The organism is Curtobacterium sp. PhB142, from assembly GCF_004341255.1.
Classification (GTDB): Bacteria; Actinomycetota; Actinomycetes; order Actinomycetales; family Microbacteriaceae; genus Curtobacterium.
This window is the reverse complement of the sequence record NZ_SLUT01000001.1, coordinates 618,497-672,741: the sequence shown is the minus strand read 5'-3', so window position 1 is coordinate 672,741 and position 54,245 is coordinate 618,497. Positions and strand designations below refer to the sequence as shown.

Annotated in this window: 62 protein-coding genes (2 of these 62 running past the window's edge); 25 read left to right on the top strand and 37 right to left on the bottom strand. The window is 69.8% G+C overall.

Annotated elements, in window-relative coordinates; translation table 11 throughout:
• Positions 1-772, bottom strand: partial view of a nucleobase:cation symporter-2 family protein gene (locus EDF31_RS03340; protein ID WP_243649821.1) — the 5' portion only. Its footprint begins 635 nt before the window's first position; 772 of the gene's 1,407 nt are visible here — the first part of the coding sequence; it begins with the start codon at positions 770-772; the stop codon falls past the left edge of the window.
• A 177-nt stretch (positions 773-949) separates the two neighbouring features.
• Positions 950-1,936, bottom strand: a complete 987-nt coding sequence (locus EDF31_RS03335) for an aldo/keto reductase (protein WP_131845152.1) — start codon at positions 1,934-1,936, stop codon at positions 950-952.
• A 128-nt stretch (positions 1,937-2,064) separates the two neighbouring features.
• Here EDF31_RS03335 and EDF31_RS03330 point away from each other — a divergent pair, with 128 nt between their 5' ends.
• From EDF31_RS03330 to EDF31_RS03295, 8 genes are all read left to right on the top strand, one after another.
• Entirely contained in the window at positions 2,065-2,604 is a 540-nt protein-coding gene (locus EDF31_RS03330; protein ID WP_131845151.1) for an acyl-CoA thioesterase, read from the top strand.
• Between the two features lie 59 nt (positions 2,605-2,663).
• A complete protein-coding gene (locus EDF31_RS03325; protein ID WP_131845150.1) occupies positions 2,664-2,900 on the top strand; it encodes a hypothetical protein in 237 nt (78 codons plus the stop codon).
• Complete coding sequence (locus tag EDF31_RS03320; RefSeq protein ID WP_131845149.1) at positions 2,897-4,447, top strand: FAD-binding protein; 1,551 nt, start codon at positions 2,897-2,899, stop codon at positions 4,445-4,447. Before EDF31_RS03325 ends, EDF31_RS03320 begins: the two co-directional genes overlap by 4 nt.
• A 142-nt stretch (positions 4,448-4,589) precedes the next feature.
• The gene (locus tag EDF31_RS03315) at positions 4,590-5,222 is read left to right on the top strand and encodes a YdeI/OmpD-associated family protein (protein WP_131845148.1); all 633 of its coding nucleotides are present in this window, start codon (positions 4,590-4,592) and stop codon (positions 5,220-5,222) included.
• A 9-nt stretch (positions 5,223-5,231) separates the two neighbouring features.
• Positions 5,232-6,113: an aldo/keto reductase gene (locus EDF31_RS03310; protein WP_131845147.1), complete on the top strand. Its 882-nt coding sequence runs from the start codon at positions 5,232-5,234 to the stop codon at positions 6,111-6,113.
• A gap of 147 nt (positions 6,114-6,260) precedes the next feature.
• The gene (locus EDF31_RS03305) at positions 6,261-6,845 is read left to right on the top strand and encodes a PadR family transcriptional regulator (protein WP_235035889.1); all 585 of its coding nucleotides are present in this window, start codon (positions 6,261-6,263) and stop codon (positions 6,843-6,845) included.
• Positions 6,842-7,570 (top strand): ABC transporter ATP-binding protein, encoded by a 729-nt coding sequence (locus tag EDF31_RS03300; RefSeq protein ID WP_123292992.1) that lies wholly within the window; start codon positions 6,842-6,844, stop codon positions 7,568-7,570. Before EDF31_RS03305 ends, EDF31_RS03300 begins: the two co-directional genes overlap by 4 nt.
• The gene (locus tag EDF31_RS03295) at positions 7,567-10,386 is read left to right on the top strand and encodes an FtsX-like permease family protein (RefSeq protein ID WP_131845146.1); all 2,820 of its coding nucleotides are present in this window, start codon (positions 7,567-7,569) and stop codon (positions 10,384-10,386) included. Before EDF31_RS03300 ends, EDF31_RS03295 begins: the two co-directional genes overlap by 4 nt.
• A gap of 45 nt (positions 10,387-10,431) precedes the next feature.
• Here the strand turns inward: EDF31_RS03295 and EDF31_RS03290 are convergent, their stop codons facing one another.
• Genes EDF31_RS03290 through EDF31_RS03280 form a run of 3 tightly spaced genes read right to left on the bottom strand, consistent with a single transcriptional unit; the run spans position 10,432 to position 12,380 of the window.
• Positions 10,432-10,869: a hypothetical protein gene (locus EDF31_RS03290; protein ID WP_131845145.1), complete on the bottom strand. Its 438-nt coding sequence runs from the start codon at positions 10,867-10,869 to the stop codon at positions 10,432-10,434.
• A gap of 30 nt (positions 10,870-10,899) precedes the next feature.
• On the bottom strand, positions 10,900-11,997 hold the full coding sequence (locus tag EDF31_RS03285) for a hypothetical protein (protein WP_131845144.1): 1,098 nt from the start codon (positions 11,995-11,997) through the stop codon (positions 10,900-10,902).
• Positions 11,998-12,047: 50 nt separating this feature from the next.
• A complete protein-coding gene (locus EDF31_RS03280; RefSeq protein ID WP_131845143.1) occupies positions 12,048-12,380 on the bottom strand; it encodes a DUF952 domain-containing protein in 333 nt (110 codons plus the stop codon).
• Positions 12,381-12,433: 53 nt separating this feature from the next.
• Between EDF31_RS03280 and EDF31_RS03275 the strand changes: the two genes are divergently transcribed.
• A complete protein-coding gene (locus EDF31_RS03275; RefSeq protein WP_131845142.1) occupies positions 12,434-12,976 on the top strand; it encodes a TetR/AcrR family transcriptional regulator in 543 nt (180 codons plus the stop codon).
• Between the two features lie 141 nt (positions 12,977-13,117).
• Here EDF31_RS03275 and EDF31_RS03270 read toward each other — a convergent pair whose 3' ends face one another.
• Both EDF31_RS03270 and EDF31_RS03265 read right to left on the bottom strand, forming a co-directional pair.
• A complete protein-coding gene (locus EDF31_RS03270) occupies positions 13,118-13,789 on the bottom strand; it encodes an SDR family NAD(P)-dependent oxidoreductase (RefSeq protein ID WP_131845141.1) in 672 nt (223 codons plus the stop codon).
• Positions 13,786-14,184 carry a cupin domain-containing protein gene (locus tag EDF31_RS03265; protein WP_131845140.1) on the bottom strand — a complete coding sequence of 133 codons (399 nt, stop codon included), beginning with the start codon at positions 14,182-14,184 and terminating at the stop codon, positions 13,786-13,788. Before EDF31_RS03265 ends, EDF31_RS03270 begins: the two co-directional genes overlap by 4 nt.
• Positions 14,185-14,293: 109 nt before the next feature.
• Between EDF31_RS03265 and EDF31_RS03260 the strand changes: the two genes are divergently transcribed.
• Both EDF31_RS03260 and EDF31_RS03255 read left to right on the top strand, forming a co-directional pair.
• Positions 14,294-15,463, top strand: a complete 1,170-nt coding sequence (locus EDF31_RS03260) for a PQQ-dependent sugar dehydrogenase (RefSeq protein ID WP_243649820.1) — start codon at positions 14,294-14,296, stop codon at positions 15,461-15,463.
• Between the two features lie 63 nt (positions 15,464-15,526).
• Entirely contained in the window at positions 15,527-16,405 is an 879-nt protein-coding gene (locus tag EDF31_RS03255) for a helix-turn-helix transcriptional regulator (protein ID WP_131845138.1), read from the top strand.
• A gap of 78 nt (positions 16,406-16,483) precedes the next feature.
• Here the strand turns inward: EDF31_RS03255 and EDF31_RS03250 are convergent, their stop codons facing one another.
• Positions 16,484-17,374 carry an aldo/keto reductase gene (locus tag EDF31_RS03250; RefSeq protein WP_207896073.1) on the bottom strand — a complete coding sequence of 297 codons (891 nt, stop codon included), beginning with the start codon at positions 17,372-17,374 and terminating at the stop codon, positions 16,484-16,486.
• Positions 17,375-17,454: 80 nt separating this feature from the next.
• Between EDF31_RS03250 and EDF31_RS03245 the strand changes: the two genes are divergently transcribed.
• Both EDF31_RS03245 and EDF31_RS03240 read left to right on the top strand, forming a co-directional pair.
• On the top strand, positions 17,455-18,327 hold the full coding sequence (locus EDF31_RS03245; protein WP_131845136.1) for a helix-turn-helix transcriptional regulator: 873 nt from the start codon (positions 17,455-17,457) through the stop codon (positions 18,325-18,327).
• Positions 18,324-18,527 carry a hypothetical protein gene (locus EDF31_RS03240; RefSeq protein WP_123671333.1) on the top strand — a complete coding sequence of 68 codons (204 nt, stop codon included), beginning with the start codon at positions 18,324-18,326 and terminating at the stop codon, positions 18,525-18,527. Before EDF31_RS03245 ends, EDF31_RS03240 begins: the two co-directional genes overlap by 4 nt.
• A 136-nt stretch (positions 18,528-18,663) precedes the next feature.
• Here EDF31_RS03240 and EDF31_RS03235 read toward each other — a convergent pair whose 3' ends face one another.
• Complete coding sequence (locus tag EDF31_RS03235) at positions 18,664-19,413, bottom strand: SDR family oxidoreductase (protein ID WP_207896074.1); 750 nt, start codon at positions 19,411-19,413, stop codon at positions 18,664-18,666.
• Entirely contained in the window at positions 19,410-20,426 is a 1,017-nt protein-coding gene (locus EDF31_RS03230) for an aldo/keto reductase (RefSeq protein WP_123292981.1), read from the bottom strand. The genes EDF31_RS03235 and EDF31_RS03230 overlap by 4 nt, the downstream gene beginning before the upstream one ends.
• A 123-nt stretch (positions 20,427-20,549) precedes the next feature.
• Here EDF31_RS03230 and EDF31_RS03225 point away from each other — a divergent pair, with 123 nt between their 5' ends.
• Complete coding sequence (locus EDF31_RS03225; RefSeq protein ID WP_131845135.1) at positions 20,550-21,248, top strand: carboxymuconolactone decarboxylase family protein; 699 nt, start codon at positions 20,550-20,552, stop codon at positions 21,246-21,248.
• A 16-nt stretch (positions 21,249-21,264) separates the two neighbouring features.
• On the opposite strand, the gene EDF31_RS03220 is transcribed toward EDF31_RS03225, so the two are convergent.
• Positions 21,265-22,236, bottom strand: coding sequence for an NAD(P)-dependent oxidoreductase (locus EDF31_RS03220; RefSeq protein ID WP_131845134.1), 972 nt, complete (start codon positions 22,234-22,236; stop codon positions 21,265-21,267).
• Positions 22,237-22,349: 113 nt separating this feature from the next.
• Positions 22,350-23,093, bottom strand: a complete 744-nt coding sequence (locus EDF31_RS03215) for an SDR family oxidoreductase (RefSeq protein WP_131845133.1) — start codon at positions 23,091-23,093, stop codon at positions 22,350-22,352.
• 90 nt (positions 23,094-23,183) lie between these two features.
• On the opposite strand from EDF31_RS03215, the gene EDF31_RS03210 reads away from it, so the two are divergent.
• Entirely contained in the window at positions 23,184-23,729 is a 546-nt protein-coding gene (locus EDF31_RS03210) for a TetR/AcrR family transcriptional regulator (RefSeq protein WP_131845132.1), read from the top strand.
• Between the two features lie 27 nt (positions 23,730-23,756).
• On the opposite strand, the gene EDF31_RS03205 is transcribed toward EDF31_RS03210, so the two are convergent.
• On the bottom strand, positions 23,757-24,245 hold the full coding sequence (locus EDF31_RS03205) for a DUF4126 family protein (protein ID WP_123671330.1): 489 nt from the start codon (positions 24,243-24,245) through the stop codon (positions 23,757-23,759).
• 107 nt (positions 24,246-24,352) lie between these two features.
• Here EDF31_RS03205 and EDF31_RS03200 point away from each other — a divergent pair, with 107 nt between their 5' ends.
• A complete protein-coding gene (locus EDF31_RS03200) occupies positions 24,353-25,003 on the top strand; it encodes an SDR family oxidoreductase (RefSeq protein ID WP_131845131.1) in 651 nt (216 codons plus the stop codon).
• 45 nt (positions 25,004-25,048) lie between these two features.
• Here the strand turns inward: EDF31_RS03200 and EDF31_RS03195 are convergent, their stop codons facing one another.
• From EDF31_RS03195 to EDF31_RS03170, 6 genes are all read right to left on the bottom strand, one after another.
• Entirely contained in the window at positions 25,049-26,062 is a 1,014-nt protein-coding gene (locus EDF31_RS03195) for a matrixin family metalloprotease (RefSeq protein ID WP_131845130.1), read from the bottom strand.
• 125 nt (positions 26,063-26,187) lie between these two features.
• On the bottom strand, positions 26,188-27,279 hold the full coding sequence (locus tag EDF31_RS03190; protein ID WP_131845129.1) for an acyl-CoA desaturase: 1,092 nt from the start codon (positions 27,277-27,279) through the stop codon (positions 26,188-26,190).
• Between the two features lie 96 nt (positions 27,280-27,375).
• Positions 27,376-28,092 (bottom strand): GAF and ANTAR domain-containing protein, encoded by a 717-nt coding sequence (locus tag EDF31_RS03185; RefSeq protein WP_131845128.1) that lies wholly within the window; start codon positions 28,090-28,092, stop codon positions 27,376-27,378.
• Positions 28,093-28,104: 12 nt separating this feature from the next.
• Positions 28,105-28,803 carry a GAF and ANTAR domain-containing protein gene (locus EDF31_RS03180; RefSeq protein ID WP_131845127.1) on the bottom strand — a complete coding sequence of 233 codons (699 nt, stop codon included), beginning with the start codon at positions 28,801-28,803 and terminating at the stop codon, positions 28,105-28,107.
• A gap of 118 nt (positions 28,804-28,921) precedes the next feature.
• Positions 28,922-29,380 carry a hypothetical protein gene (locus EDF31_RS03175; protein WP_131845126.1) on the bottom strand — a complete coding sequence of 153 codons (459 nt, stop codon included), beginning with the start codon at positions 29,378-29,380 and terminating at the stop codon, positions 28,922-28,924.
• Positions 29,381-29,530: 150 nt separating this feature from the next.
• A complete protein-coding gene (locus EDF31_RS03170) occupies positions 29,531-30,232 on the bottom strand; it encodes an SDR family oxidoreductase (RefSeq protein WP_131845125.1) in 702 nt (233 codons plus the stop codon).
• A gap of 96 nt (positions 30,233-30,328) precedes the next feature.
• Here EDF31_RS03170 and EDF31_RS03165 point away from each other — a divergent pair, with 96 nt between their 5' ends.
• The gene (locus EDF31_RS03165) at positions 30,329-30,724 is read left to right on the top strand and encodes a MerR family transcriptional regulator (RefSeq protein ID WP_123671325.1); all 396 of its coding nucleotides are present in this window, start codon (positions 30,329-30,331) and stop codon (positions 30,722-30,724) included.
• A gap of 125 nt (positions 30,725-30,849) precedes the next feature.
• On the opposite strand, the gene EDF31_RS03160 is transcribed toward EDF31_RS03165, so the two are convergent.
• A complete protein-coding gene (locus EDF31_RS03160) occupies positions 30,850-31,344 on the bottom strand; it encodes a MarR family transcriptional regulator (protein ID WP_131845124.1) in 495 nt (164 codons plus the stop codon).
• Positions 31,345-31,451: 107 nt separating this feature from the next.
• On the opposite strand from EDF31_RS03160, the gene EDF31_RS03155 reads away from it, so the two are divergent.
• Positions 31,452-32,243: an SDR family NAD(P)-dependent oxidoreductase gene (locus tag EDF31_RS03155; protein ID WP_131845123.1), complete on the top strand. Its 792-nt coding sequence runs from the start codon at positions 31,452-31,454 to the stop codon at positions 32,241-32,243.
• Between the two features lie 8 nt (positions 32,244-32,251).
• Here the strand turns inward: EDF31_RS03155 and EDF31_RS03150 are convergent, their stop codons facing one another.
• Positions 32,252-33,478, bottom strand: coding sequence for an FAD-dependent monooxygenase (locus EDF31_RS03150; RefSeq protein ID WP_131845122.1), 1,227 nt, complete (start codon positions 33,476-33,478; stop codon positions 32,252-32,254).
• A 59-nt stretch (positions 33,479-33,537) separates the two neighbouring features.
• Here EDF31_RS03150 and EDF31_RS03145 point away from each other — a divergent pair, with 59 nt between their 5' ends.
• A complete protein-coding gene (locus EDF31_RS03145) occupies positions 33,538-34,068 on the top strand; it encodes a MarR family transcriptional regulator (RefSeq protein ID WP_243649817.1) in 531 nt (176 codons plus the stop codon).
• On the opposite strand, the gene EDF31_RS03140 is transcribed toward EDF31_RS03145, so the two are convergent.
• From EDF31_RS03140 to EDF31_RS03130, 3 genes are all read right to left on the bottom strand, one after another.
• Positions 34,069-34,344: a hypothetical protein gene (locus EDF31_RS03140; protein WP_131845120.1), complete on the bottom strand. Its 276-nt coding sequence runs from the start codon at positions 34,342-34,344 to the stop codon at positions 34,069-34,071.
• A 103-nt stretch (positions 34,345-34,447) separates the two neighbouring features.
• Positions 34,448-35,098, bottom strand: a complete 651-nt coding sequence (locus EDF31_RS03135) for a dihydrofolate reductase family protein (RefSeq protein ID WP_131845119.1) — start codon at positions 35,096-35,098, stop codon at positions 34,448-34,450.
• A 17-nt stretch (positions 35,099-35,115) separates the two neighbouring features.
• Entirely contained in the window at positions 35,116-35,838 is a 723-nt protein-coding gene (locus EDF31_RS03130) for an SDR family NAD(P)-dependent oxidoreductase (RefSeq protein WP_131845118.1), read from the bottom strand.
• A 139-nt stretch (positions 35,839-35,977) separates the two neighbouring features.
• Here EDF31_RS03130 and EDF31_RS03125 point away from each other — a divergent pair, with 139 nt between their 5' ends.
• Positions 35,978-37,378, top strand: a complete 1,401-nt coding sequence (locus EDF31_RS03125) for a hypothetical protein (RefSeq protein ID WP_131845117.1) — start codon at positions 35,978-35,980, stop codon at positions 37,376-37,378.
• A gap of 23 nt (positions 37,379-37,401) precedes the next feature.
• Here the strand turns inward: EDF31_RS03125 and EDF31_RS03120 are convergent, their stop codons facing one another.
• The 4 genes from EDF31_RS03120 to EDF31_RS03105 all read right to left on the bottom strand — a co-directional run bounded on the left by EDF31_RS03120 (position 37,402) and on the right by EDF31_RS03105 (position 40,837).
• Complete coding sequence (locus tag EDF31_RS03120; RefSeq protein WP_131845116.1) at positions 37,402-37,971, bottom strand: manganese efflux pump MntP family protein; 570 nt, start codon at positions 37,969-37,971, stop codon at positions 37,402-37,404.
• A gap of 320 nt (positions 37,972-38,291) precedes the next feature.
• On the bottom strand, positions 38,292-39,146 hold the full coding sequence (locus tag EDF31_RS03115) for a LamG domain-containing protein (RefSeq protein WP_131845115.1): 855 nt from the start codon (positions 39,144-39,146) through the stop codon (positions 38,292-38,294).
• Positions 39,143-40,027, bottom strand: a complete 885-nt coding sequence (locus EDF31_RS03110) for a S26 family signal peptidase (protein WP_131845114.1) — start codon at positions 40,025-40,027, stop codon at positions 39,143-39,145. The genes EDF31_RS03115 and EDF31_RS03110 overlap by 4 nt, the downstream gene beginning before the upstream one ends.
• A gap of 156 nt (positions 40,028-40,183) precedes the next feature.
• Complete coding sequence (locus tag EDF31_RS03105; RefSeq protein ID WP_131845197.1) at positions 40,184-40,837, bottom strand: hypothetical protein; 654 nt, start codon at positions 40,835-40,837, stop codon at positions 40,184-40,186.
• Between the two features lie 174 nt (positions 40,838-41,011).
• Between EDF31_RS03105 and EDF31_RS03100 the strand changes: the two genes are divergently transcribed.
• A complete protein-coding gene (locus tag EDF31_RS03100; protein WP_207896075.1) occupies positions 41,012-41,461 on the top strand; it encodes a MarR family winged helix-turn-helix transcriptional regulator in 450 nt (149 codons plus the stop codon).
• Between the two features lie 7 nt (positions 41,462-41,468).
• On the opposite strand, the gene EDF31_RS03095 is transcribed toward EDF31_RS03100, so the two are convergent.
• The 6 genes from EDF31_RS03095 to EDF31_RS03070 form a co-directional block, all read right to left on the bottom strand.
• Complete coding sequence (locus EDF31_RS03095) at positions 41,469-42,029, bottom strand: MOSC domain-containing protein (protein WP_131845113.1); 561 nt, start codon at positions 42,027-42,029, stop codon at positions 41,469-41,471.
• Positions 42,030-42,071: 42 nt separating this feature from the next.
• On the bottom strand, positions 42,072-42,386 hold the full coding sequence (locus EDF31_RS03090) for an SMR family transporter (RefSeq protein WP_131845112.1): 315 nt from the start codon (positions 42,384-42,386) through the stop codon (positions 42,072-42,074).
• Positions 42,386-42,748, bottom strand: a complete 363-nt coding sequence (locus tag EDF31_RS03085; RefSeq protein ID WP_131845111.1) for an SMR family transporter — start codon at positions 42,746-42,748, stop codon at positions 42,386-42,388. The genes EDF31_RS03090 and EDF31_RS03085 overlap by 1 nt, the downstream gene beginning before the upstream one ends.
• Complete coding sequence (locus EDF31_RS03080) at positions 42,745-43,359, bottom strand: TetR/AcrR family transcriptional regulator (RefSeq protein WP_131845110.1); 615 nt, start codon at positions 43,357-43,359, stop codon at positions 42,745-42,747. The genes EDF31_RS03085 and EDF31_RS03080 overlap by 4 nt, the downstream gene beginning before the upstream one ends.
• A 142-nt stretch (positions 43,360-43,501) precedes the next feature.
• Positions 43,502-43,687: a hypothetical protein gene (locus tag EDF31_RS03075; protein WP_123937111.1), complete on the bottom strand. Its 186-nt coding sequence runs from the start codon at positions 43,685-43,687 to the stop codon at positions 43,502-43,504.
• Between the two features lie 19 nt (positions 43,688-43,706).
• The gene (locus tag EDF31_RS03070) at positions 43,707-44,573 is read right to left on the bottom strand and encodes a hypothetical protein (protein WP_131845109.1); all 867 of its coding nucleotides are present in this window, start codon (positions 44,571-44,573) and stop codon (positions 43,707-43,709) included.
• Positions 44,574-45,478: 905 nt separating this feature from the next.
• On the opposite strand from EDF31_RS03070, the gene EDF31_RS03065 reads away from it, so the two are divergent.
• The gene (locus EDF31_RS03065; RefSeq protein WP_165901311.1) at positions 45,479-46,261 is read left to right on the top strand and encodes a pentapeptide repeat-containing protein; all 783 of its coding nucleotides are present in this window, start codon (positions 45,479-45,481) and stop codon (positions 46,259-46,261) included.
• Positions 46,262-46,401: 140 nt separating this feature from the next.
• Here the strand turns inward: EDF31_RS03065 and EDF31_RS03060 are convergent, their stop codons facing one another.
• Positions 46,402-49,806: a hypothetical protein gene (locus EDF31_RS03060; RefSeq protein ID WP_131845107.1), complete on the bottom strand. Its 3,405-nt coding sequence runs from the start codon at positions 49,804-49,806 to the stop codon at positions 46,402-46,404.
• A 473-nt stretch (positions 49,807-50,279) separates the two neighbouring features.
• On the bottom strand, positions 50,280-50,771 hold the full coding sequence (locus tag EDF31_RS03055; protein ID WP_131845106.1) for a hypothetical protein: 492 nt from the start codon (positions 50,769-50,771) through the stop codon (positions 50,280-50,282).
• 1,174 nt (positions 50,772-51,945) lie between these two features.
• Here EDF31_RS03055 and EDF31_RS03050 point away from each other — a divergent pair.
• The 3 genes from EDF31_RS03050 (at position 51,946) to EDF31_RS03040 (ending at position 53,716) form a co-directional block, all read left to right on the top strand.
• Positions 51,946-52,497, top strand: coding sequence for a hypothetical protein (locus EDF31_RS03050; RefSeq protein WP_131845105.1), 552 nt, complete (start codon positions 51,946-51,948; stop codon positions 52,495-52,497).
• 248 nt (positions 52,498-52,745) lie between these two features.
• On the top strand, positions 52,746-53,447 hold the full coding sequence (locus EDF31_RS03045) for a hypothetical protein (protein WP_131845104.1): 702 nt from the start codon (positions 52,746-52,748) through the stop codon (positions 53,445-53,447).
• A complete protein-coding gene (locus EDF31_RS03040) occupies positions 53,444-53,716 on the top strand; it encodes a hypothetical protein (RefSeq protein ID WP_131845103.1) in 273 nt (90 codons plus the stop codon). Before EDF31_RS03045 ends, EDF31_RS03040 begins: the two co-directional genes overlap by 4 nt.
• A 419-nt stretch (positions 53,717-54,135) precedes the next feature.
• Here the strand turns inward: EDF31_RS03040 and EDF31_RS03035 are convergent, their stop codons facing one another.
• A protein-coding gene (locus EDF31_RS03035; protein ID WP_131845102.1) for a HEPN domain-containing protein crosses the window boundary here: on the bottom strand, positions 54,136-54,245 show its final stretch. The gene runs 1,270 nt beyond the window's last position; 110 of the gene's 1,380 nt are visible here — the last part of the coding sequence; its start codon lies beyond the right edge, outside the window — the gene reads right to left on this strand; it ends in the stop codon at positions 54,136-54,138.

The window sequence follows — 54,245 nt, the reverse complement described above, 5'->3', positions numbered from 1 at the left end:
CGAGCCCGACGACGAGCATCGACACGATCGAGGCGAGGTCGAACGTCGGCAGCCCGAAGTGGAACGGCGTGACGAAGGCGAACCAGCCCGCGTCGCCGATACCGGACCCGTCGACCATGCCGGGGACGAACAGCGCCACGACCGTGCCGAGCAGCAGTCCGAACAGCACCGAGACCCGGGCGAGACCGCGCGGGGCGAACCGTTCGACCAGGACGATCGCGAGCAGGACCCCGGCGGCGAACGCGACGTCGAGCGGGTCGGCAGCACCGTCCTTGCCGCCGTCGGTGACCCAGCCCGCGGCGACGCTCATGAGCGACAGACCGATGATCAGGATGACCGTGCCGGTGACGATCGGTGGGAACAAGCGGACGAGCTGCGCGAACCACGGTGCGACGACCACCATGAAGACGCCGCAGGCGATCGTCGCCCCGTAGACGGCGGTGATGCCGTGCTCGGTGCCGATCGCGATCATCGGGCCGACGGCGGCGAACGTGACGCCCTGCACGAGCGGCAGCCGGACCCCGAACCGCCAGAAGCCGACGGACTGCACGATCGTGGCGAGGCCCGCGACGAACAGGTCTGCACTGATGAGGAAGGCCAGGTCGGCGCTGTCGAAGCCGAGGGCCCCGCCGACGATGAGCGGGACGGCGATCGCGCCCGCGTACATCGCGAGCACGTGCTGCAGGCCGAGCGGCAGGAGCCTGGCGAGCGGTGGGACGGAGTCGACGCCGTCCTCGGTCGGTGTCGCGCGCGGTGTCTTCGTGGTCGTCATGGCGTCCCCTTCGAGCGGTGGTTTCCCTGTGCTCCGGACGCTATGCACCCCGTGTTTCCCCGGGATGACGGGCGTGGGTCGCGTCGGTCACCGGACCAGCGCCCGAAACGCACGCAGAGACGGCCGGGAGGCCCGTGGCGGATCCGCCACGGGCCTCCCGGCCGTCATCCGGTTGCGTCAGCGACCGATGGTCGACATGTCGGGGTAACGGTCGCCGGTCGGGACCGGGAGCGCCGACAGGCGCGCGACCTGGTCCGCGGTGAGGGTCAGGTCGGCGGCACCGACGTTCTCCTCGAGGCGCGACACGCGCTTCGTGCCCGGGATCGGCACGACGTCGTCGCCCTGGGCGAGCAGCCAGGCGAGGGAGACCTGGGCCGGGGTCGCGTCGGCCTCGGCGGCGATCTCCTTGACGGCGTCGACGATGCGCATGTTCTGCGCGAACGCTTCCTCTTGGAAGCGCGGGTTCGCCAGGCGGAAGTCGTCGGAGTCCAGGTCGGACGGCTTCGTGATCGCACCGGTCAGGAACCCGCGGCCGAGCGGCGAGTACGGCACCAAGCCGATGCCGAGCTCGCGCAGGGTGTCGAGCACGTCGCCCTCGGGGTCCCGCGTCCACAGCGAGTACTCGCTCTGCAGGGCGGTGATCGGGTGGACCGCGTGGGCCTTCCGGATCGTCTCGGGTCCGGCCTCGGACAGGCCGATGTGCCGGATCTTGCCCTCCTGCACGAAGCCGGCGAGCTGGCCGATGACGTCCTCGATCGGGACGGCCGGGTCGACGCGGTGCTGGTAGTACAGGTCGATGTGGTCGGTGCCGAGGCGCCGCAGGGACCCCTCGAGGGCCTCGCGCACGGACTCCGGTGCGGAGCTGATGCCGCGGCCGGTGGCGGGAGTCTCCTCACCGGCGGTGTGGGTGATGAGACCGAACTTCGTCGCGATCACGACGTCGTCGCGGCGGTCGGCGAGGGCCCGGCGGAGCAGGTCCTCGTTCGTGTAGGGGCCGTACGCCTCGGCCGTGTCGAACAGGGTGACGCCGAGGTCGATCGCGCGGTGGATCGTGCGGATCGACTCCGCGTCGTCGGTGCCGGCGCCCGTGTAGAAGGCGCTCATGCCCATGGTGCCGAGGCCGATCGGTCCGACCTCGAGGTCTGCGAGCTTGCGTGTCTGCATGGTGCAGGTCTACTCCGGGTGCACCGCTCGGAGGAAGGCACTGCCCGTGCCGGTCAGACACGGGCACCGTTCGTGTGGATCCTCCAAGGTCCACGCGGGGCAGCGCGGCCTTCTGGTGTGATCGGGGCGTGAACCTGTACTTCCGGCTGTTCCTGTTGCGCCTGCGTGTCCGGCTCCGCCCGACGACGGGTGGACGGCGGCCGTCGCTCTGGGACGAGGCACGCACACCGTTCCGCGTGACCCTGACCGACCTGGACCCGCTGCGGCAAGTCAACAACGGGAAGTACCTGTCGATGCTCGACCTCGGGCGGCTCGACCTGATGCTGCGGTCGGGGTTCTGGGGCGCGATCGCGGAGCGCGGCTGGTACCCGGTCGTCTCGGCGCAGACCATCACGTACAAGCGGTCCCTGACGCTCGGGCAGCGGTTCGAGCTCGTGACCCGGGTGCTCGGCGTCGACGACCGGGCCGTGTACCTGGAGCAGACGTTCGTCCGTCGCGGGGCCGTCGTCGCCCGTGCCGTCGTGCAGGCGCGGTTCCTGCGACGCTCCGGCGGGACCGTCCCGATGACGGACCTGCTCGACGCCGTCGGCGGAGCACCGGCTGACCGCGAACTGCCCGCGTGGGTGCACGGGTGGGCGGGTGCCGTCCGGATCAGCAGCGCGGCGTAGACACGGCGGCGGTACGCTCGGGGGACGGGGTGGACGCCCCGGGACGGAAGGGGAACGTCATGGTCGTCATGTGGATCGTCATCGGAGTGGTCGTGGCCATCGCCGCGCTGCTCACCGCGCTCGAGGTGCAGAACCGCCGTCGTGCGAAGCGCCTCGCCCACCTCGAACCCGTCGACCCGACCCTCGGCGCCCGCTCCCTCGCCGACGCCGAGGCAGCGCACTCGATGACCGAGGGCCTCGCGAAGTCCGCACACCCAGGCATCACCGGTGCCAGCGGGGGACTCGCCGGCTCGTGAGCCGCACGTCGACTCGGCGCACTCTGCTCGCGGGGGGCGTCGGACTCGGGCTCGCCGGGGTCCTGGCAGCGTGCAGCCGGCCGAGCCCCGCTCCGTCGAGTTCGCCGCGGCCGACCTCCAGCGGCCCCGCACAGCCGACGAGGACGCCTTCGAGCACGCCGACGCCCGGCGGCCCCGACTCGTGGGACGCCCTCGCCGCCGCCGTCTCCGGCACGGTGCTCCGGTCCGGGTCGAACGGCTGGGACAGCGCCCGCGTGCTCGAGAACCCGCGGTACGACGACGCCGACCCGCAGGGCATCCTGCGCGCCGCCGGCGTGGCCGACGTGCAGGCCGGTCTCGCGTTCGCGCGGAACACCCGCACCCCCGTCGCACTGCGAGCGGGCGGGCACTCGTACACGGGCTGGTCGGCCGGCGGCGCACCCGGGACCGACGTCCCGCGGTCGCTCGTGATCAGCACGCAGGACCTCGACGGCATCGAACTGCACGACGACGACACCGTCACGATCGGCCCGGGTGCGCAGCTCGGGGACGTCTACGCCGCGCTGGCGAAGGCCGGACGGGCGATCGGCGCCGGCTCCTGTCCGACCGTCGGCATCGGCGGGCTCACCCTCGGCGGCGGGGTCGGCGTGCTCGTCCGCTCGTTCGGGCTGACCTGCGACCAGCTCACCGGCGTCACGCTCGTCACTCCGGACGGCGCCGTGCACGAGGTCTCGACGTCCAGCGAACCGGACCTGTTCTGGGCCTGCCGCGGTGGGGGCGGTGGAACCGTCGGCGTCGTGACCGCACTGACGTACAGGACGCAGGCCGCGCCTCCCGTCCTCCTCTTCAGCATCACGTTCGCGTGGTCGGCCGCCGCTGCCGTGGTGCGCGCCTGGCAGGACTGGGCGCCCACCGCCGACCCGAAGCTGTGGTCGACGCTCAAGCTGCTGAACGGCAGTCGGCACACCGCGCCGACGGTCACCGTGACCGGCGTGTGGACCGGATCGAAGACCGGCGCCGACACCTCCGTCGACGGTTTCATCGCCGCCGCCGGCGCGAAGCCCCTCGCCCACACCGGGCAGGTGCTCACCTACGGCGCCGCGATGTCCGCGCTGGCGGGGAAGCCGCAGCGGGTGTCCGAGGCAGCGACGTCGTCGATCGGATCGGCGAAGCTCACCGACGCACAGATCGACGTGCTCGTCGCCCGGGCGGCCGCGGCGGGCGACGTCGACGGCAACCTCGAGGGCGGGGTCGCGCTCGATGCCCTCGGCGGGGTCGTGGCGGACGTCGGCCGGACCGACTCGGCGTTCCCGTGGCGGTCCGCGCTCATGACCGTGCAGTACACCGCGGTCTTCGCCGACGGCGCGGACCCTGCACCGTTCGACGCGTACGTGCGGGGGTTCCGTCGAGCCATGCGGCCGGCGTGGGGCGACGCGGCGTACGCGAACTACTGCGACGCGGCGATCACGGACCCGTCGGCGTACTTCGGGGACAACACCTCGCGCCTGCACCGCATCGCCGAGCAGGCCGATCCGACGGGCGTGCTCGACCAGCCGAACTGGGTCTGACGCACGCACGAGTCTCGGCCCGACGCACGCGAGTCTCGGTGTGGGCGACGGTTCTCGTGGCGCGCACCGCGAGGACTGTCGCCCACGCCGAGTCTCGGGCAGGAGCCGGGGCGGCCGGCCGGCCGCGTCCTACGATGACCGCATGGACATCGTCGACCTGGTGCTGCCGGACGTCGCCGCGTGGCGTGCCTGGCTCGACGCGCACGAGGGCGACGCCGACGGGGTGTGGCTCGTGCTCGCGAAGAAGGGCGTCACCGAGCCGACGACCCTGACCTACGACACCGCCCTCGATGAGGCGCTGTGCTCCGGGTGGATCGACGGGCAGCGGCGTGGGCGGGACGACACGACCTACCGCCAGCGGTTCACCCCGCGGCGGAAGGCCTCACTCTGGTCGCAGCGCAACCTCGGACTCGTCGCGACGCTCATCGCCGACGGCCGGATGCGCGAGCGCGGGCAGGCCGAGATCGACCGGGCGAAGGGCGACGGCCGGTGGGACCGCGCGTACGCCGGGCCGGCGACCGCCACCGTCCCCGAGGACCTGCAGGCGGCGCTCGACGCGTCACCCGCGGCAGCCGCCCTGTTCGCCGAGCTCGACGGCACGAACCGGTACGCCGTGCTGCACCGGATCACGACCGCGCCGAGTGCGACCTCGCGGACGAACCGGCTGACGAAGCTCGTCTCCGGACTGGCACGCGGCGAGACGCCGCACCCGCGTCCGGACCGGTCGGAGCGCCGGGGGACACCGACTCAGGGACCGGCAACGCCTCCGGCGTAGACCGGGGACATGACCACTGACACCGACACCACGAACCGCCCGGCCGCGGCCTCCGGCACCTTCCGCATCGGTGGCGACCTCGAGGTCCACCGCCTCGGCTACGGCACCATGCAGCTCACCGGCCCCGGCGTCTGGGGACCCCCGAAGGACCACGACGAGGCCGTCCGCGTGCTGCAGCGCGCCGTCGAGCTCGGCGTGGACTTCTTCGACACCGCGGACTCGTACGGCCCGTACGTCGCCGAGGAGCTCCTGCACGAGGCGCTCCACCCCTACGGCGACGACGTCGTCATCGCGACGAAGGCCGGACTCACCCGGACCGGCCCGAACGAGTGGCCGCCGGTCGGCCGTCCGGAGTACCTGCGTCAGGAGGCCGAGATGAGCCTCCGCCGTCTGGGCCTCGAGCGCATCGACCTGTTCCAGCTGCACCGCATCGACCCGAAGGTCCCGCTCGAGGACCAGGTCGGCGAGCTGAAGAAGCTGCAGGACGAGGGCAAGATCCGGCACATCGGCCTGTCCGAGGTGTCGGTCGACGACGTCAAGGCTGCCCAGGAGATCGCGACGATCGTCTCCGTGCAGAACCTGTACAACCTGCAGAAGCGCGACGCCGAGGAGCTCCTCGACTGGTCGACCGAGCAGGGCATCGCGTTCATCCCGTGGTTCCCGCTCGCGACCGGCGGGCTGACCGGCGAGGACTCGCCGCTCACCGAGATCGCCGACCGGAAGGGTGCGTCGCCGGCGCAGCTCGCCCTCGCCTGGCTGCTCAAGCGCTCGCCCGTCGTGCTCCCGATCCCCGGCACCTCGAGCGTCTCGCACCTGGAGGACAACCTGCAGGGCGCGACCATCGAGCTGACCGACGACGAGTTCGAGGAGCTGTCGAAGCTGGGTTCCTGACCCGGGGTCGCGGACGCGACCGAACGGCGGACTGGAGGCCCGTGGCGACACCGCCACGGGCCTCCAGTCCGTCTTCTGGTTGCGCATGCATACGCGGTATGGGCATACTCGGTATGTCCATGTTGGACGAGAGACGGGGGAAGTGTCATGAGCGTACGGATGGGCGTACTCGCGCTGCTGGTGGGGGGACCCGGGTACGGGTACCAGCTCCGGGGGGAGTTCGAGCACCGCACCGGCGGGAGCTGGCCGCTGAACATCGGCCAGGTCTACACGACACTCGACCGCCTGGAACGCGACGGCCTCGTGGCCCGCGGCGACACCGATGACGACGGCCACGTCGTCTACACGGTGACCGACGCGGGTCGCGGGGAAGTGGCGCGCTGGTTCAGCGAGCCGGTGCCCGCCAAGCGCGGGCGTGACGAACTCGCCATCAAGTTCGCGCTCGCCGTGACGGTGCCCGGCGTCGACGTCGCGCGCCTGGTGCAGGTGCAGCGCGGTGCCGCCATCCGGAACCTGCAGGACCTGACCCGGCTCAAGCGCACGACCGATCCCGCGACGGACCTGGCGTGGTCGCTCGTGCTCGAGTCGATGGTGTTCCAGGCCGAGGCCGAGGTGCGGTGGCTCGACCACGTGGAGTCGACCGTGGCGCGGTACCGGCCGGACGACCACCCGGCGGCCGACGCTGGCTCCTCGTCCCCGACCGCTGCCGACACCGCGCGGAGTGCACGGTGAGCGCCGCACCGCTCCTGCAGCTCGACGCCGTCAGCGTGCACTACGGCTCCGGCGCGAAGGCCGTCACGGCGCTGGCCGGCATCGACCTGGCCGTCCAGCGCGGCGAGATGGTCGCCGTCATGGGGACCTCGGGTTCCGGCAAGTCGACGCTGCTCGCCTGCGCCGGCACCCTGCTGCCGCCGACGAGCGGCGAAGTGCTGATCGACGGCGAGTTCGTGTCCGACCGGCCCGCCAAGGAACTCGCGGCCCTCCGCCGTCGCCTCATCGGGTTCGTGTTCCAGGACTTCAACCTGATCCCATCGCTCACCGCGGTCGAGAACGTGGCGCTGCCGCTCGAGCTCGACGGTTGGAAGGCCTCGCAGGCCCGCCGCGCCGCGGAACTGGCACTCGACAACGTCGAACTCGCACACCGCGGCGACGCCTACCCGGACGACCTGTCCGGCGGGCAGCAGCAGCGCGTCGCGATCGCCCGGGGCGTGGTCGGCGAACGTCGGCTCGTGCTGGCGGACGAACCGACCGGCGCCCTCGACTCGCAGACCGGCGAGGTGGTGCTCCGCATGCTCCGACGACACGTGGACGCCGGAGCCGGCGCACTGCTCGTCACCCACGACGCCCGGCACGCTGCCTGGGCGGACCGGATCGTCTTCCTGCGCGACGGTCGCGTGGTCGACGAGACCGTGTACTCGGGCGTGGAGCTCGCCCTGTCGGACCGGACCGCGTCGTGAGCCGGCGTCGGCGTCCGGGCACCGGCCGGACGCCGTTCGCTCTCCGGCCGGCGCTCCGTCTGGGGCGTCGACTGGCGTTCGCGAAGGCCGGTCGGGCGGCGCTGATCATCGCGCTCATCGGCATCCCCACCGCCGGGTTCGCCGCGGTGGCGGTCGTCGTGCAGTCGACGCAGCCCACGACCGCGGAGTCGCTGGACTACGACCTCGGCAAGGCGGCCGCGCAGATGCGGGTCTCCGGCCCGGACCTGCCCGGCATGCGGCAGGACCCGGTGCAGTGGCAGTTCACCGACGCGAAGCGGAACAGCCCGGTCACGGAGGCCGACGAGGACCCGCCGTTCGCGAACGTGCTCGCCCACGTGCCGGACGGTGCGCTGTCGATCCCGGTCGGCGGCACGCCCGTCGTGGTGCAGGGACCCAAGGGACCTGTCGGCCTGAGCGCGGTGGAGGGCAGCGTCTGGGACCCGTCGCTCGAGGGCCACTGGCGCGTCCTCGACGGGTCGGCGCCGACCGCGCGCAACCAACTCATGGTCACGCCGGCGACCCTCGACCGGCTCGACGCCCACATCGGTGACACCATCGACATCACCGATCCCGTCACGAAGCGGTTCACGATCACCGGGACGATGCGCGACCTCGGTTCGGCGCCCAGCGAGCAGGGCGTGTTCCTGCCGTGGGGGACGACCCTGTCGACGACCGACACCACCGACGACGCGGGTCTCACCGACGTCACCGTCTACCTGCCGTCGGACGCCCCGACCTGGTCGGAGATCCGGCAGCTCAACGCGCACGGCATCGTCGTGCAGTCCCGCCCGGTCGTGCTCGACCCGCCGGACGCCCGCCTGCCCGGCGGCCAGATGAGCTCGTCGCTCGGCTGGTACCTCGGTGCGATGGCGCTGCTCGGGGTCTTCGCGATGTTCGAGGTCGCGCTGCTCGCCGGGGCCGCGTTCCTGGTCGGCACCCGGGCGGACACCCGTTCGTACGCGATCGTCACGAGCGTCGGCGGGGACAAGCGGTTCGTCCGGACGATCGTCGCCGGGTCCGGCCTCGTGCTCGGGTCCATCGGCGCCGTCCTCGGCGTCGCGGTGGGCACCGGGATCGGCGTCGCGGTGTTCCGCCTGATCGACAACGGCGACGTCGTGTCGTTCCCCGGCTTGCACGTGCCCCCGCTCCTGCTGCTCGTGGTCGCGGCCGCCGGCGTCCTGGCCGGGCTGGTCTCCGCACTCGTCGCTGCGCGGGCCGCCACCCGCATCAACGTGCTCGCGGCGCTGCGGGGTTCACTCCGGCCCGCGCCCGTCGACCGTCCTGCTCGTCGTCGGCGACGCATCTGGGGGCCGGTGCTCATCATCGCGGGTGCCGTGATGACGCTGGCCTGCGGCGCCGGGGTGCTCATGCTCAACGACCGCCGGGTGCAGGACGACCACTGGGCCTGGGTGGTCGGTGCCGGGGTCGCGCTCGGACCGTGCCTGATGCAGCTCGGCATCGCGATCTGCTCGCCGTGGCTCCTGGCCCTGGTGTCCCGGATGTCCGCACGCCTGGGCCTGTCGGCTCGGTTGGCCGCCCGCGATGCCCGGCGCAACCCGGTCCGGACGGTGCCGGTGCTCGCCAGTGTGATGAGCGTCGTGTTCGTCGCGTCGGTCGTGATCACGTGGAGCGCATCGAGCCACGCGCAGTACGTCCGCGGGTACGAGTACACGACGGCGGTCGGGGTCGCGACGTCCGAGGTGCAGCTGTCCAGCAAGGACGGTGCCGACAGCGGGCACGACGCGGCGTTGACGGCCCACGCGGCGAAGGTCGTCGCGCGGGTGCTCGACCACGACCGGATCCGGGTGCTCGGCGTGGCCGAGGGCTGGGCGGGCGACACCCCGTCGTCCGTGACGATGCCGCACCGGTGGACGGACTTCGACTGCGACGGCTACGACTCCACGTCGTGCTCGTACTACCTCGACACCGCTGACGCGACCGTCCCGCACATCTGGACGGGCACCGTCGACGACTACGCGGTGCTCACCGGACACCGACCATCTGCTGCCGTGCGGGATGCGCTCGAGGGCGGCAAGGCGGTGTCACTGTGGCCGGAGTACGCCCACGACGGTGCCGTCCGCATCGACACGTTCCACGACCGCACGTGGGAGAGCCCGACGATCACGACGACGACGAAACCGGACGCCAGCGTGTCGATCCCGGCCGTGCTCGACGTGCAGTCGCCGCGGATCCAGGTCGGCGTCTTCATGACGAAGGCGACCGCTGCGCACTACGGGGTGCGCGCCGTCGACGGCATGCTCGTCACGACGCTGCCCGGGGACATCGCGCCCGAGCAGTGGGACGAGCTGAGTTCCGCCTGGCAGAGCTTCGGCGGCGCGGACCGCGCTCGGTGGGACGGCCCGCAGTTCGCCTACGAGGCCGGGCCGGTCGACAACGGCGCGCTGATCCGGGCGATCGTGCTCGCGCTGGCCGCGGCGGTGACGATCGGTGCGACGGCGGTGGCCATCGGGCTCGCGCGGTCCGACGGGCGCCGAGACGACGAGGTGCTCGACGCGATCGGTGCCGCACCACGACTGCGACGGCGGGTGTCGACCTGGCAGGCAGCGATCCTGGCCTCGGTGGGCGCGGTGATCGGCACCCTGCTGGGGCTGCTGCCGATGCGGGCACTCACCCTGCGGTTCACGGAGCCAGCGGTCGGGTCGAACCACATGCCGTTCGTGCCGGACTGGTCGATGCTGGCCCTGCTCGCGATCGGTCTGCCGCTCCTGGTGACGGCCGGGGCATGGCTCACCGCGCACGGCCGACGCCGCGTGGCGGTGCGGCGGGCGCACTGAGGTGTGGGGCGGCGCTGCACGTGGCGCCGTCCCGGTGCAGCCTGGTCAGGCGCCGGGCTGCACCACCATGAGCACGGCGACGACGACCCACACCAGGTTGAACAGGCCGACCAGGGCAGCGAGCTTCCGCGGCGAGCGCTCGGTCCCGTTCCCGCGCAGGACCTCGCGCTGTTCCGGTAGGACCCCGAGCGCGAGGATCCCCGCAGCCACCGCGGTCAGACCGATCGAGACGAGCAGCCACGCCTCGTCGAGTGCCCCGACCTCGAACGCCAGGGCCGTGCCGAAGGTCGGAACCGCGAGCGAGATGATCGAGTACACGTGGCAGATCCGGTGCAGGACCCTGGCGACCGCTCGGGCCCCCTGGTCGCCCGGATCGACGACGAGCGCGCGGGCCGGCTTCGGGAACATGCTCCCGGCGACCGCGACGGGCCCGAGGGTGAGCAGCGCCGCCACGACGTGCACGGTGAGGAGGACGCTGGACATCCCTTCCAGCCTAGGGCGCGGGTGTCGTGCTCACGTGCCGGTGCGGAAGGACTCGACGTCGACGTGCACCCCGTCGGGTCCACCGCCGAGCCGCATCCGTTCCACCGCGGCGTCCCCGCGGAGCGGCATGACGAGGTCGGTGCCCATCGCCCGGTCGACCGCCGCGTAGCCCGCTGCATCCCACCCCGCCTGCACGCGCGGTGCCAGGTCCTGCGGACGGACGGTGGGCAGCACGAGCGACCCGGTCCACCGCCGTCCACCGTCGTCGCACCGCTCCGCGACGAGTTCGACCTGCGGCGGCCGGGCAGCGGCGGGCGTCGGTGACGACAGGTCGTCGAGGGGGCCGGCCCAGCGGATCGTGTCCTCGAGCAACGCGCGGGTGTCCGCCTCGATCGCGTCGGCGTCGAGCGTCGTCGTCGTGGTCGGCACCGGCCCGGGCCAGTCCGGGTCCGTCGTCGGTGCGGCGGTCACCGCGACGTCCGGAGCAGGGCCGACCGACCCGTCCGGCAACCCGCTCCCCGTGAGCAGCGGACCGACGGCGAGCGACCCGACCACCGCGATCGCGACGACCGCGTCCAGCGGCCACAGGAACTCGGGCACCTGGACGGCCTCGTCAGCCCTCGTGGCCCGTGTCCGGCGCAGCCACAACGCGACGGTCAAGAACCCCACCCCGACCGCCACGACCGCCAGCTCGATGGGGAGCGGCACGATCCCGAGCCCGGCAGCCCACCACGTCGCCGGCAGTGCGGTTGCGATCGCGGTGGTCAGGTACGACGCGGCGAACAACCGGGTCTCGCGTCGCGGCAGGACCTCGTCGGCGCCGCGTGGGCGGGACAGTATCCACGCCGTCGCCACGACCGCGTTGACGCCGACCCCGATGCGTCCGAGACCGAGCCCCACGAACTGGCCGAAGTCCCACCAGATCTGCGTGTCGTCCTCCACCTCGTACCGGGTGTGTCCCGCGCCGTGCAGCAGCACGAGGACGCCGGCCACCCCGAGCAGGTAGAGCGCCCACGACCACCGCGGCACCGCGAGTCGTCGGAGCGCGGCGGCGACGAACAGCACCGACACGGGCATGAGCAGCAGCAGCCCGACACCGGCCACGCTGTCGAACGCGTTCGGATCCACGCCACGACGCTAGGGCCTCGATCGCCGGGCGACGGCCCCCGGCGGCGCTGCTACATCCGAGGACCCATCGCGATCGGCACCTCGGCCAACACGACCTCGTCGTTCATCGGGATCGGACCGCGCACCCGGGGGACCCCGTCGACCCACTCGACCGGCACCCCCGCAGCTGCGAGCCCCTCGACGCTCAGGTCGATCCGGAGCAGGGGCAGCGCGAGGTCGCCGTACCGCTCGGTGACGACCTCGGACACCCGGTCGGGCGTGGTGGCACGGACGTACCCGCCCGGCTCGAGCGGCACGCCACGGGTGGACACCTCGTACTCGCCGAACCCGCGGCTCATCTCCCAGTCGTCGGCGATCGCCACGTGACAGACCACATCGGTCATGGACCCTCCTCGGTAATGAGACGGGAGCGTATCATTACCGCTAGGATGGGTCCGTGAACAAGCGAGGACGTCCGACCGCCGACGAGCGGATCGCCCGTGACGAGCGGATCCTCGACGTCGCGACCGACCTGTTCCTGGAGCACGGGTTCGCGGGCGTCGCACTCGACCGCGTCGCCGCCGAGGCCGGGGTCACGAAACGCACGCTCTACACGGCGTTCGGCGACAAGCCCGCGATCCTCCGAGCGGTCGTCCGGCGGCAGCACCCGTACGCCGACCAGCCCACGGCGGACCTCGTGTCCACGGCTACAGCGATCGGCAGCGCGTTGTTCTCGGACCGTGCTGTCGCCCTGCACCGGCTCGTCATCGCGGAGTCGACGCGGTCACCCGAGCTCGCGCGCGAGTTCCACGAGGCCGGGCCGCTCGCCGCGCAGCAGGCCCTGGTCCGCGCCGGAACCACTCCGGAGACCGCCGCCGAGCTCTTCACCCTGCTGCTCGGGGAGCTCCACCGCCAGCGCCTGCTCGGCCTGGCTCCGGCCCCGACGGCGGCCGCGGTCGCCGCACGCGCCGCGCGTGCCGTCGCGGTGCTCTCGACGTGACCCCAGGGCGGACGGGAGGCCCGTGGCGGCGCCGCCACGGGCCTCCCGTCCGCCACATGGTGAGCAGAAATGGTCGGGTGGCCGTCGCGGACCCGACCATTCCTGCTCACGAAGCGGCGAGCGATGCGGCGCGCATCGCGCTCAAGCGGGGTCGGGCAGCGCCTCCGCGTACGTGCGGAACTCGCCGCGCTCCGCGTGGATGGCCCACAAGCGATCCGCGATGGACTCGCCGGAGTGCTCCGGCTGCCCGTCGTCGATGCCGAACGGGATGATGAGCTGACCGACGTGGACCTGCTCGTCGCGCACGGCGTCGTGCAGGAGCTGGGCGTAGGCGCTCTCGGCCGCGAAGGCGACCGAGGTGCCGGTGACCCGGGCGCCGGGACGCACCGCACTGCCGCCGTTCACGTACAGGATCGTGCCGTGGCCGATCGCGCGCATGCCGGGCAGCACCTGGCGGACCGCGTTGACCGAGCCGTAGACCGAGAACTCGATCGGGCCGACCAGGTCGTCCGCGGTGGTCTCGAGCACCGGACGCATGTACTCCTTGGCGGGGAGCGGGCTGTACTGCAGCACCTCGATGGGGCCGAGCTGCTCGGTCGCACGCTCGAGGGCGCTGCGGAGCGAATCGCCGTCACGGACGTTCGCGGCGAACCCGGCGGCCGTGATGCCCTGCTCGCGCAGCGACGCGGCGAGGCCGTCCAGGCGGTCCTGGTTGCGGGAGACGAGGGCGATCGAGAAGCCCTCGCGGCCGAAGCGTTCGGCGACGGCGAGACCGAGGCCCTTGCCGGCCCCGATGATGGCGATGGTGGTCATGCGGAGTACTCCTCGTCGGTGACGTGCTCGAGCCAGGTGGTGGTGGTCGCCGGGTCGTCGGCGAGGTCGAGCATCGCGAGGTGCTCCATGTAGTCCGTCGGGGTCGCACCGTGCCAGTGCTCCTCACCGGCCGGCGTGTAGACGGTCTGCCCGGCCTGGACCTCGACGACGCCGCCGTCACGGGTCCCCATCCGCGCGACGCCCTCGGTGACGTGCAGGGTCTGGCCGTTGGCATGCGAGTGCCAGGCGGTGCGGGCGCCGGGCAGGAACCGGACCTTCGCGACGGTCATCGACTGGCCGGCTTCCCTCGGGCTGGCGATGGCGTCGAGGTACACGTCGCCGGTGAACTGCGCGGCCGGGTTCTTGACGGTCGGCTGCTTCGGTTGGATCTCCATGGCCCCGACGGTAGGCCGATGTGCGCACCGGAGGGAGGTGCCGGCCGTACCCCTCAGCCGTTTCCCGAACACGACGTGTGTGATCGACGCACGATCCGGGAGGACCACCGTGGACAGCAGCGAACACCCGACCCAGCAGCCGAGCCCGACCCGCACTCGACGCGCCTGGTCCGCAGCGGGCATCGCCGCGGTGGCCGCCCTCGCCCTGAGCGGCTGCGCCGATGCCGCACCGGACGACGACCGCGGCTCGTCGGCGAGCGCCCGCGCCACCGCCCCCGCCGACCTGCCCACCGGGCAGGTCGCGCTCGACGGCGACACCAGCGACGTGGTCACCGGGCTCGAGGCACCGTGGTCGGTCGTCCGCACCGGCGACGACGGCGACGCCCTGGTCAGCGAACGCGACTCCGCGAAGGTCCTCGAGCTGCAGGACGACGGCACGACGCGCGAGGTGGGCACCGTCGACGGCGTCAGCCACGGCGGCGAGGGCGGGCTGCTCGGGCTGGCCCTGCACGACGACGACCTGTTCGTGTACTCGACGGCCGACGACGGCAACCGGATCCAGCGGTTCGAACTGACGGGCAGCGCCGGGTCGTGGGCGCTCGGTGACGCCACGACGATCATCGACGGGCTGCCGTCGAACACGTTCCACGACGGTGGCCGCATCGCGTTCGGCCCCGACGACATGCTCTACGCCAGCGTCGGGGACGCCGGCACGAGCAGTGACGCGCAGGACGAGGACTCGCTCGCGGGCAAGATCCTGCGGCTCACCCCGGACGGCGACGTACCGGACGACAACCCGTTCGACGGGTCACCCGTCTGGAGCCTCGGGCACCGCAACGTGCAGGGGTTGGGATGGTCGTCGGACGGCACGATGTTCGCGTCGGAGTTCGGCGAGAACACCCTCGACGAGCTGAACGTGATCGAGGCGGGCGAGAACTACGGCTGGCCCGAGGTCGAGGGTGAGGGCGAGGGCGGCGAGGACCAGGGCTTCGTCGACCCGGTGCAGCAGTGGTCGACGGACGAGGCGTCCCCGAGCGGCCTGACGGTCGTCGACGACACCGTGTTCGTGGCCAACCTGCGCGGCGAGGTGCTCCGGGCGATCCCGGCGGACGACCCGGGGACGTCGACCGAGTACTTCCCGGGCGACTTCGGCCGGATCCGGACCGTGCTCGAGGGGCCGGCGGACACCCTCTGGTTCGTCACGAACAACACCGACGGCCGTGGTGACCCCGCAGCGGGGGACGATCGCATCGTCTCGGTCCCGCTCACGCGGTCGTGACGACCCCACAGGGGTTCCGGCAGCCCCTCGCTCGCACGCTGTCCAGCCGGTTACCGTGACGGCATGAACCACCGCGACGAAGCCCGCGACTTCCTGTCCAGCCGTCGCGCCCGCATCACCCCCGAGCAAGCCGGGGTCGAGACGTTCGGCACCCGCCGTCGGGTCACCGGGCTCCGGCGCGAAGAGGTCGCACGGCTGGCAGGCGTCAGCATCGACTACTACACGCGGTTGGAGCGGGGGAACCTGCAGGGCGTCTCGGACAGCGTGCTCGAGGCCGTCGCCGGCGCACTGCAGCTCGACGCCGCCGAGCTCGAGCACCTGCGCGACCTGTCCCGGCACCAGAACGCGACACCGCGGCGCGCGGGCAAGGTCGTGCCGGTGGCGGCCGTCCGCCCGGAGCTGCAGTACCTGCTCGACGTCATCACCGATGCGCCGGCGATGATCATCAACAACCGGCAGGACATCGTCGCCGCGAACGCGCTCGGCTACGCGATGCACTCCGACCTGGTGGCGGCACCGGCCCGGCCGATGAACTTCTCGCGCTTCATCTTCCTCGACCCGCAGGCCCGGAACTTCTACCAGGACTGGCAGCGGGCGGCGCACACGAACGTCGCGATCCTGCGGCGCGAGGCCGGGCGTACACCGAACGACCGCGACCTCGCAGCACTCATCGGCGAGCTGTCGATGCGGAGCGACGACTTCCGCGCCCTGTGGGCGGCGCACGACGTCCGCCGCCACTACGCCGGCGTGAAATCCTTCCGGCACGCTGTCGTCGGTCCGCTCGAGCTGCACTTCCAGACGCTCGAACTCGCCGAGGACCCCGGGCTCGCGCTCACGATCTACCCGGCGACCCCGGGCAGCCCGACCGCCGACGCGCTCCGCCTGCTCGCCTCGTGGGCGGCGACGGAGGGCATCGCGGAGCGGGCGCGCCAGCTCACCTGACGCGGTGGTCGCGACCATTCCAGGGCCGGGAGGCACGGGGCGCGACCGCACCGCGCCTCCCGGCCGCCCGTGGTCGCGTCAGACCTCCGGGATCACCCGCTCGAAGCGGCTCGTGTCCGCACCGTCGGGGTCCGGGCCGTTCCGGCGGCCCGTGTCGAGCGCGTCCAGGGCCCTGAGGTCGTCGTCGGACAGCACGAAGTCGAAGACGTCGAAGTTCTCCGCGATCCGTCCGGGGTTCGTCGACTTCGGGATCGCGTTCCGCCCCTGCTGCACGTGCCAGCGGAGCATCACCTGCGCCGGCGTCTTGCCGTGCGTCTGGGCGATGGTCCGGATCGTCGGGTCGTCCATCACGCTGACCCGCTCGTCACCCCAGCCCGGGTAGAAGGTGATCCCGCCGATGGGGGACCACGCCTGGTCGAGGACCCCGTGCTCCGCGTCGGCGCGCTGCACGTCCGGCTGCGTGAAGTACGGGTGCAGCTCGACCTGGTTGAGCGCCGGGATGACGTCGGTCGCGTCGAGCAGCGACTGCAGGTGGTGCGGCATGAAGTTGCTCACGCCGATCGCTCCGACCCGACCGTCGGCGTGCAGCGTCTCGAGCGCCTTGTACGCCTGCACCGTCCGTTCGAAGCGGTCCGGCGCGGGCTGGTGCAGGATCAGCACGTCGACGCGGTCGAACCCGAGCTTGCCGGTGGCCTTCTCGAACGCGTGCAGGGTCTCGTCGTAGCCGTAGTCGGAGACCCAGATCTTCGTCTCGACCACGATCTCGTCGCGGTCGACGCCGGAGGCGCGGATGCCCTCGCCGACCTCGCGTTCGTTGCCGTACGCGGCGGCGGTGTCGATGTGGCGGTACCCGGTCTCCAGTGCCGTGCGGACCGCGTCCACGGTCTCGTCGGGTGCGCTCTGGAACACGCCGAAGCCGATCGCGGGGATCTCGAGTCCGTTGTTGAGGGTGAGTGTGTCCATGCCCATGACGCTAGGCCGGTGCCCCTGACCCTGACGGGTACCAGCAACCCCTTCTTCCCCGCCCGGCACCGTCCTACCGTGGACGCATGGACACCAAGAGCGAAGTGCGCGACTTCCTCCGCACCCGCCGCGAGCGCGTCACGCCGCAGCAGGTCGGCCTGCCCGACTTCGGTGGCGCCCGACGGGTCAAGGGTCTCCGCCGCGAGGAGCTCGCACTCATCGCCGGCATGAGCGTCGACTACTACATCCGCCTCGAGCGCGGGAACCTCACCGGCGTCTCGGAGAGCGTGCTCGAGTCGCTGTCGCGTGCGCTGCGCCTCGACGACGCCGAGCACGCGCACCTGTTCGACCTGGCGCGTGTGCAGAACGCATCGGCGACCACGCGGCGGAAGCCCCCGACGTCGAAGGTCCGGCCGACCGTGCAGCGCATGCTCGACGGCATGACCATGCCCGCGTGGGTGCGCAACGGCCGCTCCGACTTCCTGGCCGGCAACGCCCTGGCACGCGCGCTGTACTCGCCGCTGTTCCTCGACCCCGCCGGCACCCCGAACACCGCCCGCTTCGCGTTCCTCGACCCACGCGGTCAGGAGTTCTGGCGCGACTGGGACGTCGTCGCGAGCGACATGGTGGCCGTGCTCCGTGCCGAGGCAGCCCGGTCGCCGTACGACAAGGAACTGACCGACCTGATCGGCGAGCTCTCCACCCGCAGCGAGGAGTTCCGGCAGCGCTGGGCCGCGCACGGCGTCATGCGACACCTGAACGGCTCGAAGCGGGTGCACCACCCCGAGGTCGGCGACCTCGACCTGACGTACGAGACGATGGAGCTCGCGACCGACACCGGTCTGACGCTCATCGCCTACGGCACCGAGCCGGGCTCACCGTCCGAGGAACGCCTGCAGCTGCTCGCGAACCTCGTCGCCACGACGGCCGCAGCCGTCCCGGAACCGGAGGACGCATGAGCGAGACCGAGTCCGTCCCGACGACCGCAGCCGCCGCACCGCTCGGGTTCCTCGGCCGGTTGCGGTTCCGCTGGCGCGCTGAGCAGGAGATCCACGATCTGACCCGCGACCGTGCGCTCGAGGAGCGCGTGCGTGCCGAGGCCGCCGTGCGGCTCGCGCCCGGCCCGTGGCACCTCGGCGAGCTGTTCCGACGTCGTTGACGCATCGACAGGGCGGACGGGAGGTGGGCCCCACCCGCCGGTTCCGGCGTGACGCGCCAGCGGCGCGCCGGCCGTGACGGGAGGCCCGTGGCGATGCCGCCACGGGCCTCCCGTCCGTCACTCGGTCGCGTCTCGGTCAGCCGCGTGCGTCCGCAAGGTCCTGACGGACTGCCGCGGGTTCCGCGTCGAGCGGCTGGTTCTCCCGGTCGCGGATGCCGTCGACACCCGTGTCCGGGTCGAGCGCCGCGAACACCGGCCCGAGGTCGGCCTGCTCCGGACCGCGCTCGGCGACGAGTTCGAGCGTCCGGCCGACCGCGGTCTCCGTGGTCAGGGCGTCGACCAGGACCCGCGCGATCTGCCGCCGGGCGATCACCCCGTCCGCAGGGCTGCCCGCGTGACGGGTGTCGCCCTGCAGGAACGTGACCTCGAGCTGGTCCGGGCCGTTCATGTCGAACCACGACGGCCGGACGATCGTGTACGCGTTGCCGGAGGCGCGGACGAGTCGTTCGCCACGGCGCTTCCAGTCGTGCGTCGTACCGCGTCGCGTGACGCCGATGCTCGTCATCAGCGCGATGCGCACCGGGCGACCGTCGAGCGCGGTCAGGACGTTCCGGACCGCGCCGTAGTCGACCGCCTCGGCGTCGTCGCTTCCGTAGGCCGCGCCGTGGGTGAACACCACGGCGTCGATGCCGGCCACCGCGTCGCGGAGCGAGTCCGCGCGGGTGAGGTCGCCGACGACGACCTCGGCGGCCGGGTCGAGCCGACCGGCTCGCGACCCATCACGCACGAGGGCACGGGTGGTGTGCCCCTGGCGGACCGACTCCGCGACGACGAGGCGACCGACGCTGCCGGTCGCCCCGACGACGAGGACCGTCAGGCCGCTCACCGGCGACGTGCGGCGGGCACCAGGGTGTGCTGCCCGTAGCTGTTGTCGTCGGGGTTGATCGTGACGCCCGGTGCGACGAGCTCGTCGATGCGGTCCAGGACCTCGTCGCTGAGCACGCGGTCGGCGGCGGGGAGCTGCGACTCGAGCTGCTCCATGGTGCGCGGGCCGATGATCGCGCTCGTGACGCCGGGGTGCCGGATCACCCACGCCAGCGACATCTCGATGAGGGACATGTCCTGCGACTCGGCCAGGAGTGCGAGTTCCTCGACGATGTCGAGCTTCCGCTGGTTCGCGGGCGTCGACATGTCGAACCGGGCCGCGGGGCGGTGCTTCGCCGTGGGGGTCCCGGGAGCGTCCTTGCGCCAGCGGCCACTGAGCCAGCCGCCGCCGAGCGGGCTGTAGACGAGGGTGCCCATGCCGTAGCGCTGCGTGGTCGGCAGGACGTCCTCCTCGATGCCGCGCACCAGGATCGAGTACGGCGGCTGCTCGGTGCGGAAGCGCTCCAGACCACGGCGCTCCGAGGTCCACTGGGCCTCGACGATCTCGGCGCCCGAGTACGACGACGATCCGATGTTCCGGACCTTGCCCTGGCGGACCAGGTCGGTCAGGGCGCCCAGGGTCTCCTCGACGTCCGTCGTCGGGGACGGACGGTGCACCTGGTACAGGTCGATGTGGTCGGTGCCGAGGCGGCGCAGGGAGTTCTCGACCTCCTGCATGATCCAGCGGCGCGAGCCCCCGGAGCGGTTCGGGCCCTCACCCATCGGCATGAAGAACTTGGTGGCGAGCACGACGTCGTCACGGCGGTCCTTGATGGCCTTGCCGACGATCTCCTCGGAGACGCCGTCCGAGTAGGCGTCGGCGGTGTCGACGAAGTTGATGCCCGCGTCGAGGGCGCGGTGGATGATCCGGATCGAGTCGTCGACGTCGGCGTTCGCCCACGGGCCGAACATCATGGTGCCCAGAGCGAGCGGGCTCACCTCGACGCCCGTGCGTCCGAGCTGGCGGTACTCCATGGTTTCCTCTCCGTGCCCGCGGGTCTCGCCGGGCACGGCTGCCACGCTAGGCCGGTCACCCACGGCGAAAGGGGGGAGGCCGTTACCTCCCTCGGTCGGCGGGGCGGTCGTAGCGTCGGGGACATGACGTTCGCCGAGACCGACCCCGAGTTCGCCCAGTACCACGCCGACTTCGTGGACGAGACGCTGCAGCACGCGTCGCTCAGCAGCCACGACCGCGCGGTCGTACAGCTCGGTGCGATGATCGCCGCCGGCGCGCAGACCGCTTTCCGACAGCTGCTCGGCACCGCGCTCGACGGCTCGCTGACCCCGGTCGAGGCGAAGGAGATCGGCTACCAGGCCGTCGCCTACGTCGGGTCCGCGCGCGCCTCGGACTTCCTCACGATCACCAACGACGTGCTGATCGCGCGCGGTGTCGAGCTCCCGCTGCCGGGCCAGTCGACGACCACCCCCGACGACCGACTCGAACGGGGCCGTGCGGTCCAGAGCGCCGTCGTCGGCGCCGGACGTGTCGACGCGATGTACGAGAACGCGGCCGACGACACCGTGCACTTCCAGCGGTTCCTGTCCGGCAACTGCTTCGGCGACACCGTCGGACGGGACGGGCTCGACCTGCCGACGCGTGAGCTGCTGACGTTCGCGGTCCTCGTCGCGCTCGGCGGTGCGGACGCGCAGGTCACGGGACACGTCGCGGGCAACCTGCACGTCGGGAACACCCGGCAGCAGCTGCTCGACGTGCTCACCGTCCTGGTGCCCGTGATCGGCTACCCGCGGACGCTCAACGGGCTCGCCGCCGTGAACGAGGGCGCGCCTGCCGCCTGAGGTCGCGGCCGATCCGTCAGACGAGGAGGGGGCCGGCGACCTCGAGCTGGTCGTGGTCGACCTGCCAGCGGATAGCGTCGAGCACCGTCTGTTCGGCGGTGAACCCGGGCGCGTAACCGAGCAGACGGCGGGCCTTCTCGACGCTGAACACCTGGCTGCGTGACAGGTGCTCCCAGCTGGCGCCAGCGTGCTCTGGAGTGGTGGTCTCGCGGAACCGGTCCCAGCTGACGGGCTCGAGCCGGGCCTCCTGGCCGAACCACGACGCTGCCAGGTGGGCGTACCCACGCGCGGTGAGCGCCGTCGGGGCCGTGATGAAGAAGTCCTCGCCGACCGCCGCCTCGCGGTGTTCGACGGCGAGCTGGAAGGCCTGCGCGACGTCGTCCGCGTGCACGTGGGCCATGGTCTCGGCGCCGAGACCGGGGACCTCGATCGCCTCGCCGGCGGACAACCTCGTCAGCACCGACGGGTCGAGGTTGCCGAGCGGACCGATCGGCATCCAGCCCGGACCGCTGATGTGACCCGGGTGCAGCGTCGTCGTCGCCAAACCCCCTGACGCGGTTTCTTCCTTGAGCATCCGGGCAATCGCATCCTTCTGCACGCCGTAGTCGCCGAAGGGTGGCGTGAAGTCGTCCTCGGTGATCGGCAGCACACGGGATGCACCCGCGCGCCAGATCGAGCCGCAGTGCACGAGGTGCGTGCCCGTGCCGCGGAGCGCTTCGACGAGGGCGGCGGCTGACGACTCGGTGAAGCAGACCAGGTCGACGACGGCATCGGCGTCGAGCGCAGCGATCCGCGTTCCGAACGTGCCGTCGCGGTCCTCCTGCTCACGGTCCGCGGTGACGCGTTCGACCCGCTGCCACTCGGGGGAGTCGGCGTAGGGGGTGCTGGTGCCGCGACTGATGGCGACGACCTCGTGACCGGCGCGCACGAGGCGGGGGACGAGGAACGTGCCGATGTGGCCGGTGGCTCCGATGACGACGATGCGCATGCGGCACACGGTAGGCCGAGCCGCTTCGGATCGTGAGCAGGAACGGTCGGGTGCCGATGGGCGACCCGACCGTTCCTGCTCACGAAGCGCGTGCGGCGCCGTGCCTCTGCCCGCTACGCGGAGGGCTCCGCGACGACGGCACGCATCGCTGCCTCGGTCGCGGCTGCGAGTGCTTCCGCCGGCTCCGACAGCAGGCTCTTCACGAAACGTGAGTCGTCGTCGGCGAGGACCTCGAACACACCCGCGACGGTGCCCTCGTAGGCCTGGGCGACCACGTCCTCCGGGCGGGACTTCGGGACGTCGAACCGGGCCCCCATCGCCGTGTCGACCATGCCCACGATGAGTCCCGTGACCGCGGTGCCCCGCGGTGCGAGTTCCACCCGGAGCCCGTTGGTCGCGGACCAGGCAGCCGCCTTCGACGCGGCGTACACGGTGGGGATCGGGGTCCACGCGGCGAGCGACAAGACGTTGAGGATCGCACCACCGCCGTTCGCCCCCAGGATCGGTGCGAACGCGGCCGACATCCGGATGGTGCCGAAGGTGTTCGTCGCGAAGACCCGCTCGAGGGACTCGTCCGAGGGTGCGGCGATGGAGGCGTCCGCCACAGGCGCGATGCCCGCGTTGTTCACCAGCAGGTCGACGTCCGGCGCCGCCGCGGCTGCGGCTTCGATCGACGACGGGTCGGTGAGGTCGAGCACGAGCGGCTGGACGCGGTCGTCCTCCCACGCTCGCGGCGAGCGAGCCGCCGCGTAGACCCGGCGCGCACCACCGTCGAGCGCCTGCCGGACGAACTCGGTTCCGAGGCCCCCGTTGGCGCCGGTGACGAGGACGGTGCGGTTCTCGAGCTGGTTGGACATGATCACTCCTGAGGTAGGCTGACGAAACGGGGAACTTCCCCGCATCATTATGTGGGGACGGTCCCCACTTACGTCAAGCCAGGAGTGCAGATGCGTGCCGATGCCCAGCGGAACCGGGACGCGATCCTCGCCGCAGCGCGCGAGGTGTTCGAAGCCGACGGCATACTCGCGCCCATCGACGGCATCGCCACCCGCGCCGGGGTCGGGAACGCGACGTTCTACCGGAACTTCCCCACCCGCGACGACCTGCTCGCGGCCGTGATGGACGACAGCGTCCGCGCGATCATCGAAGACTCGGCGGGACTGGATGCCCTCGACGCCGACTCGGCGCTGCGCGAGTGGATGTTCCGACTGACGTGGCAGCTGCGCGTGTGGCAGAACCTGCCCTCGTGCATCGCCGACGCGATCGAGGACGAGGATTCCCCGATCCGGACGCTGTGCGCTCGACTCACCGCGCGCACCGCGGAGCTGCTCGATCGTGCTCGGGCGGCGGGAACCGCGTCCGCGGTGGAGGCCGCTGCGGTGTTCGAACTGCTGACGACGGTGTCGTGGGGGGTCGACCGGTTTGGGGACGACGAAGAGCGAGCCCGGGAACGTGTCCGGCTCGCGACCGCCGGAGTGCTCGCCGCGCGGTGAGGCGTGCCGCCCGCCGCCTCGCGCCGATCAGTCGGCGGTGATGACCTTCACGGAGCCGGCGATGGTCGCGGCGTCCTCGGCGAGCGCCACGACCGGGTCAGGCAGGCGGGTGGTGGCGCCGACGAGCTTGCGGGCACCCCACCCGACGAACGACCCGACGATCGCGCCGACGCCGCCGAGGATCGCGCCCTCGATGCGCAGGTCGCGCTTGCCGGTCGTGCCGAGTGCCGCGCCGACGAGCGCACCGGACCCGATGCGGCCGATCAGGCCGGCGGGGGAGATGCGGTTCGGGGTCATCGGCAGCTTGTCGCCGATGAGTTCACCGACGGCCGAGGCGACGAGGAGTCCGCGGCCGAGCGGGGTGCTGAAGACCTTCCAGTCCTGCCACGACCCCTTCAGCGAGGACCGGTCGTGGTTCAGCGCCAGCACCGCGAGCGGGGTGGCGCTGCGGCCACCGCTCAGGATGCCGAGCACCAGGGTGCGGACCAGGGTGTGCTGCTCGTGCTGCGTGCTCATCGTGTCTCCAGTCGTGATCAGGTCCGACCGTACGCACGCGGGCCGCGAGCGCTCCGAGGGTCCTCACGGACTGCGGGTACTGAGCCGGCCCGAGTAGCGTCCGCCGCATGAGCAACGTCATCGTCTTCGGCGGCCACGGCAAGGTCGCACTCCTCACCACCCGCATCCTCAGCGACCGCGGCCACACCGTCACCTCGGTCATCCGTGACGCGGACCAGTCCGACGAGATCCGTGCCCACGGCGGCGAACCCCGTGTCGCGGACATCCAGCAGCAGTCCCTGACCGACTTCGCGGAGCTCGTCCACGGACACGACGCCGTCGTGTGGTCGGCCGGTGCCGGCGGCGGGTCCGTCGACCGCACGTGGGCGATCGACCGCGACGCCGCGATCCTGTCGGTGCAGGGTGCGAAGCAGGCCGGCGTCGACCGCTACGTCATGGTGTCGTGGTCCGGGTCGCAGCTCGACCACGGGGTACCGCAGGACAACGACTTCTTCGCCTACGCGCAGTCGAAGGCGATCGCCGACGCCGTGGTGCGCGACTCCGGTCTGCAGTGGACCATCGTGGCGCCGAGCACCCTGACGGACGACGACGCCACCGGTTCGGTCGACTGGGCGGGCTCGTCGAGCGACGTGCCGCGCGGCGACGTCGCACACGTGATCGCCGACGTGCTCGAGACCCCCGGTACGGCGGGCAGCACCATCCGGTTCAACTCGGGATCGACCCCGATCGCGGACTTCCTGCGCGCCGACGCGGTCTGACGACGGGGCGCGGTCTGACGACGGGGCGCGGCGCGCAGCCGCGCTTCAGTAGATCGCTGCGATGCCGGTCATGTCGCCGAGCCCGAGCGTGCGTGAGCCGGTGTCGCAGTACCCGCCGGACGGCTCCATGACCTGTCCGGTCCCGGTCTTGACGTGGCCGAGTCCGTACAGGTGTCCCCACTCGTGGGTGGCGACGGCCTGGGTGTCGAACCGTGCGCCCGAGCAGGTGGTCGTCGAGCTCCACTTGTAGCTGGTGGCGTACCGCTGGTCGGACTCCTTGGCGATGCCGTTGCCGTCGTACCAGACGCACGTCACGCCGAGGGTCCCGGAGGGCAGCTTGCCCCACCCGACGACGCTGTAGCCGTTGCTCTTCGAGCACGCGCCCTTGTCGGTGAGCCCGGGCACCTGGGTTGCCAGGCGCACGTAGGAGTTCCGGGCCGACGAGGTCACGGTGCGGTCGCACGACGCGATCGTGCCGGTCCACGCGTTCGCCGCCTTGCGCAGGGCGTCCTTGGCGTACGACGACTTCTGGCCGGACTCGTTGTAGTACCACTTCACCGTGCTCGACCAGCGGTACGGGTTCCGTTCGTTGGCCGTGCTGGTGCACTTGGTGGTGGCCGCGGCCGTGGCGGCCGGTGCTGCGGGTGCGCTGGCGGCGGCGCTGGCTGCCGCGCTCCTCGCCTGCTCGCGGCGCACGGCGGGCGCCGAACCGCTCCACGCCTCGTCGATGCGGACCGCGACACCGCCGGTGCCGGTGTTCGCGATGACGACCTCCGCCAGCTCCGGAGCGCCCGGCGCCGCCGAGCTGCTCGCCATCACGCTCTCACCGGGCGCCGGCACGGCGAACGTGCGGCCGTCCGGCAACGCGACCGTGCCCGACGAGACCGTGCACCCCGACCGGAGCGTCTGCACCGAGAGCGTCCCCGTGGCGCAGCGGGTACCGGCGGCCGGCGTCGATGCCCCCGGCGTCGCCGCCTGCGCGGGTGCCGCCGTCGCGGTGAGGCCGACGACGAGTGCGATGACCGCCCCGGTGGTGAGCGTGTTCCTGACAGGACGCATGGTTGCCCTTCCCGCGGAGGGCCCCTGTGCCCGCCGTCCCTGATCGGGTCCATGCTCGCCGATGAGCCCCCGTCAGGTCCAGCGCTGCGCCAACAGGACAGGAAGCGCCCAGCCGTCGGGGTCGGTCAGCGCAGCCGCTCGACCATCGGACACGCGAACGGGTCGCGAGCCGCCAGGCCGACCTCGTTGAGGTACCGGACCACGATGACGTAGGAGTGCACCAGGGTGGTCTCGGTGTACGGCACGCCCTGGTCTGCGCAGTACTTCCGGACCATGTCCCGGGCGGCCCGCAGGTTCGGCCGGGCCATGCTCGGGAACAGGTGGTGCTCGACCTGGTGGTTCAGGCCGCCCATGAAGTACTCGACCCAGGCGCCGCCACCGATGTCGCGCGAGGTCAGGACCTGGCGCGAGAAGAAGTCCACGCGGCGGCCGGGCTCGATGACGGGCATGCCCTTGTGGTTCGGCGCGAACGCGATCCCCATGAGGAACCCGAACACGGCGAGCTGCACACCGAGGAACGCGAAGGCCAGGCCGACCGGCAGGAACCAGAAGACGACACCCAGGTAGAGCACGAACCGGCCGACGAAGACCGATCCCTCGGCCCACCGTCGCTTCACCGGGCCACGGCTCGTGTACGTGCGGATCGACTGCCAGTGCAGGTTCACGCCCTCGACCAGGAGCATCGGGAAGAACGCGTACCCCTGCACGCGGACGAGCACACGCAGGAAGCCGGTCCGGCTGGCAGCGTCCTCGGGCCGGAACGAGATCGCGTCGAACGAGATGTCGGGGTCCTTGCCGACGGTGTTCGGGTTGGCGTGGTGCCGGGTGTGCTTGTTCATCCACCACGCGTAGCTGATGCCGGTCAGGAACGTGCCGGCGTACCGGGCCGCCCGGTCGTTCCAGTGGTGCGACGCGAACACCTGTCGGTGGGCGGCCTCGTGCGACAGGAACGCGAACTGCGTGAACAGTGCGCCCAGCACCCCCGCGACGATCAACTGGTACCAGGAGCCGCCGAGCACGGCGAACGCCCCGCCGGTGATGCTGAGCAGCACGGCGAGCACGGCGATGAGGCCCCAGTACCAGCCCGTGCGCCGACCGAGCAGCCCGGCGGTACGGACCTGCGCGAGCAGCGCGGTGTACGTCGAGGTGGTGTCGGTCCGAGGCGACCGTCGTTCGGTCTTCCGGTAGCCCGTCGGTACGACCAGTTCGTCGCGCATGGTTTCCTCCTGGATCCAGTGCTGCGCCTGCAACCGGGGTCCGGGGCTACGACTTGCTCGTGATCGTACGCCGGCCCGGACCGGGGACACACGGGATCAGGCGGGGAGGACCAGGCGGCGTTCGACGACGGCCCGTGCGACGTCGGCGAGGCGCTCCTGGTTCGACCGCGCGTACTGCCGCAGCAGTTCGAACGCCGCCTCGGTGTCGACCGAGTGCGTGAACGCGACGAACCCCTTGGCCTGCTCGATCACGACCCGGCTGTCGAGGGCTCGCTGCAACTGCGCCTGCGTCAGCGCCGCGTGTTGCAGGGTCCGCTGCTGCAGGATGCTGATGGTCGCGACGTCGGTCAGGGCCTGTGCTGCCAGAGCGTCATCGCGGTTGAGCGCACCCTCGGTCTCGCGGAACAGGTTCAGCGACCCGAGCGTGGTGTCCCGCAACCGCATCGGGATCGCGTGCACCGACGCGTACCCCGACTCGGCGGACGCGGCCGCGAACGTCGGCCACCGGCGTTGCATCTCCGCCTGGTCACTGACGGACACCGGACGCCCGGTCGCGAAGCACTCCACGCACGGCCCTTCGCCAGCGTCGAGCTGCAGGAGTCCGACGAAGCTGGACCGTTCACTGGTCGACGCCACGACCTCGAGTTCCTGGTGCTGGTTGGCCAGCAGGATGCCGGCCGCCGAGGCGTCGAAGATGTCGACGACGCTGTCGACCAGGTGCTGCAGCAGGTCGACGACGTCGTACTCGTCGACGAGGGTGTCGGTCAGCGTGACGAAGGTGTCGATGAGCCGGCGCTCGCGGGTCGGTGCCATGGTGCGTGCTCCTCAGTTCTCGGAACCGTACGGCCGGGCGAGGTCGATGCGGCGAGCGATGACGTCGGTGGCGACGTCGCGGACGGTGCGTTCGGTGGCGAAGGCGTGCGCCTGCAGCACGAGGAGGGCGTCGGTGACGTCCACCCCGAGCTGTGCTGCGACCATGCCGGTCGCCTGGTGCACCTCTCGTCGGGAGTAGCGGCTGGTACCCATGTCGGCACGGCCGTCGGCGGCCGCAGCGAGCAGGGCACCACGGAGCACCCGACGGGCTGCGACCTCGGTGAGCTCCACGGCGCCGCGGATCTGCCCCACGGTCAGGGTGCGCTCGCTGTCCACGGACAGGTCGACGGCGCCGACGGGGATCGTCCCGATGCGCATCGGGAACGAGAACACCGCCCCGACCCCGGCGCGGAGGAGTTCCTCGAGCGCGAGCGGCCAGTCGGTGTTCGTCGTGCCGGACAGGTCGGACTCCAGGACCGGGCGGCGGGTCGTCAGCGCCTGCCAGCACGGGCCCTCGCCGAGGTCGAACTGAATCTCGTCGATCCGCGCGGCGCGCGCGTCGCTCGCGCACACCGTCGCCGACCCGAGTGGGTTGCCGAGGGTGGAGATGCCGACCCCGGTCACGGGCAGCGTCGTCAGGAACGGCGGGCACATGTCGGTGCCGTCGGGTGCGGCCTGCAGTGCGGAGACTGCCGTCGTGAAGTCGTTCATCGCGAGGAAACCGTCCGGGTCCGTGAACGCGGGGCTGATCCGGTCCCCGCGTTGTGCAACGCTAGCGCAGTGCCCCGCGGGCGTCGCCCGCCGGGCACGTCGACCCGCGCGGACACGGTCAACCCGCGCTGACGTGCGACGGCTCCGGCACGAAGTGGATCCGCTCCGCCGCCCGCGTAACCTCGCGGGCCCGTGCGGTGCGGTCGTCGAACTCGATGCGGGCTGCGTCACGGACCTGCTCCTTGTCGAACAACGACGCCCGGCTCACGACGTCGACGATCGTCGCCACGACCGTGGCGAGACCGCGTTCGAGCTGTCCGAGGTTCGTGTTGCCGATGACGAGACGACGGTCCTGCACGTCGAGCGTGACGTCGGGGTAGCCGGCCGTCACGAGCTGCGCGTGTCCGTCGGCACCGCGCAGGCCGGCCATCTCGGCTGCGTCGGGTCGGCGGTTGAACACCGCCGGGACGTCGTAGTACTTCGCCGCCGTGGGCTTGCCGAGCTCGGTGGGCAGGCCGGAGGCCACCACACTCGTGAGCGCGAGCGGCGTCGAGGCCGCCTCGGACTGGTCCGTCATGATGACTCCCTTGGCGGCTCCCCGCGGGAGCTCGAGAGGATCTCGGACTCGGTACGGCGACACCGTGGCGTCAGTGTGGGACCCGCGGATGTGAGCACTCCCAGCCGCGGCCCAGCGCCGGGGCTCCACCACGCCCCGGCGTCACCTCGCTCAGGCGAACTGCGCGTAGAACGTCGACGGGTCCTGCGACAGCGACGCCTTCACCGCGCTGCTCCACTCGTCGACGACGACCTCGGCCGCACCCCGCTCGACGCCGTCCAGCGCGGCCCGCGCCACGTCGGCCGGGTCGACCTTCGGCCCCTCGTAGCCGTCCATCATGTCCGTGTCCGCCGCCCCGAGGTGCAGCCCCTGCACGCTGATCCCCTTGCCGGCGAGCTCCAACCGGACGGCGTTCGTCAGGTTCCACTCGGCGGCCTTCGCCGCCGCGTACGCGCCGGATCCCGGGTAGACGAACCAGGACAGTGCGGACAGGACGTTCACGATGCCGCCGCCGCCGTTCCGCTCGATCACCGGCGCGAACGCCCGGATCATCGCGAGGTTCCCCCAGTAGTGCGTGTCCATCTCGCGGCGCGCGTCGGTCAGGTCGTCGGTGAGCAGCGAGCCCGTGGTCGAGATGCCCGCGTTGTTCACGAGCAGGGTGACGTCGCCGGCGGCTGCGGCCGCCGCCTCGACCGACGCCGGGTCGGTGATGTCGAGCGGCAGCGCCGCGACACCCTCGATGTCCACGAGCTCGGGTCGGCGTGCGGTCGCGTAGACCTTGGTGGCGCCGCGCTCCAGCAACTGCAGGGCGAAGCGGCGTCCGATGCCCCGGTTCGAGCCGGTGACGAGTGCGACCGATCCAGCGATGTCCATGGTGTCTCCTCCTGCCGCGCGGATGTCTCCCGCGGCGGCTCGGTTACGCTAAGACCTCACATCCATGTCAGGGGCAAGCCCAGGATCGGAGACCGCATGCGGATCGGCGACCTCGCCGCGGAGACGGGCGCCAGCGTGCGCTCGCTGCGGTACTACGAAGAGCAGGGGCTGCTCACCGCGTCGCGGACCAGCAGCGGGCAGCGCGTCTACGACGCCCCGGCGGTCGAACGCGTCCAGCTCGTGCAGCAGCTGTTCGCCGCCGGTCTGCCGAGCCGCACCATCGTGCAGCTGTTGCCGTGCGTGGACAGCGGGCACGCGACGCCGGAGTCGTTCGCGCTGCTCGTGGCCGAGCGCGACCGGATCACGGCGCAGATGGCGGAGCTCGAGGCCGCGCGTGGCCGGCTCGACGAGGTCATCGCCATCAGCGAGCACCCGACTGCCGAGCACTGCCCGGCGCTGCGCGAGCCGGCAGACGGAGCGGTCGCGGCCTGAGACGTGGTGCGGGACGGACGGGAGGCGCGTGGCGGGTCCGCCACGGGCCTCCCGTCCGTCATCTGGTCACGACCAGAGCGCCGCCAGCGTCGCGGAATCGGCCCCTCGACCGCCGCGCGGTCAGATCAGCGCGTCGCAGGCGGCGTCCACGCCGGAGCTGCGTCCACTGCGTCGCCGATGCTCCGCGCGATGACCCCGAGCTGCCGCGTCTGGGTTTCGGTGAGCGTGTCGAACACCAGGCGCTCGACCAGGGCATGGTGCGCGGGCGTCGACTCGAGGACCTTGCCGTGCCCGTCATCCGTCAAGACCGCGAGGGTGAAGCGGCCGTCCGTCGGGTCGACCACGCGGCGCACCCACCCCTTCGCCTCGAGCCGAGTCACCGCGCGGGACAGTCGCGAGAGCGTCGAGCTCGCGTACCCGGCGAGCGTGCTCATCCGCAGGGTCCTGTCCGGCGCGGCGTCGAGGGCCGTGAGGACCCCGAGTTCGAAGTGCGTGAGGCCACTGTCTCGTTGGAGTTGGGCATCCAGGGCGACGGGGAGCCGTTCGAGCATCGTCGCCACGGCTGCCCAGATCTCGAGTCGTTCGCCGCGCAGGCCGTGTGGTTCATCGGGCGGTGCCATCACGGCATCGTACGACCGGTGACTTGCCTGAGCAAGTAAACGGCCGTACGGTGACTTGCTCAAGCAAGTCACCGGGTCGAGTGACGCGGGACGACGAAGGAGGATCCATGGACCTGCAACTCCGAGGCAGAACGGCGTTCATCAGCGGATCGACGCAGGGCATCGGGTACGCGATCGCCTCCGCACTCGCGGCCGAGGGCATGCGCGTGATCGTCAACGGCCGGGAGGACGCCCGGGTCGAAGCAGCCGTCGATCGCCTGCGGCGTGACCAGCCGGGAACCACGGTGTCCGGCATCGCGGCCGACTTCGGAGACCCGGGCGACGTCACCCGACTGCTCGGGTCCCTCGATGACGTCGACGTCCTCGTCAACAACGTCGGACTCTTCGGCCTCGCCGCCTTCGAGTCGATCGCCGACGAGGACTGGTCCCGGTACTTCGAGGTCAACGTGATGAGCGGGGTCCGCCTGTCGCGGCACCTGCTCGGCGGGATGCTCGAACGCGGGTGGGGTCGCATCGTGTTCATCGGCAGCGAGTCCGGCGTGAACGTCCCCGCGGACATGGTGCACTACGGCGTGACCAAGGCCGCGGTGATCGCGCTCGCGAACGGACTCGCGAAGCAGACACGTGGGACCTCGGTCACGATCAACACCGTCCTCGGCGGTCCCACGTACTCCGACGGTGTCGCGACGACGGTCGAGGCGATCGCCGAGGCGCAGGCTCTTCCGGTCGAGGCGATGCAGGCCGCGATCATCGGTCAGAACCGGACCAGCCTGCTCGAGCGCTTCATCGACCCGGCCGAGATCGCGGCGCTCGTCACCTACCTCGCGAGCCCGCTGTCCTCCGCGACGAACGGCGCCGCGATCCGGGCTGACGGCGGCGTCCTGACCGGGCTCCTGTAGGTGGCACGTCAGCCGAGGTGTGCGTAGTCCGGCAGGTCGATCGCGTCCGCCGGCGGCGTGAAGAAGCGGTCGCCGAGCCGACCGATGAACGGGGTGGAGGCGACCCGAACCGCAGCACCGAACGCGGCGATCCCGAGCCGGCTCTTCGGGTTCGCGACCCGCGGCACCCCCGGCGGCAGCTGCTGCGCCTGGGTGACGTACGGCCGCATGATGCGCTCGTAGCCCCGGAATGCATCGCGGTGGTCGACGTGGGCGGCGAGTTCGCCGGCCAACACGTACGCCCCCGTGAGCGACAGGCTCGTGCCCATGCCGCTGACCGGCGAGGCGCAGTACGCGGCGTCGCCGACGAGCGCGACCCGACCCTCGGACCACCGCGGCGCACGGACCTGCCCGATCGACTCGGAGTACAGGTCGTCAGCGGCGTCGATGCCCGCGAGCACACGACGTGCTTCCCAGCCGGCATCGGCGAAGACCTCGTGCAGTCGGCGACGCTGCTCCTCGATCGACCGTCGCTCGGAGCCGGCGCGCTCCCGTGTCCGGTCGGTCACGAACGACAGCGTCGCCCGGATCGTGCCGTGCGGGTCCGGACGGAGGGTGACCGACCGACCACCCGGTGCGTTGTACCAGCGCCACCAGTCGTCGTCGGCATCGGTGCGGGGGATCGTCGCGTAGGAGGTCTCGAGGCCGAGGGACCGGATCTCGGGCTCGTCGCCGAAGACCAGCCGCCGGGTGCTCGACCCGATGCCGTCCGCCGCCACCACCAGGTCGAACCGCTCGTCGGCGGCGTGCTCGAACTGCACGGTCACGCCGTCGCCGGCGCCGCCGTCGTTGTCCGCGATGCCGGTGATGCGGTCGCCGAACCGGTACTCGGTGGTGTCGGTGGTCCGGCTGACGAGCAGCTGCGCGAGGTCACCGCGCAGGATCTCGAGCTCCGCCGTGGCGCCGCCCGAGTCCGTGGTTCCGGCCGGGAACTCCGCGATGACCGAACCGGAGCGGCCGATGAACCGCGTGCCGACCTCACCGGTGGTGGCGGCACGGATGTCATCCTCGATGCCCATCCGCCGCGAGACCTCACGCCCGGCACCCCGCACGTCGACGTTCTGGCCGCCGGTCCGGAGCTCCGGCGCGCGCTCGACGATCGTCGTGTCGTACCCGTACCGGTGCAGCCAGTAGGCCAGGGCAGGTCCGGCGATGCTCGCACCGGAGATGAGGACGCGCTTGCGGTCGCTCGACATGTTGCCTCGAATCTTGATTACCAATGAGATTGGCAATCTACACGACTACCATCGACCTCGTGCCGCACGACGAACCGACAGCGCCCACCGACGGACGACGAGACCGCGACGCCCGGCGCGATCGACGCGACCGCGAAGCCGCCCGTCGCGACGGACGACCGCTGCCCGACGACGACATCCGCGCACGGGTCCAACAGGTCGGGGTCCGCCAGCAGCGCTTCGAGCGACACCTGGCCCGGGCACTCGACGTCGACGCGGCCGGGCTCGAGGCGATGGACCACCTCATCACCCACGGACGGTCCACCCCGACCGAGCTCGCGCGGCGACTGGAGATCTCCACCGCCGCCATGACCCTCGTGCTCAACCGACTCGAGTCCGCCGGCCACGTCACGCGGGAGCGGCACCCCAGCGACGGCCGGAAGCTCGTGGTCACCGCAGCCGAGCGGTCGTCCGACCGTGCGTACGACCTGGTGCTGCCGCTGATCGAGGGGATCGAGGACGTCGTCGCCGACATGGACGACAGCGAGCGCGCCACGGTGCAGGCGTTCCTCGACCGTCTGATCGGGATCTACGACGACGCGATGGACTGATCAGTCGACTCCGTCGGGTGACCACGGTCGCTCACCGAGGCTCCACCGCGCCATCGCCTCGACCTGTGCCTTCGCGCTCTCCAGGCTCGTGTGGTCGCCGAAGACCTCGCCCGACCACCCACGGACCTCGTACCGGTTCGTGAAGACGACGGTTCCGATGTGGGACCGGCCGGAGCGGGCTTCCCACCGGCCGACCTCGAGCGCGGTCCAGCTCGTCGGGTCGTGCTGGCGGGGGAGATCGGTCTGCGAGGGGGACATGGCGTTTCCGGTCGGCATCGGACGAAGAGATCGTGCCGGCAGCCGGGGGCCTGGGTCACCTGCGGTCGACGGTAGTCCCCGGCCGACACAACGGCTCAGGTTCGTCCGCCGGTCTGTGCGATCAGTGCGCCACGCGCGTGAACGTGCGGTGCACGACCCCCGACGGCGACGCGACCGTCTCGACGTCGAAGCGCTCCTCGATCCCCTCGAGTCCGTCCCAGAGCCGCTCGCCGCGGCCGAGCACGATCGGCACCTCGACCAGGTGCAGGTGGTCGACCAGGTCGGCCTGCAGGAACTCGCGGACGGTCTCGACCCCGCCGCCGATCCGGACGTCCCGGCCCGGTGCGGCCTGGCGGGCGAGCTCGAGCGCTTCCGCCGGGGTGGCGTCGACGAAGTGGAAGGTCGTCCCGCCCGCCATCTCGAGGGGCTCGCGCGGGTGGTGGGTGAGCACGAACACGGGCGTGTGGAACGGCGGTTCGTCGCCCCACCGCCCGGTCCAGCCGTCGTCGGGCCACGGTCCGCGCTGGGGTCCGAACTTGTTCCACCCCATGATCTCGACACCGATCTCCGGTCCCCAGGCGCGAGCGAACTCGTCGTCGACATCGGTTGTCCCGCCGGACGCTCCCTGCATCGCACGGAAGGTGGCGGTGGCGGCGAACCACCCCATGAGTCGACCGTCGGCGTGCCCGAACGGCCGGTCGATCGACTGGTCGGCTCCGGCGCCGTACCCGTCGAGCGAGATCGCGAAGTTGTGGACCCTGACCGTCGACATGGTGCTCCTGTCCTGCTTCAGAGGGTGATGCCCGTCGCCGTCGCCAGGGCGTCGACGAGTTGGCGGCGGAACTGCGGGTCAGCAACCGCCTGGTGCGGCTCCTGCCGCTGTCCGTGGAACCAGTAACCACCGCTGAGGGTTGCGTCGGGGTCGGTCACGAGGGCTTCCTGGGTACGGTGCCCGAGCTCGAGGTCGTCCGACGCCCCCGCGCCGCCCATCTTGGTCGGGACCCAGCCCGGGTCGACGGCGTTGCTCAGGACGCCGGGCCGGCGCTCGGCGACCTCGGCTGCGAGCGCGGTCACGAAGAGCTTGGTGTCCGAGTACGTGTTGGTCTCCGCGATGCCGTCCCAGTCGACGCCGTCCAGTCGGGGGCGGCCGCCGCGGTGCATCCCACTGCTCAGGTACACGTGCCGGGTCGGCGCGTGGAGCAGCGCGGTGAACAGGTACGGCGCGACGACGTTGACGGGGATCAGCGCACGGCCGGAGATCACGCCGGCGTTGTGCACGACCGCGTCGATCGGGTCGCCGGTGTCGAGGTCGCGCGCAGCGGCGATCACGGCGTCGCGGTCGGACAGGTCGGCGACGACGAGCGTGGCACCACGGTCGAGCAGGTCGGCGACTGCCTCCGCCCGTGCCGTGCTCCGGGCGTGCACGACGACCTCGTGCCCGTCGCGGAGCAGGGTGTCGGCGGTCGCCCGCCCGAGGCCGTCGGTCGAGCCGGTGACGAGGATGCGGGACATGCGTTCATCATGCGCCGGGTGGCGGGGGCGTGTGCGGCAGGTGGACCAGCAGCGGGGCGGATGGGAGGCGCGGGGCGGGCCCGCACCGCGCCTCCCGTCCGTTCTCGGCCCGGCCACAGGGCTGCAGTACGGTCGCAGCATGAGCAGCTTCCTCGACCCCGCGGACGCCGTCGCCGTCGGCGACGCGACGATCGTGCCGGACGCGACGCGTCCGGTCGCAGCGGTCGTCACGGGTGACGACGTGCGGTGGGTGACGTGGTCGGACGCCCCGTTGCCCGCTGGTGCGGTCGACGACGTCCGCGTCCTGGCGACCACAGATGGCGCGTGGATCGTCTACGGGTCGAACGGTGACGGTGGCGACGCCGTGTCCCGGTCAGCCGTCCACGTCACGCCGACCGGTGTGACGTGCGCGGTCGAGCTCGGGGATCGTCGGCCGCACGGTGCCGACGTGGACGGGTTGTGGATCGGTGACCCGCGACCCGCGTCGATGTGGGACGGCGAGGCCGACGACGTGGACGTCGATGTGGATGCCGGTGGCTCCGACGACTCCGACGCCGACGCCGACGATCCGCTCGACGGCGTCGACCCCGAGACCCTGCCGTGGGCGCCGGCCGAGCCGTTCTGGCCGACACCAGAGGAGTGGGCGGCGACGCTCGAGACCGAGGCCGCCGCCGAGCACGATCACGACGACCCGGAACTGCTCGACGACGAGGACGACGGTGGCCCGTACACCTGGAGCATCGGCTTCGGCGACGAGTCCGACGGCTTCGTCCCGTCGATGGAGCCACTCGCTGACCCGGGTCCGCCATTGCCCACCCCGGCGACCGACCTGGTGCTCGTGCGGCCGGACGGCACCCGCGCGACGGTCGCTGTCGACCACCTGGTCGAGGGCGTCGGTCGCGAGGGCTCGGTGCTGACCGTTCGGTACGCGCCAACCGGGCCCCGGCGGACTCCGGACTCCGCGGGCGGGCTGGACTACACGTACCAGTACCGCGAGGTCGACGTCGACCTCTCCGATGGCCTGCCGACCACCATCACCACCGATGCCCTGCCGGCGCGGACGGTGGACGAGGACGAGGACGAATCGTCGTGGGAGGCCGAGGAAGCACGGCTCGAAGCGGCTCGCGCCCCGTGGATCGAGCGGCTCGACCTCACCGGGGTCGAGGGCGCCCGGTGGCCGCTCCACGACACGGATGACTCGACGAAGGCGCAGGCGGTCGCCGCACTCGTCGGGGTGTTCGAGTCGCTGGCCGAGCCGGGCATCCTGTGGACCCGCGAGCACCCGGAGCCCCGCCGTGCGGCGAGCGCCTACCGGGCCGTCGAGGTCGTCGTCGAGGGGGAGTGGCCGGCGACCGAGGTCGTCGTGTCGTTCGAGCACAGCGACGTGCCGTACCTGCGGCTCCGTCGGCGCTACCGGGTGTTCGACGACGCCGGCCACGTCGAGGACTGGACGTACGTGACGGTGTACCTCGAGGAGGACATCGCGACCCGGGACATCCCTGCGCGTGACGCCGCCGTGGACGGCGTCCTCGACATCTGACGAATCGCGCCCGTTCCGCAGCCTCAGCCGATGACGCCCGTGTGCTCGAGCACGATGTTCACGCCGATCAGGATGAGCACCACACCGCCGGCGATCTCGGCCGGCTTGCCGAACCGGGCTCCGACACGGCGCCCGACGACCACGCCGGCGAAGGACAGCACTGCCGTCGTCACACCGATGAGCAGCACCGCGCCGCCGATCGACACCGGCAGGAACGCCAACGTGACACCGACGGCCAGGGCGTCGATGCTCGTCGCGATCGCCAGGACCAGGAGTTCGCGGATCGGCAGACGGTCGGTGTCCTGCTCGGTGTCCTCGTGCTTCGAGAACGCCTCCCACAGCATCTTGCCGCCGATCAGCGCGAGCAGCCCGAACGCGATCCAGTGGTCGAAGGCGGCGATGTACCGCGCGAACGCCGAACCGAGCAGCCATCCGAGCAGGGGCATGAGCGCCTGGAACGCACCGAACGTCAGCGCGATGACGAGCGCGTGCCGCACGTCGAAGCGCTTCATGTGCAGGCCCTTGCCGAGGGCGACGGCGAAGGCGTCTGCGGAGACGCCGAGCGCGATGAGGAAGAGGGCCCAGAACGACATGGGGGCGGCGCCTTTCGAGACGGTCGGACGGAGACGCCGACGTCTCAGGACCTGACGATCCTGGCATGGTTCCGAGGACGAAAAGGCCTGATCAGCGGTATTCGTCGTGCCGAATCCGGGGGTTGGTGCACCCGCCCCGGTTCCTGACGGAAGGCTCGCGGCGGTGTCGGGCTGCGCGAGGTTCCACGACACCCCGCCCGCGTGCCGCCGAGGTTCCGATCGGGGCGCTGCGCGCCGGCGCGGCGGGGTGGGGGCGACCGCGGGCGGACGGGAGGCCCGTGGCGGGCCCGCCACGGGCCTCCCGTGCGCTCCGCGGCGCGTCAGCGACCGGCTGCTGCGTGCGCGGCGACTTGGGTGGCGGACAGTTCCGTCCCGTAGACGGCCGCGTACCGCATGGACCCGGTGAAGTAGGCGTTGGCGGGTGAACCCGGCCAACCGCCGATCGTGTCGTACCCGATCCGGAACCAGCCGGTGTAGTTCTCCGGCGTCTTGTACGTCGCGTTCGATGCGACCAGCGTGCCGTCGACGTACAGGCGCATGCCGTTCGACGGCGACATCGTGGTCACGACGTGGTGCCACGTTCCGTCGGTGTACACCTTCGGCGAGGTGACGACCTGGGTCGTGCCGTTGTAGGTACCGAAGACGAGCTGGCCGCTCGTGTTGAGGTAGAGCTTGCGGTCGTGCTGCCCGGAGCCACCGGTCTGGCTGCTGCCGAAGCCGATGAGCTGTCCGCCCGCGACCGTCGTCTTGAACCAGACCTCTTCACTGAAGGTCGTCGGGTTGGCGTACGAGGTCGGGGTCGAGACGTAGCTCGTCGACCCGTTCAGCACGTAGGCGCTGCCGCTGTCCCGCGGGCAGGCGATCGGGGTCGTCGTTGCCGCGGTCATCGCACCCTGGTACGTGCCGTTCGCCCCGCGGCCCGACCAGTCAGTCGCGGTCTTCGCGTTCGTCGACTCGGTGAACCGGTACGCGAACAGGGCGTTCGCGGTGTCGGCTCCGACGGCGCCCGTGCAGGTGAAGTACGGGGCGGTCGCGGCGGTGTTGGTGTCGTTCCGGACGGTGGCGCTGTAGGCGGAGCGCGTCGGCGCGAACTGGTTCAGCAGGACGACGACTGCCAGGGCGACCACGAGCAGGACGGCGACGACGCGGCCGTCACGCAGGCGACGGAGGATCACGATGCGCGCACCGCCTCGACGCGACCGACGGCCAGGCAGGCGACGAGCGGCACCAGGCACACGGCGATCATCGCCACCCACCCGAGCGGGTCGAGGTCGATGTTCGAGGTCAGCTGGTAGTGCCCGTTCTTCGTGAGCTCGTGGATGACCACGCGGCCGACCTCGCCGTCGACCAGGTGCACGGTGTTGCCGCCGTGGGCGTCGATGCGCACCGGGAAGATGCCGGACGAGATGACGGTGGCCTCGACGCCCGTCGGGCTCGAGGTGTTCGTGATGGTCGTCACGTTGACGAACGGCTTGAGCACGAACGCGGCGTACGAGACCGTCAGGGCGGAGCCGGCGATCCGGAGGCAGGTGCGTGTCACCCGGTCCGTGAAGGCACTGGTCAGGGTCAGGATCAGGAGCGTGCCGATGAGCAGGATCGGGGCGGCGCGGAACAACCAGCCGAGGTGCGGGACCAGGAGCGCCGGGGTACCGATCACGTCGGCCTGCGACAGCGTCCACGGGTCGACCGCGCCGTTCACGTCGCCGCGGGTGTGCAGGCCGCCGTCGGCGTCGATCGCGACGATGCGGTGCGTGTAGACGACGTCCGGGTTGGCGGACGTCTCGAACGAGACGACGTCGCCGACGGCCAAGGTGGTGACGTCGACCGGCAGGTCGAGCACGAGGGTGCCGACCGGGGCTGCTTCACCCATCGAGGGCGTCTCGACGACGAACCAGCGGCCGCCGGCGGACAGGAACAGGACGGCGGCGGTGAGCAGCAGGGCGGCGACCAGGGCGAGCAACCAGGCGAGGACGGTCTCGGAGCGGGTGACCGCGCGACCGCGGAGGACCGGACGGTCGAGCGTGCCGCTGAGCGGGATCGCTGCGGTCTGGCTCATGTCGTGCTCCTGCGGCTCGGTGGGGTGCGGCTACTGCGCGTGGTGGAACGGGGGTGGCGACGCTCGGCCGGAGGGGGGGTCGGTCGAGCGTCGCCGGTCTGGGGTCACGGGACGTCCCGGGACGGCTGGGGGGGGGGGAGCCGGCCCGGAGCGGGATCAGGCCGTGAACGTCCAGGTCATGGGGACCGAGGCTGCGAGGCCCTGGTAGGTGTTGCCCGCCGAGGAGTCGAGGGTCACCGCGAAGTTGAACGGCGTCGACGCGCCGGCCGCCGGAGCTGCGGGCATCGTGAAGGCCGACGCTGCGGCGCCCTTGAAGCTGGCGAGCGTGCCGCTGAAGACCGTGGTCGAGCCCGAGGTGATGACGAGGTTCATCTTGGCGCAGAGGTCGGTCGCGGTTCCGTTCGAGGAGCCGTTGTTCGACTGGGTGCACGTGCTGCCCGGCGTCAGGGTGAAGGTGCTCGCGGCAGCGGTGCCGGTGTTCTTGATCGAGATCGCCGTGTTGACCGTGTTGCCCGGCGTCATCGTCGTGCTGCCGCCGAACTTGTTGATCGTCGAGCAGGTCGCGGAGTTCGTCGAGACCGAGCCGCCGTCGGTGCTGAGGCAGGTGACCGTGGCGCCGGCGTTCTGCTCCTGCATGATCAGTGTGCCGCTGCCGACGGTGTTGCTGCTGTTCGTGATGCTCGCCGCGAACCCGGACAGGGTGCCGGTGAGCGAGAGGGAGAGGAGCACGGCGGCGAAGATGCCGGCGAGGAGCGCCACGGGGGCGAAACGGATCCGCTTCAGCGCGGAGGTGCGGAGCTTGGTGGACACGGTGTACCTCATCGGTTCGGTGGTTCGCAGTGGTTGGGGGAAGCAAGTCACTCGGGCGGATTTGCTTCAATAATTAAGATAGTCACCGCTTAACCAAGTTAGCCACTCGCACACCTACCCCAGTGCGGGGGACGCTCCCGTCCCCCGGGTTCCCGACATGGAAGGATTCCCCCCGTGACCCCCGCCGCACCCGATGACGACGCCGCCGACCTGATGGCCGCGTTCACCGCTGTCGTGCGCGCGAACGCGAGCCTGGTCAACCAGCTCAGTGCCCGAGCCGGGGTGCACGAGAACGCCCTGCGAGCACTCGTGCTCATCAGCGACACCGGGTACTCCACGCCGACGGAGGTCGCCGGCTACCTCGGCCTGACCTCGGGCGCGGTGACGAACATGATCGACCGGATGAGCACCGCCGGACTCCTCGAGCGCGCGCCGAACCCGAACGACCGTCGTGGGTCGTTGCTGCGCCTGCTGCCGACCGGCGACGACGTCGTCGCGGACTACCGGCAGCGCTACGCCGCCATCCTCCGGGCGGTCGACGGCGCACACGGCGGCGAGCTGCACGAGGTGCTCAACGACCTGGCGACGAGTCTGTACCAGCAGGCCGCGGCAGCGGGGGAGTAGGGGCTCGTCAGACCGGCTGGAGCGCCTGCTGCTCGCCGGCGGGGAGTTCGACCCGGATGCGGTCACCCGTGCGGACGACGCCACCGGTCACGACGACGCTCATCACACCGCCCTTCCGCACCACCGCACCGTCCTCGTCCCGCCCGAGCACCTCACGCAACAGACCCGGTTCGAACCCGTTGATCTGCTGGCACGGGTTCCGCAGGCCCGTCACCCGGACGCACGCCTCGTCGCCGAGGTGCAGCACGGTGCCGGTCGGCAAGCCGAGCAGGTCGACACCGCGGGTCGTGACGTTCTCGCCCATCTGGCCCGGCTCGAGGTCGTACCCGGCGTCGGCGACCTCGTCGAACACCTCGGCGTGGAGCAGGTGCACCTGCCGCAGGTTCGGCTGGGACGGGTCACGCGCGACTCGAGACCGGTGCTGGACGGTCGTCCCGGCGTGGGCGTCGCCCTCGATGCCCCAGCCCTCGACCAGGGTCACCTCGTCGACGACGGGCTTGCTGAACCGATGGACGCTGTCGCGGCTCACGGCGATCACACGCGGCTGGTCGTCACGGTTGTCGGTCATGGTGCGATTCTGGCGCAGGTTCGGTTTCGACGCAGCCCCCGGTCAGTGTCCGAGCTCGACCAGGAACACCCCGGCGATGATCAGCGCGATGCCGCCCAGCATGAGCAACGTCAACGGTTCGCGGAACAGCACCCGCCCCAGGATCGCCGTCAGTGCAACACCGGTCGCGGCCCAGATCCCGTAGGCGACACCGATCGGCAGGCCGAGCGTCAGGGCCACGGCGAGCAGGCTGAAGGCGACGAGGTACCCCAGGACGACGGGCACGAAGAACAGCTTCTTGCCGTCGGTGGCGAGCTTGAGGCTGATCGTGGCACCGACCTCGGAGACGATCGCGACGGCGAGCAGGACCCAGGCCATCAGAACGCCTCGCGCTCTGGCGTCTGGCGCTTCCGTGCGGCGAGCGCTCGCTGCGAACCGATCTCGACCAGCAGCACCCCGGCAGCGATGAGCACGATGCCGGCGACCATGGTGAGCGTGAGTGCCTGCCCGAACAGCACGGCCGCGAGCACCGCGGTCAGGGCGACACCGGAGGCTCCCCAGATGCCGTAGGCGACCCCGACCGCCATCCCTGCGCGAAGCACCAGGATCAGCATCGCGAACGCGGCGACGTAGCCCACGGCGACGAGCGCGTACCACCCGGGCTGGTCGACGGCAGCCTGCATCGAGAGCGCTCCAGTGACCTCGGCGACGATTGCGGTCCCGAGGAACAGCCACCTCATGCGCCGGTCCCGTCCGCCAGGGCCGCGATCGCCCGTGCCGCGACCCGGACGGTGGCCTGTGCGGCTCTGTCGTCCCGGTCAGCGAGCCACGTCGAGCTGATGCCGTCGGCCGTCGCGATGAGCAGCCGGACGACGTGCTCGACCGGCACTGCCCAGCGGATGCCGTCCTCGGCGGTCCACTCGTCGACCTGCTCGCGGACCGCATCGAGGTACGCGTGCTGCTCCCACGCGGCGAGGTCCTGCAGGTCGGGGTCGCGCCGTGAGTGGGTGACCAGCTCGACGACGGCGAGTGCGGTCGCTGGGTCGTCGCGCGTCTGCGCGAGGTGGGCCGACAGGCCGGAGGTGATCCGGGCCTCCAGGTCGAGCCGCGTGACCGGTGGTGCGAACGCGACCGCCATGGCGGTGCGGAGCTGGCGTTCGAGCACGGCACGGAAGAGCGGCGCCTTCGATGCGAAGCAGTAGTGGAAGGCGCCGTGCGGCAGGCCCGCGCGGGCGGTGACCGCGCGGGTGGTCACGGCGCTGATGCCGCCGTCGCGCAGGACGGCGATCGCGGCGTCGACGAGCTGCTCGCGTCGTTCCTCGACGCTGCGGTGCTCTTGCTGGAGGGTCATGGTCCGACCGTAACGCCGAACTTGGCCATGTGGCCAAGTCGGGCGGTGAACTCTCAGCGAGGGATGGGTTCGCCCAGCACCCCGTCCACGGCAGAACGACCCTCAGCCCACCAGCTGAGGGTCGTTCTGTGGTGCGACGCGCCTACTTGTGACCGGAGCGCTGCGTGAACTTGGCGTTCACGACGCCGTAGAGCACCCAGACGACGACCACGACGAGGGCAACCGTGCCGACGGTTGCCGGCAGCATCCCTTGCGCGAGGAACGGGACGAGCAAGAGGCTGGCCACGCCGAGGACGGCGAGGGTGATCTTGTAGCTGCGAGGAGACATCAGACCGTCCTTACTTGCACTAGTTGCACTGGCTGGCACTCTTGTCGAGAACGAACGGGTTCCAACCCGAGAGCGGAGTCCCGGGGACTCCGTACCCGACGATACCGAGGCAGTTGTCGTTGGCGTTCGCACCCTGCGCGAAGGCGGTGATCGCACCGCTGACGAGGGCGCAGACACCGCCGACGACGGGAGTGCCGATGAGGGCGCACCCTGCCGTCAGCGCAGCCGTCCCGGCAGGTCCGCCCGCTGCGATCGCCTTCGTCTCGGCGCGGTTGAAGTACACCGAGCACCATCCGACGCCGCACCCCGTCGACGGGTCGGCGGTCACCGGGAACACCGCCCCGGTCGTGTCGACGTGCTGGGTGACGACGTTCGAGCCGGGTACGACCGTGTACGAGGTCGGGAGTTGCTTGCCATCAGCGTCGTGCGCCCACGGCGTCTCGAGGTAGTTGACGACGTCGCCGCTGGCGTTCTTCACCTGCACCTTGCCGCCGTCCACGAGGGCGAGCGTGTCGGTCTCGGAGCCGATCTCGAACTCGTAGTCGGTCGGCGCCGACGAGTTGTTGATCACGATGAAGCTGGCGTTCGTGCCGTTCGCCCCGGTGCCCGTGACCGTCCCGAAGTCGGCCCCCCGGTAGACGTCCGAGCCGGTGGCGGCATCGGCCGTCGCAGCCCCGGGGACGACCGGCGTGACTGCGACGTGCGATGCAGAGTCCACCTGGACCCTCGACTGGGCAGCGGCTCCGATCGGTGCGGAATCGCTCGTACCGAGCAGGCCCTGCTGCTGGACGACCGCGAGCGGATCGTCGGACGCCGCAGCGTTCGCCGGTGCTGCGACGAGTGAGCCAGCGAGCACAGCCGCCGCGATGGCGCCCCCTGCGGTCATCTGGCGGATTCGTGAGTGGTTCATACTTCGGTCCCCTGTCTCCGACGCTGAGGTCGGTCCCGTTGTAGTCAGCAACGTTGCCGACGAACCGACCCTACGACCCCCCGTTGGAGGGGTAGACCCATCGTTACACTTCCGTGACTACGGTCGGAGGGACTCTTCGCGCAGTGAGCGCTCCTACCTCGCCCCGATCCGGCGCCGAAGGCTGCGTCTCGGAAGTCTGATGTGTGGCTGGTGGACCAGTCACCTGGCGGACTGTAGAGCGAAAGCTTAGTTGTCGCGTTCGGCCGCATGAGAAAGGGCTTCGAAGCCCATCGAGTCGCACCAGTTTGAGATCTAGGTTGTCGCATCCGCAACCGCAGGTCGCTGCACAGCGCTCCGCTGGCCTTGATCTACTTGCTGCAGAGGACTGAATCCAAAGAAGGCAGGCTCGTGGCTCGCCGGTAAGTGCCCTTCAAGATGGTCGGCAACGAGTTCCAGCGCCTACCAACGCGAACCGGTACAGTAGCCGACCGGTCAGGGGGCGATTCAAATCCATCCACGTCGTTGACGAGACCTTGACGTGTGCCTATCCGAGGCCATGGGTACGATGGCTTGAGACGGCGCAACGGACCAAGAACGACACGACGCTTCGGTTGTCCGGGGAGTCGGCATCGGTGTTCATGGGACAACACGCCATAGCATTCTATCCGAGGCCCTACTAGGCTAGATCTATGAGATGGTCAAGGCTTGGATATGCCGCCGGGGGAGTACTTTTCTTGTGGTTTGTTCTCGTAATCGCACTGCCCGCTTGGCTGAAACTACCCTGCTCGCACCCAGGTCTGTGCTTGAACCTGAGTGCCTCGGAGAGCTCGCTACGCCAAGCAGTACTCCTATCTCTCGGTGGACTGCTTGCGTCCGTAACTTTGTGGATCACCTACCGCCGGCATGAGTTGGCACGGGACGAGGACTGGACAAAGCGGTACAACGAGGCTATCAGCCACATCGGTTCCGATAGCGAGGCATCGCGTATTGGCGGCTTCTTTGCGCTAGAGCGCATGGGAATTGACTCTAAACGAGACCATTGGCGCACCATTCAGGTGCTAGCCGCATACGTCCGGCATCCGCACAAGGACGACCTGGAATACCACGACATAAGCGGCAAACGAGTCATGGCGCCGAGCGTTGCTGCTGCGATGGCAGCACTTGCCACACTTTGCCGCGAGCGGGGCCCGGAGGGGACAGTAGATCTTTCGAACTCCACGATTCCCGAAAGCAAACTCGACGGAGCAAGTCTCCGTGGAGCAATCTTTGAGGGAGCGAACATGCAGCGCGCAACCCTGTCAGGCGCTGATTTAGGCAAAGCGAACTTCTCAGGAGCTGAACTACAAGGAGCCACGTTACATAAAATTGATGCCCGCGGCTCAAGTTTTCACGGAGCCTATCTTCAAGGTGCGCAGTTTCAGAAATCAGATCTTCGGCGCGCCCACTTCGGCATTTCCGACCTTCGGAGTGCGAGTTTCCAGAATACTCGCCTCGAAGGCGCCGTTTTCTACCGTCAACGAGTGAAGCAGGGAGCTGCACGGAACACGACACAACGCCAGCTCGCGGCCGCTGCAAGCTGGGATGAGGAGACTATCTGGCCCCCCGGGTCCTCGCCTACCGAACAGACGAAGGCATGGTCGGCGTCAACCGCCAAGCAGAACTAAGGGACTAGTCGCGGCGGTTGCACTTCATCGGACACAGCCAACGGGGTAGAAAGGCCAAGTTGTCGGCCGGTCTTGCATGTTGAATGGTCGCGTCTCCCCTCGCTGAAGCACGCATGTTCGAACCGATACGCGAGGAGCCATCAGACGTCACCGTCGACATCGAGCAACCGAAGAAGCTCATCGACCGTGACGACAGGGAATCGCCCGGTGATGTACTCAGCCGGCGTGAGCGAGCGTGTGACGAAGGTGGTCCGGAGCTCGGGTTCGGCCTCGGTCCTCATACCCAGCTGTCCAGCAATCGCTCGTGCGAAGGGTCGCAGCTCGTTGTCCTTGCGACCGAGCTGCGTGGTGTAGCTCGGGGAGCCCCGCCTGGGCGATTCGCTGTCGTCATAGAAGGCCTTCAGCTGGCGCGCAGTCTCCGGGATCCCATGGACGGACGCTGGATCCTTGGCTTCGATCAGCCAGATTATGTCGCCGTCAGGCTTGCCAGCCACGATGTCAATCTCGGTGGTCAGGGTCGGGACGCCGAGGCGCTTGCCGTCACCGGGCTTGACACGTGTGATCGTCGTGAAGCCACGCGAGCGGAGCGCTTCGTCGACCGCCTGTTCGAGATGACGGTTACGTTCGCTACGTAGGTTAGCGAGGGCAGTTTCCAGCCGCTTCGGCGGTCGAGCCGACCATGGCAACATGCCTTGACTGAAGTAGTTGAAGTAAACGGACAGAGACGCTTCGAGGAACTGTGGCGCAATGAGAATCGCGCCCGCGTGTCGCACGATGGGCTGAACAAGCAACCGATTGCGGCGGGTGCGAGTACGCCACGGCTCCCACGACTCGGACAGCGTACTTTCATCTGTCGACAGGAGTTCCAGCGCCGTCTGTAGGCGCGTCTCCCTACCGGGATCCGCCTCGTCGAGCACTTCGCTCAGCCATGCGACGACGGCTGCGCGGTCAGTCTTTGCAATGTTCGAACCAGCCTCAAATTCCGCCCATTGCACAAGAGCGCCTAGGACCGCGTAAATGTCCTGCCGAGTTACACCAAAAGCGTCGAGCATCGCGGCATCAACTTCCATGAGCACCTCAGGCGACGCAACGGTCTCGATGGGCGTCGATTCGTCAAGGGCCGACACCGCTGCAGCGTAATTCAGGCTCGCCGCGTCGAGAGGCCACCGCGCGTGTAGACCGGTGTCGTCGTCGCGCACATGCAGTTCGTAGAGGTCTGTCACTTCGAGCACAACTGGTGTTATCCCGTTATGTAGACGCTCGCTGTGGCTGGTCAAGCGGAGATACGCGTCCGCCGCAGCAAGAAGCCTGCGCCATGACTCCGCGCCAATCGGCGAAACGGGAACTTCATCGTCGTCCGCCTCGCGGATCGCGGCCTCGACCAGAATCTCGTTCGCCTGACGAAGCCGTAGGGATGTGCCCGACGCCTCCACCATCTGCTCCGTCGGGTCCCACGACGTTCGCAAGTGCCGGGATACTCGCTGCAGGTTTCCAGTCGACCGGTGACGGTCATCGACCACCCGCACGAGTTGCTCCAAGCCAAATTCGACAACACGTGTTCGTCCGCACTCGGAGACGCGGGTCCTGAGTTCAGCGAGGGCTGCGGGAGCGAGGTGTTCTCTGATGATGCGGTTGGCGTCGGATCCGCGGTACGTGCCGGGGTCGATGGCAGAGTCAGCCAGCCGGCGGGCGAGTTCGCGTGTTATTTGCGCGGCTGCGTTGTCGTCAAGGCGGATGGGCGCGGGAAGGTCATTCTTCATCGTTCGGGTGGTGCGAATCTCGAGGATGAGGAACGGTGGAGCCGCGGCAAGGGCCTGCGCGATCTGGTTGGCGACGCTCTCATCCATACCGCCGACTTCCAAAAGACTTCGGAGCGGGGCCGCGGTGAATTCGTTGGCCGCGCGAGGATCGCCATTCGCACGTTTCACAAACTCGTCTGTACAGATCGACCATGTCGCTCGGACAACTCCGTGCACGTGGAGCTCAGCGGACCGATCCGACACCGGCTCACCCTCATCCGCGTCTTCGAATTCAAGCCGATATCCACTAACCACTGATTCTGCGTGGGCCGCGGCCCACTGATCCGCGATCGTGTGCAGACCGAAGGCGACTCCACCGGCATAGTCCCTCTTCACCACAAGACCCGGCCCGCTCTTCCACTCATCCGTTGCGAGCGGCAGGGCAACGGGAGGTTTGGTGCTGCTCAGAGCCCACCCCTCCGCCATTCGAGTGCGGTGAGCACCGTGCCGCTCGTCGTAGGTCGGCTCGGGCGGCAAGATCACCATCATTGAGTCTGCGGTCGCTTCCGCGAGCTGTGTCTCACGTAGCGGAGGCAGCCCCACGAAGAAGAGCGCCGCTTCTAGCTTTGAGAGCGCGGCTGCACGCTCCCACTCAGCCTCGCCGGCATGGGCCTCGAACATCGCGAACGACGGCTTGATGCCACCACCGAAGAACTGTTTGCCGTTTGTCCGCCAGGGCTCCCAGTAGTTGATTGCTTCCCATCCCATGCTTCGAGGGAAGTCCGGATCGGCAAGATCTCGTGCGAACGCGAGGAGGTCGTCATCGTCTTCGGCGGTTTCCGCAATCCAGGTGAGGTCCTCGAGCGCCACGGTCGCGCATCCGTTTCGCTGCATCGCGACGACATGCGTCGTTGCTGCGACGACGACGAGCGGGACGACTTCCGTTCCCTCTGGAAGGGTTGCGGTGGCCCCGCCCACGAACCTTGCTTTGATCGGAGTGGCTTCTCGCGCCTTCTCCGCGAGCCGCTCGACCGCCCATTTCTCCGGTATGGGCGAACTGCCGGTGACCGTAACGACCTGCACGGCAAGCATACTCCTTCGGCTGAACGGTACAAGCCATGTAATCTCATCAGGTCGTCCCTGCGGCAGTGACCACTGCGATTCTGCTGGTCCGTGAACCGCGTCGTTGAAGCGAAGAAGCGCGCGGAGCGTTTGGCGCACGAAGTCAGCGCGCAGATCCGCCGCCGACTCTTCGGAGCGGCGGGCCTCCTCCACAAGCTGGTGTACCGCCTCCATAACGATCTCTGGGACAAAAGCTGGCGGCAGCCAGCGCTCCCGAGCGGGGTTGCTGCCGACTCGGTAACGCAGGAATCGGCCGAAACCGCTGATGCCTTCTGTCGAGAACTCCGCTCGAGCTGCCGAGGTCGTCATCCATTCGAGCGCGAGCAGGTCGCGCTCATCCATGGTGATCGCTGGTCGTGCGCCAACGACCTTTCGCGCTGCACCGATCTCCTCGCTCGTCACGGCAAGCGGATCGCCGATCGAGACGTCCTCGTCGGCTGGCCACATTGGTGCAATCTCGCTGACGACCCAGTCCGCGTATCTGAAGGCAACGTGGAGCACGTTCAAGATGCCGAACCCGTGCCGCTTCAGGACACGGTGATCGACGACCTGCGCCAGCCGGTGCGCACGCGCGAGGTCGGCCACTGGTCGTTCTGTGAGACCGGGAAAAAGCTCCAGGAGTTCGTCGTCGACCCGAGTCCGAACGCGCACGCGGGGGTCGGTCGGGACGAAGTCCTCTTCCATTGGGCTGATCCCTGCTGCCCGTGCGGCGCGATCGACCGTGGACTGAAGCGCGTCCGTTTCGCTCCCAGGCGCAGCCTGAGCATCTTCTGCGCGCAGTGCCGCGGCGATCGCGGCGCCGACCGCCGTCCAACGGTGACGTGCTCCCGGCGAGGCCCCCGCCGCGAACAGAGCTGGCCAGAGTTCCTCGGAGTCACGCCGTCGGAAGAGCTCGGCGACCGGGTCCAACCTAGGGATACGCCTAGCTCGATCCTTCTTTGGCTTCTTACTCTTGTTCCGACCCACGGGGGAATTGAAGCGCAAGGGACTGACATTGGGGATGGACTTGCCCAGGGCTGCGTTTGGTTGGGAGAGATCGCGTCTGCGTCAACGAGATCTAGCTTGTAGTGCGCTGGACCAGTCGATGGTCTCGACACGAGCGCCGCTTGGGTGAGGTCGGAGGTCACCTGCCCAAAGGCAGTGCCGAATGGTGCGATTCAGTTCGCGCGCCATTCGTCCCTCCGGACACCCCCGTCGCGTAGTTCGTGAAGTCGGACCCAGTCGATGTCCTCGAGATCCCTGCCGACCCTTGCCAACCGCGCACGACTGCGATCCGGTACCCAGAGCACCGGCTCGCGAAGACCCGTCGCATCGACGAGCCCGCTGAAATATGAGTCAAAGCCCTCTTGCAATTCGGCTGTGACGGACGCCCGGAAGCTGGAGTACTCGGCCGCGTCCTGCCGATGCCTTCCCATTGCTAGCTCGGACGGAAGCGCCGACAGCGGCGCGAGTGTTGCTCGCTGAAAGAGGTACCGCTTCGCGTTACGAAGGCGAACGTCACCCCCGGGATTGTGGCCCGCAGCATCGCACAGGTCCAGCCAATCGGGCTTGGTCAAAATCATGAACCAGTCGAGCTCCCTGCGCCTCCGGTAGTCAATCGGCGAGGGGTCGAGGGTGAGGATGACGGCCAGTTCCGTGATGGATTTCACGAGTCGGTCCGTGTTCTCCGGACCGCCGATCATGGTCGGTCGGAGCAAGCGGGTCAGTCGTGTCAACGCAGCGCCTTCCGACGGACCAGCAGCAGACCGCCGGCCGCGACTGGGGTGAGCGCCTGCGAAACGGTCTGGGGCCGCCGCCGCCGACAGACGTCCGGCGCTGATCGGCTAGCAGGACAGGCCTAGATGGTGTGATCGAGCGCCAGTATGGAACCCGCGTTTCCTGGGGAGAGGGGTTCGCCGCAGAACTGTGCTGGTCGGTGGCCGGCTGCGGACAGCAGCGTGGAGCCCCTGAGTTCCAGGGAGCTGTATCGTCACGTTCGACATCTCATTCGAAGTAAGGGAACTTACATGCAGATCACCGCGGCTACGGCGGAGGGCGGTATCCCACTGAGTGCAGTGATCGCCATTTTGGTCGCCGTCATTGCGCTGGTTGGTGTCCTAGTGGGGCAGGCGATTGTTCTGTACAACGCTCGCGCTCAACGCCGTGGCGAGCAAACTAAGCTCGTCCGGGACGAGGTCCAAGCTTTGATGATGGTGTTCTTCAACTTTGCGGACTTCGCCCGTAGTACCCCCGCGCCGACCGACCGGTTCGACGCTAATGATCCGTTCGACGAAGAGTGGGATCGAGTAGCTACTCCTCTGGCCGCAGCGGCAGCGAACATGGCCGGCCGAGGACGGCACCGTGACAGGGCACTAGAGCTAATGGACGGAATTGGGTTGCAAGCGCGGGCTTGGCCGGATGGTGAGAGCATCGGGCGCACCCCTCAGATCGGGTACTCGCAAATGGCTTGGGCGGGCTTCGAGGTGGTTGCGGCATGGTTGCGCAATGAGCGAATCCCGCGGCACTCTCGACGCGTCGCAAGAGAAGCGCGGAGGATGCGGGCCCGATTGTATGCGGAGTATCAGCACCGCGACCGGTCCAGCGCCCCAGGCCACAGATCGGGTGTCGTGCGACGTGTATGGCGAAAGGCGCGGCGGGGACTACGTTCCCCTTGGAGGTGGTCAGTGGTGAAACCAGCAAAGCGGGTGTGGGCTTTCCTGTTTGCTGCGTAGCCGATGGCCGATCGGCGACTGAATGCCCAAGACGGCGCCTCGAACGCGTTTTGGGGGTCGCGGACCCCGTTAGACCCGTGAATCCTGTTGGGATGACGATGGGGAAACGATCGTGAGCGCCACACTGGTCGCGCTGGTGTCGGTGCTGGTGACAGTGGCCTTGTTCGTGATCACACAGGTGATGCTCGTGCGCTCCGCTCACAGGGCTGCTCGCGCCTCGATGGTCGACAACGTTCTGACAGCCCTCGAACGCGTCGCTCGGATGCACTCAAGACCAGTTTTCGCGCGTTTTTGGACCAAACCCGAAATCGAGTACGCGCTTTTGATTCCGCGTCTACTCGTCGGGCTGCGTCGGAGGGATCGCATGATCGCCGTCTGGGCGCAAACTCGGGTCAACGCGATGCTTGCGGCCAAGACCCAAGGCGAGGTGGTGGTGATCGCCTCCGACCCCAGCGGCAAGATCTCCGAGTGGTACCTCGGTCAGCGCAGCCGCGGCTGGTTCGAGCAAGAGGTCAAAGATCATCAGCCCAAGAAGAACCGCACTGCGAGACGACAGTTCAATACCTCAGCCCATGCCGTCCTTCTCGTGCTCCTTGCCTGCGGGTGTGCAGTGCTCCCTTCTGCGGTCGGGTCCGCCCTCGCAGACCGTTGGCTGTCGGACTGACCCTTGAGCAGCTGCATCGAGCGATGTGCCGTCCCCAGACCGACGCGTCGCAACCGACCAACAAAATGTCCCACATGTGCGGTTGCGGATCGGCTACTGATGCAGGGGCCAAGGAGGCGGTCGGTTGACGACGAGGGTGATCTATTGCACCGTCTTCTCATGCGGGAGACGAACGCCGACGATAGCCGGGCTGTTGGGGGATCACTCGGACCAGAATCGGGGCGACAAGCGGCCGAACGAGTTGCGCAGTGATGGAACAGGAAGATCCAAGCGCCGGACCGTGGTCCTTGCGCCTGCGACTGATTGCTCACGACGCGCGCCGAGACTTCGCCTCAATTCATCAGTACCTGCAGGTCGTCGGACCGGAGATAGACAAGCGCTTCGAGGAGGTGGTGGAAGACGTCGAAGCCCAATTGGATCCCGAATTCAACGACATGGGCGATGTGTACTGGGAGGCAGAGCAGGCTTTCGGAGCCAACCCGCTCGAGATTCATGCCCACACCGGTCTGATGCTCGTCAGCCGCGGCGTAGCTCTGTCTGAGATTTTTTTCGCGTCCATACCCATGGCGCTCTTCGTCGATGCGGAGCCGCTAGTCTACAAAGGCGATCACTCCTGGTCTCGCAAGATGGCGGAACTCTTCTACCGGACCTGTCTCGACAGACCGGTAAGCATCGGTGACGGCGCGATGGCGCCGATAACGCAGTTACGCGATCTTTACGCACACGGCTATGGACGTCCTCATCGGAAGGAGGAGGCTGAGAAGCTTTCTGCGGCCTTGTATCCGTTCCTCGGCCCGGCCGATCTCACTGCCGAGGAGCGCGCTCTCGGCTTCACGGAAGCGCCGTACGCTACTCCGACTACACCCCTGCGTCAGGTTTCAAGCACGACGTCTTCGTGCCGGTTGTCGCCGAAGTCAGCCCGGTCGCAGCTCGAAGGCTTCTGCTCTTGATTGAACAGCGCGTCGAAGCCGCGCTGTCGGCAGCGTCTTGGGGCCTGAAAGACCCGTTGAATGAGACAACGAGCAAGTTCGTGCGGATCTGGGTGCAAGAGGAGACGGAGCGCGAAGCGGACGAAGCTGCTAGGCAGCAACGTGCTGCAGACAAGGCGCGAAGACAGGAAGAAAAACGCAAGGAGCGAGCCGAGAGGCGGCGGCTCGACCACCAGAAGGGCCTGGCTCGACAGGCCGAAATCCGGCGCGATGCAGCGCAGAATGAGTGATATGCGTCTTATTCAGTATGCTGCGCGGAATTGGCTCAGCGCTCGGTGGGATGCCGGTTCTCCTGGCCGATTCCTGGGAGTGTCCGATAGGCGATCAGCTAACGGACCTCGGATTGGTTCGGCGGGATACGACGCAAATTTCGGGTAGATGCGATCTTGCCGCGCTGGCAGGTTCGCGTCGGACCCATCACCGGATCATCTGGGTGGCGAGCCGACCATGGGGATGACACGCGCATACTGCTGAATAGCGCGTCCGACTCCGTATATCAGGACCCGTTGCTGGCAGTCGGGCAAGTTAGCTGGCGGACTACAACGCCGACACGGCTCACGGCTCATGGCTCGCTCACGGCGCACGAGAACATCCCGTGAAACGCCATGGCGATCACGTACGCGTTCAGGCGGTGCGGTTCCTGGACGCCTCAGTACGGTTGTCGCAGGGCACCTGCTGCCTTCGCTTGGACCGCGGCATTCAGGCCAAGCCGCGCCAGCAGGTAGGCCGCGAGCACTGCGTCTGTCGCCTGAGCGAGTT

What these genes read in the sequence shown, in the direction of transcription:
- EDF31_RS03075 (WP_123937111.1), bottom strand. Translation starts at nt 43,687, where the DNA reads ATGTCTCCTCGCAGCTACAAGATCACCCTCGCCGTCCTCGGCGTGGCC.
- EDF31_RS03155 (WP_131845123.1), top strand. Translation starts at nt 31,452, where the DNA reads ATGGACCTGCAACTCCGAGGCAGAACGGCGTTCATCAGCGGATCGACG.
- EDF31_RS03070 (WP_131845109.1), bottom strand. Translation starts at nt 44,573, where the DNA reads ATGACCGCAGGGGGCGCCATCGCGGCGGCTGTGCTCGCTGGCTCACTC.
- EDF31_RS03175 (WP_131845126.1), bottom strand. Translation starts at nt 29,380, where the DNA reads ATGACGGACCAGTCCGAGGCGGCCTCGACGCCGCTCGCGCTCACGAGT.
- EDF31_RS03310 (WP_131845147.1), top strand. Translation starts at nt 5,232, where the DNA reads ATGACCACTGACACCGACACCACGAACCGCCCGGCCGCGGCCTCCGGC.
- EDF31_RS03125 (WP_131845117.1), top strand. Translation starts at nt 35,978, where the DNA reads ATGAGCAGCTTCCTCGACCCCGCGGACGCCGTCGCCGTCGGCGACGCG.
- EDF31_RS03060 (WP_131845107.1), bottom strand. Translation starts at nt 49,806, where the DNA reads ATGGAAGAGGACTTCGTCCCGACCGACCCCCGCGTGCGCGTTCGGACT.
- EDF31_RS03280 (WP_131845143.1), bottom strand. Translation starts at nt 12,380, where the DNA reads ATGACCGATGTGGTCTGTCACGTGGCGATCGCCGACGACTGGGAGATG.
- EDF31_RS03180 (WP_131845127.1), bottom strand. Translation starts at nt 28,803, where the DNA reads ATGAACGACTTCACGACGGCAGTCTCCGCACTGCAGGCCGCACCCGAC.
- EDF31_RS03110 (WP_131845114.1), bottom strand. Translation starts at nt 40,027, where the DNA reads ATGAGCCAGACCGCAGCGATCCCGCTCAGCGGCACGCTCGACCGTCCG.
- EDF31_RS03185 (WP_131845128.1), bottom strand. Translation starts at nt 28,092, where the DNA reads ATGGCACCGACCCGCGAGCGCCGGCTCATCGACACCTTCGTCACGCTG.
- EDF31_RS03130 (WP_131845118.1), bottom strand. Translation starts at nt 35,838, where the DNA reads ATGTCCCGCATCCTCGTCACCGGCTCGACCGACGGCCTCGGGCGGGCG.
- EDF31_RS03085 (WP_131845111.1), bottom strand. Translation starts at nt 42,748, where the DNA reads ATGAGGTGGCTGTTCCTCGGGACCGCAATCGTCGCCGAGGTCACTGGA.
- EDF31_RS03165 (WP_123671325.1), top strand. Translation starts at nt 30,329, where the DNA reads ATGCGGATCGGCGACCTCGCCGCGGAGACGGGCGCCAGCGTGCGCTCG.
- EDF31_RS03205 (WP_123671330.1), bottom strand. Translation starts at nt 24,245, where the DNA reads ATGAGCACGCAGCACGAGCAGCACACCCTGGTCCGCACCCTGGTGCTC.
- EDF31_RS03245 (WP_131845136.1), top strand. Translation starts at nt 17,455, where the DNA reads ATGGACACCAAGAGCGAAGTGCGCGACTTCCTCCGCACCCGCCGCGAG.
- EDF31_RS03190 (WP_131845129.1), bottom strand. Translation starts at nt 27,279, where the DNA reads ATGCGCGACGAACTGGTCGTACCGACGGGCTACCGGAAGACCGAACGA.
- EDF31_RS03150 (WP_131845122.1), bottom strand. Translation starts at nt 33,478, where the DNA reads ATGTCGAGCGACCGCAAGCGCGTCCTCATCTCCGGTGCGAGCATCGCC.
- EDF31_RS03095 (WP_131845113.1), bottom strand. Translation starts at nt 42,029, where the DNA reads ATGACCGACAACCGTGACGACCAGCCGCGTGTGATCGCCGTGAGCCGC.
- EDF31_RS03225 (WP_131845135.1), top strand. Translation starts at nt 20,550, where the DNA reads ATGACGTTCGCCGAGACCGACCCCGAGTTCGCCCAGTACCACGCCGAC.
- EDF31_RS03305 (WP_235035889.1), top strand. Translation starts at nt 6,261, where the DNA reads ATGAGCGTACGGATGGGCGTACTCGCGCTGCTGGTGGGGGGACCCGGG.
- EDF31_RS03230 (WP_123292981.1), bottom strand. Translation starts at nt 20,426, where the DNA reads ATGGAGTACCGCCAGCTCGGACGCACGGGCGTCGAGGTGAGCCCGCTC.
- EDF31_RS03135 (WP_131845119.1), bottom strand. Translation starts at nt 35,098, where the DNA reads ATGTCGACGGTCAGGGTCCACAACTTCGCGATCTCGCTCGACGGGTAC.
- EDF31_RS03160 (WP_131845124.1), bottom strand. Translation starts at nt 31,344, where the DNA reads ATGGCACCGCCCGATGAACCACACGGCCTGCGCGGCGAACGACTCGAG.
- EDF31_RS03265 (WP_131845140.1), bottom strand. Translation starts at nt 14,184, where the DNA reads ATGGAGATCCAACCGAAGCAGCCGACCGTCAAGAACCCGGCCGCGCAG.
- EDF31_RS03325 (WP_131845150.1), top strand. Translation starts at nt 2,664, where the DNA reads ATGGTCGTCATGTGGATCGTCATCGGAGTGGTCGTGGCCATCGCCGCG.
- EDF31_RS03090 (WP_131845112.1), bottom strand. Translation starts at nt 42,386, where the DNA reads ATGGCCTGGGTCCTGCTCGCCGTCGCGATCGTCTCCGAGGTCGGTGCC.
- EDF31_RS03290 (WP_131845145.1), bottom strand. Translation starts at nt 10,869, where the DNA reads ATGTCCAGCGTCCTCCTCACCGTGCACGTCGTGGCGGCGCTGCTCACC.
- EDF31_RS03170 (WP_131845125.1), bottom strand. Translation starts at nt 30,232, where the DNA reads ATGGACATCGCTGGATCGGTCGCACTCGTCACCGGCTCGAACCGGGGC.
- EDF31_RS03315 (WP_131845148.1), top strand. Translation starts at nt 4,590, where the DNA reads ATGGACATCGTCGACCTGGTGCTGCCGGACGTCGCCGCGTGGCGTGCC.
- EDF31_RS03220 (WP_131845134.1), bottom strand. Translation starts at nt 22,236, where the DNA reads ATGCGCATCGTCGTCATCGGAGCCACCGGCCACATCGGCACGTTCCTC.
- EDF31_RS03215 (WP_131845133.1), bottom strand. Translation starts at nt 23,093, where the DNA reads ATGTCCAACCAGCTCGAGAACCGCACCGTCCTCGTCACCGGCGCCAAC.
- EDF31_RS03210 (WP_131845132.1), top strand. Translation starts at nt 23,184, where the DNA reads ATGCGTGCCGATGCCCAGCGGAACCGGGACGCGATCCTCGCCGCAGCG.
- EDF31_RS03240 (WP_123671333.1), top strand. Translation starts at nt 18,324, where the DNA reads ATGAGCGAGACCGAGTCCGTCCCGACGACCGCAGCCGCCGCACCGCTC.
- EDF31_RS03140 (WP_131845120.1), bottom strand. Translation starts at nt 34,344, where the DNA reads ATGCCGACCGGAAACGCCATGTCCCCCTCGCAGACCGATCTCCCCCGC.
- EDF31_RS03120 (WP_131845116.1), bottom strand. Translation starts at nt 37,971, where the DNA reads ATGTCGTTCTGGGCCCTCTTCCTCATCGCGCTCGGCGTCTCCGCAGAC.
- EDF31_RS03080 (WP_131845110.1), bottom strand. Translation starts at nt 43,359, where the DNA reads ATGACCCTCCAGCAAGAGCACCGCAGCGTCGAGGAACGACGCGAGCAG.
- EDF31_RS03335 (WP_131845152.1), bottom strand. Translation starts at nt 1,936, where the DNA reads ATGCAGACACGCAAGCTCGCAGACCTCGAGGTCGGACCGATCGGCCTC.
- EDF31_RS03270 (WP_131845141.1), bottom strand. Translation starts at nt 13,789, where the DNA reads ATGACCACCATCGCCATCATCGGGGCCGGCAAGGGCCTCGGTCTCGCC.
- EDF31_RS03200 (WP_131845131.1), top strand. Translation starts at nt 24,353, where the DNA reads ATGAGCAACGTCATCGTCTTCGGCGGCCACGGCAAGGTCGCACTCCTC.
- EDF31_RS03255 (WP_131845138.1), top strand. Translation starts at nt 15,527, where the DNA reads ATGAACCACCGCGACGAAGCCCGCGACTTCCTGTCCAGCCGTCGCGCC.
- EDF31_RS03195 (WP_131845130.1), bottom strand. Translation starts at nt 26,062, where the DNA reads ATGCGTCCTGTCAGGAACACGCTCACCACCGGGGCGGTCATCGCACTC.
- EDF31_RS03250 (WP_207896073.1), bottom strand. Translation starts at nt 17,374, where the DNA reads ATGGGCATGGACACACTCACCCTCAACAACGGACTCGAGATCCCCGCG.